Raw genomic sequence first — 57,671 nt, 5'->3', positions numbered from 1 at the left:
ATGGAGATAATTCGGATTCCGGGTTACACTGATCTGGAAAAGCTGGAAATCGCCAAGAGGCATCTGATTCCCAAGCAGCTTGAAAACCACGGGATAACGGCCAGGGTTTTGAAAATCGATGATACCGGCATTTTGGAACTGATAAACGGCTATACACGCGAGTCGGGTTTACGCAACCTCGAACGTGAGATAGCTTCGGTATGCCGCAAAGTGGCCCGGAAGATTGCCGCCGGCTCGAAAAAGAAATTTATGGTTGCCGGCGGTGATATCCAGAAATATCTGGGGCCGCAGCGATTCTCGCGCGAAGTTGTCTCCAAAAAGGGGCGGATCGGCGTGGTGCCGGGGCTGGCCTGGACCTCGGTCGGCGGTGAGATTTTGTTTATTGAAGCAACCATGATGAAAGGCAAGAAGGATTTGATCCTGACCGGCCATCTTGGAGATATCATGAAAGAGTCGGCGATGGCGGCCCTGTCTTATGTGCGGTCGAATTGCGACGCCCTGGGCATCAAGTCAGACATTTGCGATCATCATGAGATACATATCCATGTACCTTCGGGCGCCACACCCAAGGATGGTCCCTCGGCCGGAATAACGATGGCCACGGCGCTGGCCTCGATTCTTTCCGGGCGGCCGGTCAAGCCGCAGCTGGCCATGACCGGAGAAATCACCCTGCGCGGTGAAGTGCTGCCGATCGGCGGCTTGAAGGAAAAGCTTCTGGCGGCTTATCGGGCCGGAGTAAAGACGGTGATTCTTCCGAAAGAAAATAAGAAGGATATAATTGAAGTGCCGGCGGAGATAAAGAAAGAGATAAAGTTCATATTTGTATCCGATGCCAGCGAGGTTCTAAGGCAGGCTTTGGATGATGCGCCTGGCGAGAAGAAAAAATCAGGCAGGAAGAAAAACTCATGAAACTTGTAACCGCCGAACAGATGCGCCTGATTGACAAAGAGGCAATCGAGATGAAAGGTATTCCCGGCCCGGAACTGATGGAAAATGCCGGACGCGGAATTGCCGAGAGAATCAGGGATTTGATCCTTCAAAATCTTCAGGGCAAGAAAATCGGCATCTTTTGCGGCAAGGGCAACAATGGGGGAGACGGTTTTGTCGTCGGGAGATATTTGCATCAGTCCGGCGCCAGTGTGACAATATTTTACCCGGCGCCTGTCGAGAAATTATCCGCCGATGCCGCTCTTAATTTCGGCCGGGCGCGCGAGATGGATATTAATATCAACGGCATAGGCTCGGCTGATCAATTGCCCGATTCCCTCGAGGCGGATTATATCATCGATGCCATTTTCGGGACCGGTTTCGAGGGCGTCCCCAGTGGATTATTGGCGGGAATGATTGAGTACATCAATACGCAGAGTGTTCCTGTTATTGCCATTGATTGCCCATCGGGGTTGAATGTCGATACCGGGCATCATGAGGGTGCGGTCATTGTAGCCGATTATACATTTACGCTGGCTCTGCCCAAAATCGGATTGTATCATTCACCCGGGCGGGAGTTGGCCGGTTATATCGAAGTAATACCGATCGGCATTCCCGACGAAGTCGTTGACTCATTCGGTATTAAGGAAAATCTGATCACCATTGATATGGCGGCGGATTTACTTCCGAAACGCCGACCGGATGGCCATAAGGGGGATTTCGGCAAGTTGTTCATATTGGCCGGATCGACCGGTCTGACCGGTGCAGCGGCCATGGCGGCCAATGCTTCGGCCCGATCCGGGGCGGGACTGGTGACCGTGGGGTGCCCGCAGTCACTGAATCATATTCTCGAAGTGAAGTTGACCGAGCCGATGACTTATCCTTTGCCCGATGTCGCCAAAAAAGGCGCGCTGGCCAAACGTGGTCTGGGCGAAATAAAAATGAAAATTGCCGAAAACGATGCCGTGATTATCGGGCCGGGAATCGGCCGGCATTTCGAGACAAGAGATTTGATCCAGCGTCTGGTGGCTTTGCTCGACAAACCGGCCATTATCGATGCCGACGGTCTGAATGCTTTCGAGAAGGACCGCGCCGCTCTGGAGGGAGAACATCCCGGACTGGTTTTGACGCCGCACCCGGGAGAATTTAAGCGATTGATCGATGAGAGTATCCCCGATGATCTGTATGAAAAATTCGATTTAATCAGGAAATACGCCCGCAAATATAAGGCGGTTATTGTATATAAAGGGTCGCCGACGGTGGTGGTCGATACTGACGGGCAAATGTATCTCAATCCGACCGGTAATGACGGCATGGCGACCGGCGGCACCGGCGATGTTCTCTCCGGGATAATCGGATCATTTCTGGCGCAGGGGATGAAGCCGATTGATGCGGCGATTTGCGGAATATATGTCCATGGTTTGTCCGGTGATCTGGCGGCGGCGGAGTATGGGAAAAGGTCGTTGATTGCCAGCGACTTGATCGAATTTCTGCCGGATGCCTTCAGAATATTGGAATCTTATTTATAATCAGGTTTTTTACTGTCGGGTCACATTTGCTTTTGATTCAATAATAATATCCAACTTAGTTCATCTTTATTTTAATTAATGCGTAGAACATTTGGCGGCCCGCTCTGAACAGGGTGGGTTGACGATATAAAAGGCCGGGGCCAGAATTGGCTCCGGCTTTTTATATGAAAATTGCTTAGAGGTATTTTTCCAGCCAGGCCCGGCGGAGGCGATCGATTTCCCGGTAGCTGCCGTCTTTGAGGGCAACATGGGTTCCACCCTCGATTCGAACAAACTGGTGCGGGATGCCATATTTCTCCAATTGTGCCACCAGGGCTTCCGATTGTTCGATAGGCACGATGTTGTCATCGGTGCCGTGCATGATTAGAATTGGGGTTTGTCCGGGCAGTTTTTCCGCGAAATAAACAGCCGAGATTTTTTGCAGCTCCCGGTTTTTCGCATCTTCGGTGAGATCGCTGTATCGCTTATTAACAAACTGTCCGAATTGTGGGCGGATTTTTATCAGCGAGGGAACATCGGTAATCCCGGCATGAACAATGGCACATTTGAACCGGTCGTATTCCAGGAGGGCGCGATAGGTGGTCATGCCGCCCCGGCTGGCGCCTTCAATAGCGATACGCGAGGTATCGCACTCATCGAGATTTTTGGCCACTTCGATCATATTGAGGGCATCATGCAGGTCGTCGCCGCCCCAGTCCTCGACACCGTCCGAGCCGACATTGCCGCGGTACTGGGTGGCCAGAACGACATAACCCCAGGCGGCGGTGGATGCCAGGATCAGGTGGGCGCGGATATCGTCGAGCGCGCCGTGCTCCTCGGTGCCGCCGCGGTTCCAGATCAAAACCGGATAGATGCCTTTATCCTTCGGGCGGGCGGTATAGCCGTTAATATTGAGGCCGTCGGAGAGATAGGAGATTCTTTCGACGATAGTCGACTCGATGACATCGGCGCTGTAGTACTGCCTGACGGTCGCCAGCCCTGTCGGAGTGCAGGCGACCGTTTCGCGTTTTCTTATGATGCCGTCGATATTGAGCATGCTTTTACTTAAAAGGCGAGGCCGAAGCTCAATCCTATATGGAATTGAAGCGTGGTAATTTCGTGGGGGATATCCTCGATAACGTTTCCGGTGTCGTCTTCTTCCGAGATCGGGTCATCGCCGTACCACTCCTGAGTCTGGCCAGTTGATATTTTGGTTGTAAAAAACTCGGCATAAATACTGAAGAATGGTTTATATGATTGATTCGCATCAATAGAGCTGTACTGGAAATTCAGCTTCGAGTAAAAACCATTTCCGGTGCCATGCGCTTCCGAATACTTGTTTCTTAAAATATGATAATCATAATCATCGGCAAAGGTTAACATATAGGCGGCCATCAGGTTCAATGAAGATGTCTCGCCAATGCCGAGGTCATAATAGAAACCGGCCATCGGTGATAAATATGATACCTTGTAGCTGAGTGCTCTTACATCTCCATAAATATCTATGTAATCATAAGTTGTATCATCTATGAAATAAATTTGTCGGCCTTTGAACCCTTTTATATCATAATCAAGCATTTGAGATCGAAAGCCAGCTAGGATGTAAGTGTGAGCATTATTCATTGAGTATATTCTTCGCATAATCTCAAAATCGATTGTTATATATGAGAATTTTGCATCGGACTCAGTATAGCTAATTTGCAAATCACCATAACCGACTATAGTGTACCAATCAGTATCTTTCATTTTACCCTGAGGGTTACTTGTATTGGTAGCTGCGGCTAATGAAAATATCCAATTTCTCTTCTTATCTTTGATTAAGAAACAGCTCATTCTCGCGCCCAATAGAGTAGCGGAAATTGGAAATTCTAGTTTGCTTTGAGCATATATTGCAGTACCATTATTATAACCTGCAAGCGTATTCAAATTATAATTACAGTGACCAAAACTTTGGCTGATTGTGGGGCCCAAAAGAAAACTTGCCTTATATTCGGCTGAAGATGTTTGAAAGGCAAACACCATTACAATTATTGCAATACAAATTTTGATTCGCATACAACATTCCTTTTGATATCGGGTTTAGACGACATGGATGAATATAAAGAAAGGTTCGGAATTTGTAAATACGGCAGGCTGGATTAATTTGATTACCGGGATAATTCCTTCGCAAAAAAAACACCACCCCGGTTTTGGGGCGGTGTTTTCATATTACTGCGGTAATAGGAGGCCTATTTTGTCTCCAATGAAATTTCGGTAACCGGGCCGAAGGTCTCGATAGGTGTATCGAAGATATCCCTGTTTCCGACAAAGACGATCACATCTTTACTGAGGTCGAGATATTTTCCGGCGACCCGGTTGCAATCTTCAAGTGTTATCGCCTTGTAATCCTGAATATCCTTCTCCATCTGATCGAGCGGAAAACCGAAATATTCAAGATTGGCCTTGGCCGTCACAATTTTGGCCGGAGTGTCATAGTTGAAAACATAGCTGTTAATTATGGCATCCCGGGCCAGTTCCATTTCATCTTTAGTGATGCCATTTTGCCGCACATCGTTAATAATATCGATCATCATCCGGGTTGCCTGCCCCATGGCATCGGAACGGGTAAGGCAATAACCAAAAAAGGTTCCCATGAGAGGTCTTTGATAATCGAAGCAGCCGACTCCATAGGCCAGTCCGGCGGTGGTCCTGACCTGCTTGGCGAGGCGCGACGAAAAGCCGCCGCTTCCAAGACAGAAATTCATGATTTCCATGGCATGACGGTCGGGATTTTTGGTATCCATGCTCTGGTGGCCGAAGCGAATATTGGCCTGATTGATATCCTTGTAGGCATAATATACACCCGGCTGATACTGCATAGTCGCCTGCGGCGGAGGCACCGGGATCGTTCCCGTTTTCTGCCAGCGAGACAGATATTTATTTATCAATGCTTTCAGTTCATCCGAAGTCATGTCTCCCGAAAAGGCAAGAAAGCAGTTGTCGGGTGAATAATATTTATCATGAAGGGCGATAATATCATCACGGTTTATTTTGCCGACCGATTCCAGCGTTGCATAATTTCCGTACGGATGACCTTTGTAAATGGTTTCATAGAAAATGCGGCGCGCAACCGATCCGGGGTCGTCATTTTGCCGGAGAATACGGTCCTTTTTGTTGGAAATTTCCATCGTAATCTTGGCCGTATCAAAACGGGGATCAATCAGCATATCGGCAAATATCTGAAAAACAGGGTCAATGTCTTTTTTCAGACATTGCAGGCTCATTGACAGGGCGTCAGCCGATGATGAGCTGGATATACGCGCCCCGACGAAATCGAGGTCGGCATCGACCTGACCGGGGGTCCGGTTTCCGGCCCCGCCGGAGCGGATAAGGGTCGCGGTAATTTCTGATAAGCCGACTTTGTCGGCCGGGTCATAGACATCTCCGCCGCGGATAATAGCCTGACCAACGACGGCCGGCAACTGGTGATCTTCAAGGAAGAAAACTACAATGCCATTATCGGCAACCCATCGATCCGGTTCGGGAGAGTCGAACTGAATTGCCGGGAAAACCATATCGCGCGGATTTTCCGCAAGGACCGGCAACGTCAGAAGCAATACGACGGCGCTGACTATAATATTTCGTTTCATTGGTCGCCTCCTTTCTTGGTCGGAACAAGCGTGGCAACAGTGCGATTTTCCTTCGTGAAATATTTTGCAGCGACCGCCATGATATCTTCAGGCGTGACGGCTTTAAGGCGCTCTCTCATTTTCGACAGATAATGCCAGTCATGAGCCAGATTTTGAGCCTGGGCGAGAAACATGGCCAATCCCATGTTGGTATAGGCGCTCCAGACAAAATCGGCATCAATGTTGTTTTTAACTTTGGCCAGTTCACTGGTGTCAACCGGCACCGTGGCCAATTTTTGGAGTTCGGCATAGACGGCGTTTTCGACGGTATCTGTGGAAACACCTTCTTTAGGGTAGGCATCAATATAGATTATATTGGGGTGCAGATCGCCCAGGTAGTTTCCGGGGAAGGTGTAAATGCCGACATCGACACAGAGCTGCTGGTCGAGTACGAGGGATTTGTAGAGTCGTGAGGTGCGGCCCTCACCAAGCAGTCTCTGGATAACGCTGAAGGTCGGTTCTTCCGGATCATCAAAAGCGGTTTTGTGATAAGCAATCGACACCGCCGGGTTGGCATCGAATTCGACCTCGAGCCTGCGTTCGCCCGGCTGCGGCGGTTCGACGGTGTAAATCGGTTCGGGGTCGCGGCCGCGGGGCATCGGTCCGAAATACTCCTCGGCAAACTTTTTGACTTCATCCAGGTTGACATCGCCCACTATTGCAACCGTAATGCGCTGGGGAATATAATAAGTATCGAAAAACTGCTGCAAATCGGTCCGGGTGAGTTCATGAACCTCCGACTGCCATTCCCAGAATATCTGATATGGATGCGCAATGAAGGCGGTTCCGATCAATTGCTCGAAAAGCTTGGCATCAGGTGAGTTTTCGACCGATTGCCGGCGCTCCTCGCTGACAACATCGCGCTCCGGGAAAAACTCGCGAAAGGCGGGATGAAGAAGCCGCCCTGCTTCCATATTGAACCAGAGTTCCAGCCGGTTGGCGGGGAGCGAGAGATAGTAGTAAGTAAAATCATATCCGGTGGTGGCGTTGGATTGGGCGGAGCCGTTGCGGCTGTAGATTTCGTCATATTCATTCTGGATGACGTACTGGGAGCTGGCCTGGGCAAGGGAATCAAGAATAATCCTGAGATCTTCGATATACTTGAGATGCTGCTCAAGTTTTTCGGGTTCATTCAGCCGGATGTACCGGGTTAGTTTCATGGCATCGTCGATCGCGGCCCATACAGAATCTTCCTTGGCCATGAGATCTTTTTCCGCCGGGTAGTCGGTGGTCCCGACTTCCTGCGAACCCTTGAACATCATATGCTCAAGAAGATGGGCGGAACCGATATTGCCGATTTTCTCATAGGCCGACCCGACCCCGACACAGATATAGCCTGAAAAAACGGGGGCGGTGTGCCGTTCTACGACGAGAAAAGTCATACCATTGTCGAGCTTGAATTCCTGCACCGGAAACTGCAGGCCGTCATCGGCCGCCAAAAGAGCCGCCGGAAGGATTAACAACAGTATGGCGCATAGCCTCAATGTCAGCTTCATATTACTCCTTTTGTTTTTCATTCAATGCCGGAATTATATCAAAGAGCTGATTTAATCCGGTGATTTTGTAATCAGCGTCAAGCTTGAAATTATTTTCGCGGTTTATAAGAACCGATGTGACACTCATCTTCTGCGCGGTTTTTATATCCACGATGGTATCACCGACAAAGAGGACGCCGGATCGTGGTTCGTCGCAATATTCCCGTGCTTTGGCGACGACTTTTTCCGACGGCTTGTAGGCCCGCGTGATGCTCGATATAATGGTATGATCGAAATAGTCCCAGATGCCGAAATTCTTAAGCTGTGTCACCAGGACATCATCATCGGCGTCACTGATCAAAATGATTTTAATACCGTCCGCCTTAAGTCTCTTGAGAGTTTCCACCGTGTCATCATACATATAGCCCTGCTCCAGATAAGCGGTGCGATAAAGCCCGACAACCTCGCTGCCGACATCGGGCAGTCCAAACCGGGCGGCTGTTTGTTGGGCGGTCAGGGCCAGGATTTCCTTGATAGTATAAAAGCGCGGCGGATTCTCATCGAGATATATGGCCATGAAATCATCTTTAAGGGATTGGAAAACTTCCGATTCCCGAGAAGCATCCAGTCTTCGGGCAAGCATATGCAGGCCCGATGTTCCAGTCACCAGGGTGCCGCCGATATCGAAGAATATGGTATGTATCATTTTCAGTTATTATATCTCTTCAAATAATTTTTCGATTTTTTCCTTTAACAAATCTCTGACGCGGGCAAAACCCTTCAATTGCAGTTCGGGACTGTCGTAATAACGGTCAGGATTGGGAATATCCCAGTGAATATGTTTGGTTCGGGGAGGAAGCACGGGAAAGGCAATCATGACCGAATTGCACAGGGTGACAACATAATCGGCCCAGTCGAGCAAATCACGGCTGAGATGATCGGAGGTGTGGGCCGAAATATCGATGCCTATTTCATTCATTGATTTTGCGGCGGCGGAGTGGACGCCGATGGGTGTAATCCCGGCCGATTTGATTTCACAGTCGCCGTTGCCGAGATGTCGGGCCAGCCCTTCAGCCATCTGCGACCGGACGGAATTACCGCTGCAAACAAAAAGGATATTGGTCATATCATTATATCTTTTATGAAATTCTTACGACAGGATTTATATAAAGATGCATCCGATTTGCAATAATTCAAACCAAGTTTATTCCATTCGGCCGTGGCATTTTTTGTATTTTTTCCCGGAGCCGCAGGGGCAGGGGTCATTGGGGCCCACTTTTTCCACTTCCCGGCGGATCGGTTTGGCTTTGCCGCGTTTCGAGGCGTCCGCCATCGGATTGGCTTCCTCGGCCTGTGTCGCCGAGCCGAAGCCCATACCGACCGTCTCCTGATGGATGGCGGTGACTTCCTTCTGTGCTTCGCGGCGGCGCTCCTCGCGGGATTTTTCCGGCATCCGTACCTGCAGCTTGAAAACCATTCCGACAATATCCTTGTCGACCGTCTGGATCATTTCGGCGAAAATCCGGTACGCTTCGCGCTTGTACTCGACCAGCGGATCGCGCTGACCATAGGCCCTCAGCCCGATACCGGTCTTAAGCTGATCCATCTCGTACATATTGTCGCGCCAATGCCGGTCGATGGTAGTAAGAACGGCATAGCGCTCGAGCCGGCGCATGATATCCTCGCCGTACAATCTTTCTTTTTGTTCATAGAAAGTAAGAACCGCCTTATGTACCTGGTCAAAAAGCTTTTCGCGGGTCAGGTTCGGAATGTCTTCCTGACGAAATTCCAGGTTAAGAAGGTAAACACGCAAAAGCTCGGCTTTGAATTCGATCAGGTTCCAGTTTTCCGGATATTCCTTGGGCGGGCAATAATTGTCGATAATCGTCTGCAGGACCGATTCGATCAGTTCCATGATCTCTTCTTTAATCGATTCGCGCTCCAAGGCGGCCAGTCGGCGGTCATAGATAACCTCGCGCTGCGAGTTCATGACATCGTCATATTCAAGAGTATGCTTACGTATAGCGAAATTCTGCATTTCGACCCGTTTCTGGGCGCGTTCGATGGCTTTGTTGACCATTGGGTGGGCGATAACCTCGCCTTCCTGCACGCCCAGTCGATCCATAATCCGGCCCAGCCGGTCGGAGCCGAACAGGCGCATAAGATCATCTTCAAGAGACAGAAAGAAGCTGGAAGAACCGGGGTCGCCCTGGCGGCCGGAACGTCCTCGCAACTGGCGGTCGATACGCCGCGATTCATGACGCTCGGTGCCGATAATATGCAGTCCGCAGGGGACGTTTTCGCGGCATTTAAGCTCATCAATAAAGGGGCAGATTTCCTCATCGGTTCGGGGGTCTTTCAGGGCGCAATTCTCGTGTTTTACCACGCCGGGGCCGAGCTTGATATCGGTTCCGCGGCCGGCCATATTGGTGGCAATGGTCACCGACCCTTTATGTCCCGCCTTGGAGACAATTTCCGCTTCCATCTGATGGAACTTGGCATTGAGAACATTATGCGGAATTTTTGTACGTTTCAACATGCGCGAAAGGGTTTCAGATACTTCGACGGAAACCGTTCCCACAAGAACCGGGCGGCCGGCATTAAAGCAATCGATGATTTCGTTGACAATGGCATTATATTTTTCGCGTCGGGTCCGGTATATGACATCATTGGAGTCGATCCTTCGGACCGGCTCATTGGTCGGAATACAAACGACATCGAGTTTATAAATATCAAATAATTCCTGGGCCTCGGTTTCGGCGGTTCCGGTCATACCGGCCAGCTTGTCATACATACGGAAATAGTTCTGAAGCGTAATTGTGGCAAGGGTTTGGGATTCGCTTTCTATACGCACTTTTTCCTTGGCCTCGATAGCTTGATGCAGGCCGTCGGAATAACGCCGCCCGGGCAGGATACGGCCGGTGAACTCATCGACAATCATGACCCGGTCATCCTGAACGACATATTCGACATCCTTTTCGAAAAGTGAGTAGGCTTTCAGAAGCTGGCCAATTGTGTGCACTTTTTCGGAACGCTCAGAATGCAGGCGGTAGAGCTCATCAATTTTTGCGGTCTTTTCTTCCGGTGTCATCGAGTCATCGCCCTCAAGCTGCGACAACGCTTCAGTGATATCAGGGATTGTAAAAAGTTCCTGTTCTTCGCGCGAGAATTGGCTGCGGCCGTTATCGGTCAGGTTAATCGAGTTTTCTTTTTCATCTATAACATAATAAAGAGTCTCGTCCATTTCGTGTAATTTCTTGTCGCGCATGTAAGTAGATTCAACTTGATTGATAATATTGAGAATACCCGGTTCCTGAACCAGTTTCAGATATTTTTTATTTTTGGGAGCGCCTTTGCGGGCCGCCAGAAGCAGTTGCCCGGCCTCGAACTGGCCGTCGGAATTTTCCGCTTGCAATAGTCTTTCGGCTTTCGATATTTTTTCATTAACGAGATTGGTCTGTTTGCGAACGAGAGTTTCGACAATCGGATTCATCTCGGAATATCTTTTATGGATGAGGCTTTCCACCTGACCGGAAATAATAAGAGGCGTCCTGGCTTCGTCGATCAATACCGAGTCGACTTCGTCGACGATGGCATAATTGTAACCGCGCTGGACGCGGTCCTCGACGGTCTGGGCCATATTATCGCGGAGATAATCGAAGCCGAATTCATTATTGGTTCCGTAGGTGATATCCTTATTATATTCAATTCTGCGTTCCGCATTGGTCATATCATTCTGGATGCATCCGACCGTTAATCCGAGGAATTCATAAATTCTACCCATCCACTGGCTATCGCGTTTGGCCAGATAGTCGTTGACGGTAACGAGGTGTACTCCTTTGCCGCTCAACGCGTTAAGATATATCGGAAGGGTCGCCACCAGGGTTTTGCCTTCACCGGTGGCCATCTCGGCGATTTTCCCCTGATGTAAAACCGCGCCGCCAATAAGTTGAACGTCGTAAGGAACCATATTCCATTCCATCTCCATCCCGGCCACGTCCCACTTGGTTCCACACAGCCGGCGGCAGGCATCCTTAACTACGGCAAAAGCTTCGGGCAGAATATCTTCGAGGGTTTCACCTTCCTCCAGACGTTTTTTGAATTCATCGGTTTTGGCGGTCAGTTGCTCTTCAGTCAGGGATTGATACTGCTGATAAAATTCATTTATTTCTTCGACAAGCGGGCGTATTTTTTTTATATCCCGGTCATGTTTGGTTCCGAATATTTTAGTAATTATATTTGCCATTTTTTATCCTACGTTTCATGAGTAATAAATCAATATATAACTTTTGATATTCATCTTCAATAACATTTATATTTAACAAAAATCAGCATATTTCTGTTGATTTTTTTTTGAAGGTAGTGTATTTTTAAATCACAGGAAGATGTATTTCTTTATGTCTACAAATTGAAGAGAATATCTAAAAAATTATAAAGAATATTCCGATAATAATTATATCAATAATTCAAACTGTTGTTATTTTTAGGACAAGGTCATGATGTCAGACAAACAAGGCAAAAAGTCGCACAAACGCAATGATTCCGTCCGCAGCAAGGAAAGGGATCAGAAGATCAAGAAGAGCCAGAAATCAAAGAAGAAGACGGACTGGCGTGATTTGCTAATTGAGGAGGACGATTATTTCTTTCCAAAACGTTAAGGGGATCGTCATCCGGGGGCATGGGAAGGCCTTTATTGTAAGATCGCAGCATAAAGAGATCCCCTGCGAAATTCGTGGAAAAGTAAAATACAATACTGATGCGGTAACACCGGTTGCCGTAGGTGATGAAGTATACATATCCGTCAACCCCGACGGAACCGGTATGATCGAACAGGTCGAAAAACGTCGCTCGATGTTTTTCCGTCCGGCCAAGGGTATGGACTCCAGGAAACAGGTTATTGCGGCCAATATCGATCAACTGGCGGCGGTCGTGTCTGTCATGCAGCCACCGCTCAAGCCGGGCTTAATCGACCGGTTTTTAATATCAGCCGAGATCGGGAATTTACGACCAATTATTATTTTAAATAAAATCGATCTGGGGCGCCCTGCCGTGGTTGCGGAGCTTCAGGAAGGTTATAACCGTCTCGGCATAAGTTGCCATATTTTATCGGCGGTGACCGGGGAAGGTTTCGATAATCTGACAAAGGATCTGGCCGACCATATCACAATTTTCGCCGGCCACTCCGGAGTAGGCAAATCTACTATTCTCAATCACCTAATTCCCGGTTTGAATATAAGAGTGGCGGCCGTTTCCGAAAGCACCGATAAGGGTGTCCACACCACCACCAGGGTGGAATTGTATGAATTACCCAATGGCGGCTATGTCGTGGACAGCCCCGGGTTGAAGGTTCTCGGGTTGTGGGATGTCGAATGCGGAGATTTGGCGCGCTTTTTCCCGGAAATGGAAGAGTTTCGCGACGGCTGTCGTTTTACCGGATGCAGCCATACTCACGAGCCGGATTGTGCTGTCAAAAAGGCGGTAACTGAAGGCCGGATAGCAGCTTTCAGATATAGAAGCTATCTGACGATCTACAAATCCCTCTGATTTCGTTCATAATTTCGGTTGTATATTGTCTCCCGATAAGTTAAGATGAAATGTGATGTTACCGAATTGTTTTAGTACGGGATAAAGTTATGGCATCCAAAAACGTAGAATTCAGAGTCGGGCTTCTCATCATTGCCGGTCTCATTATTCTGTCGGCGGCGATTTTCTGGATACAGGGATATCGCTTCGGCCAGGAATATCAGCCGGTTCTGGTGGTTTTCGAAGAGGTTGGCTCGCTGGCCAAAGGGAACCCGGTGATGGTTTCCGGCATCCGCATGGGGAAGGTCAAAAATATGACTCTTCATGAAGGCGGCGTGCTGGTCACTATGACTATGAGCAAGGAAGTGGGACTCCAAAAGGATGCCTCTTTCACCGTCAAAAATATCGGTCTGATGGGTGAGCGGTTCGTGGCGGTTCGGCCGGGGGCATCCGAAGAACCGCTGGATTTGTCGATTCCGGCGCAGGGTTCATATGATACCGGCATTCCTGAAGTTATGGGAATGATGGGGGAGATGACCACCGAGTTGCGAAATCTGGTGTTTGCCATCAAAGGCTCGATTGCTTCCGACGAGAATCTCGACAAACTATCCAATGCCATCGGCAATTTTGAAAAACTTTCGGAATCGCTCGCGGAATACCTGGAGCGGAATCGTAATAATTTCGACAAAACCGCCGAGAATTTTCTGGCGGCATCGAAAGGATTGAAAAAACTGGTTTCGGGAAGCACCGAAAAGGTCGATTCGACGCTGGTCCGGGTTGAGGATGTTTCACGCCGGATGGACGGGGTAGTGACGGATCTGGAACAGATGTCGAAAGCGGCCCGTGAGTTCGCCGACAACCTCAATAAGGGTGATGGAACGATTCAGATGCTGGTCGATGACCGTCGATTGTATGATGACTTGCGAAAAACCGCTTCCAATCTCGATGCCTTAATAAATGATATCAGGGAAAATCCCCGCAAATATATTGACTTGAAAGTGGAGTTGTTTTAATGGAGAAGTTTAAGCTGGCCATAGGAATTCATAACCACCAGCCGATTGGGAATTTCGACTCGGTTTTTAAACAGGCCCACAAACTGGCTTACAAACCCTTCCTGGAATTATTCGAAAAGTTCGATAAACTAAAAATGTCGCTCCACCAGTCGGGCATTTTATGGACCTGGCAGGGTGAGATGGATATAAAATATTTCGATCTGGTTCAGAAACTTATATATGATGAACGACTGGAGCTAATGACCGGCGGCTTTTATGAGCCGATTTTGCCCATGATTCCGGATCGCGACAAGCATGGTCAAATAGAAATGCTCAGCCGCTATCTTTACGGCCAGTTTGGCGTTGATCCGACCGGATTATGGCTGACCGAGCGGGTCTGGGAGCCGCACCTTCCGAAAGCGCTCAAGAAGGCCGGCGTTGAATACCTTCCGATAGACGATACACATTTCATCTACACCGGGATGGAGCCGGATGATTTGAAGGGGGTTTTTCTGACCGAGGAGGAAGGCGCTGTCGTGAAGCTGCTGCCGATACAAAAGAAACTTCGTTACCGGATTCCATTCGGAACGGTCGAGAAAGTGATCGATGAGTTGAAACGGCAGGCCGAAAAAAATCCGGGTGGATTGGCCGTGTATGCCGATGACGGCGAGAAATTCGGCGTCTGGCCCAAGACGCATCGGCACTGTTATACGGACGGATGGCTGGAGGAATTTTTTACGGCGCTGTCTGATAACTCGGATTGGCTTGAAGTGATTACGCTGGGTCAGGCGGCGGTAACCAGGCCGGTTGGAAGGGTGTATCTGCCGACAGCTTCATATGCCGAGATGTTGCACTGGTCGCTTCCGGCGAAGGCGTTCGTGGAATATGAAGAATTCGAAAAATGGCTCAAGGAATCGGGCAAGCTGGAGCGGTATGGCCGGTTCGTGCGGGGCGGACACTGGCGCAGTTTTTTGGCCAAGTATGAAGAAGTCAATATGATGCACAAGCGGATGCTGCATGTCTCAAATAAGCTGGAGCAGTTCATCAGGCAGAATCCGACGCGTCATGACCCGTTCGACCAGGCCCGGCACCATCTTTATGCCGCCCAGTGCAACTGCCCCTATTGGCACGGTGTTTTTGGCGGGTTATATTTGGCGCATATAAGGAGTGCCATTTACAGCAATATCATATCGGCGGAAAACCTATTGACCCCCGAACTTGAAGAAGTGCAGAAAACTATGGTCGATTATGACAGCGACGGGCACAGCGAAGTGCTGGTTACGACCAATAAATTTTATGCCATTATAAAGCCATCTTATGGAGGAACGCTGGTCGAACTGGATAACCGTGAAGCCGCTTTTTCGATTACCGATACGCTTACCCGCAGGCTGGAGGGGTACCATCGCAAATTAGCCACCGCCAAACTTGACGGCGACACGACGGAAAGCGATGAAACCGAATCGATTCATGATCTGGTGCTGACCAAAGAAACCGGTTTGAACAAGCTTCTGGCCGAAGATTGGTATTTGCGTCGGTGCTTTGTGGATCATTTTATAAAATCGGACACCGATATCAATAAGTTTGCTTCGGGGAAGTTCGGCGATGACGGCGATTTCGTGCTGGAGCCGTGGCAGTACAGCCCCGGCGGCGATGCCGGGACGGTTCGGTTGAAGAGAAACGGGCATCTCTGGCGTGAGGATGGCATTAAGCCGCTGACTATCGTAAAAAGCTACTATTTCCAGAAAGATTCGGATGTCATCAGCGTCAATTACAGCCTGACCGCCGAAAAGGATAATATCTCCGGGATTCGTTTTGCGGTGGAGAACAATTTCAACCTGCTGGCAGGTCATGCCGATGACCGCTATATAACGTTCGGCGGCGTCAGACCTGAAAACAGTTTCCTTGATGCCGTAAATTCACACAAAGGATTTACATCGACCATCCTGAATGATGACTGGGGCAAGCTTGTAATAGCGGTCATGCCTGACCGCGAGGGGGAAGTCTGGCAGGTGCCGATATTCACTATTTCCCTTTCTGAGGGTGGTTTCGAGAAAGTGTACCAGGGAACCTCGATTGTGAATATATTCGATATTTCGCTCAAGAAGGGGGTTCCGTTCGAAGTGTCTTTCCTGCTGTTTTCGGGCAAACCGGAAAATCTCCCGCGCAGATTTTTGGCCAGGGGGCAGGAAACGCCGGTTCAGAAATTGTGATGTTATGAAATCTCAAAGGCGGCTTTCGGGCCGCCTTTTTTTTGTCTGGTTTTTTTCCTGTCTGATGTACATTGACATCTGTTTTAGGATTTGTGATTATTAATATATGAGAATAGAAATATTTAATTATCAAAAGGCATAAATCGGAAGGAGTCAGCTATGGAACTCAAAGGGAAAGTGGCATTGGTAACCGGCGCCAGCCGGGGAATCGGCGCGGCGACGGCGAAACTGCTGGCGCGGCATGGCGCGGCAGTGGCGGTTAATTATTTTCAGAGTAAGGGACCGGCTGAAGCGGTGGTCAAGGAAATCATTGATAATGGCGGCAAAGCGATTATGGTCCAGGCCGACGTCCGCAAGCGCGACGAGGTCGCCGAAATGGTGAAGAAGACTAATGCCGAATTGGGCAAGATCGACATTTTGGTTCTCAATGCCGGCGCCAGTGTGCCATGGAAGGCTTTTATGGAACTGACCACGGAAGAATTCGAAAACAAGGTGCTGGGTGAAATCCGCGGCTTTTTCCATCCGGCGCAGCTTGTCATACCGCAGATGATCGAGCGCAAGAAGGGGTGTATAGTCGGAATCAGCAGCGGGTTGTCGCGGCATCCGGGCTTCGGATTCAGCTCCCACACCACGGCCAAGTCGGGAGTGGACGGCTTGATGAAGTCGTTGGCGCTGGAACTGGGACCATTCGGTATCCGGGTCAACACGGTCGCGCCGGGGCTGACTATCACCGATGCGACTTCATGGCTGCCGAAGGAGCGGATTGAAGATTCGGCCAGAATGACACCGATGAAGCGCGTGGGCCAGCCGGAAGATATCGCCGGTGCGGTGCTGATGGTGGTCCGCGACGATGCCGGGTTTGTGACGGGTAATTACATTGCGGTCTCCGGCGGGGCGTTGATGCTGTAAAGTGATATGTAGTTCGGGCAATCAGTAAATGTAGACAAATAGAGGTAAGTCTTGATAAGTATATTATCCGAAAGTCATCTATATTAATGATGTCCTAATGCCCATAAAAAACGAATAAAGTAAGCTGGAACAGAATGAGTTACAAAAGATTTAATAAAATTATTATATTAGTGATGTCATATTATTGAAAAAGGAATATATTATTTGGTTATGAAAACTTCACATAAAATAGTTTTTGGCGATTCGCGTGAACTCGCAATAATTCCAAATGAAAGTGTTCATTTGGTAGTTACATCACCGCCCTATTGGCAATTAAAAGACTATGGCAAGGAAAATCAAATAGGTTTTAATGATACATATGAACAATATATAAATAATCTAAATCTAGTATGGTCAGAATGCCACAGAGTCTTACACAAGGGTTGCCGACTATGCATTAATATCGGTGATCAATTTGCTCGCTCGGTCTATTATGGAAGATACAAGGTTATCCCAATTAGAACTGAAATAATCAAATTCTGTGAGACAATAGGATTTGATTATATGGGGGCAATAATTTGGCAAAAGGTAACAACTTGTAATACTACAGGTGGTGCGACCATAATGGGCTCATTCCCGTATCCAAGAAACGGAATATTGAAAATAGATTATGAATTTATCTTGATTTTTAAGAAATATGGAGATGTACCAAAAGTCGAAAAAAGGCAGAAGCAGCAGTCAATATTAAGCAAAGAGGAATGGAATCTTTATTTTAATGGCCATTGGAATTTTGCGGGCGAAAAGCAAAATGGCCATTTGGCAATGTTTCCAGAGGAATTACCTCGTAGACTTATAAAGATGTTTAGCTTTGTTGGAGACACTGTTTTAGATCCTTTCTTGGGTAGTGGAACGACGATTTTAGCGGCAAAAAATCTTCAAAGAAATTCAATAGGATATGAAATTAATCAGGATTTTAAAGAAGTAATCATCAATAAATTAAAATTAGACAAAGGTGATATCTTTGAGAAAGATTATGAAATTGAGTTCATTATATCCAGTTCTCCCAATATTGACTTTTTTAAAAAAATGAAATCCTTTCCATATAATTTCAAAGATCCAGTTGCATTTGACAAAAAAATTGATATAAAGAAGCTATCCTTTGGTTCAAAGATTGATTCAGGTACAAAGGAAAAGCAAGATTACTATACAGTAAAGAAAATATTGCCCAATAACAAGCTATTATTAGATAATGGTTTGTCAGTCAAATTGGCAGGCATTAAAGTAAATGAAAATCAATTAATGGAATTTAATGAATTTCTCATAAGTAAGGTAAAGGGCAAAAAAGTATTCTTAAAATTTGATAAAATTAAGTATGATTCAGACAATAATTTACTTTGCTACCTCTATTTAAAAAACAAGACATTTATTAATGCACATTTGGTTAAATATGGATTGGCTTTGGTCGATGATTCTACTGCAATCACAAATGTATCATTAAATAAGTTGAAAAAGGGATATAATGGCAAAAGAGTGGCTACTTAATTCTGCGACTAATCGTTTTCAATTCAATTTCAAGAGAAATGTTGGCGCTGTCTCAGAGGCTATAAGGAAATGCGCCCCAAAGAATTTGGAGGAGTGGGAAAATTATTACTTCCAGAATATTAAATCACGAGAACATATCGAAGAGTTGGGCCGTAGACTTTATATAAAGATTACTGAAGTGCTTGCCGCTGAGATTGATTCAATAAATGAAAATGATTGTATTGATTACATATATAATTTGGTGATAAACAGGACTTACGATGGATATTTGACAGAAATCAAAACGGTTTATGGCCAATTGGAAAAAATATTGGAACAGCGAATTGAGCCTGCACCTGATGAGTGGGACAGGTTATTCAATGTTGATTTCTATATTGATATTGATGGCAAATATATTGGATTACAAATTAAACCAGCAAGTGATGTCTCACACATAACACAGATTTATAAGGAAAGAGAATTGCAAAAATTAACTCATATAAAGTTTTCCAAAAAATATCAAGGGAAAGTATTTTATGTTATTTCAATAAAAAAGGATGGTTCCAAGGAAATTCAAAATATTGAAGTAATAGATGATATAAAATCGGAAATCAGACGTTTGCAGAATCTTGTATAATTTGTAACAGCTTGGATAATGAACATTGCAGGCAATGCCGCATTGAAATGTGAATTGTCTACGGCAATTATGTTACGGTTTTTGGCGGAACCGTGAATTCCCCACAATATAACTTTTTGTTGAAATTTCAGCTTGTTTGTATAAAGATATATCCAGCAATATCTGATATAAGACTATAGAATAACGAAAATATGTTTTTTGAAGGGAGTCAAAAGTGAAACATGTAGTAATTCTGATGCTGATGGGGTTACTGGTGGCCGGATGCGGCGGTTCATCGACCCAGGTTACCCGCATCGATCCCGAAACTCAGACCGATTTGAGCGGGAATTGGAACGACACCGACGCCCGCCTGGTGGCGCAGGAGATGATAACCGACGCGGTGGCGCGTGTCTGGATAACAGATTTTGCGGCCGCAACCGGTAATAAGCCGGTGGTAACGGTCGGGACGATACGGAATATGAGCTCCGAACATATCGACACCGAAACTTTTACGGCCGATTTCGAGCGCGAGCTGATCAATTCGGGCAAGGTTCGTTTTGTGGCCAGCAGCGGGCAGCGGGATGAAATCCGCGGTGAGAGGTTTGACCAGCAGGATTTTGCCTCTAAAGAGACGATGAAGAAAATCCGTAATGAAACCGGGGCCGATTTTATCCTGATGGGCGCCATTAAGACCATTGTCGATCAGGTTGAAGGAATCAAGGTCGTTTATTACCAGACCGACCTGGAGATGATCAATATCGAGTCGATGGAAAAAGTCTGGATCGGTACGAAGAAAATCAAGAAGGAAATATCTCAGGGCAAGACCAAGTGGTAAACCCGATCCATAGAATATATATATCAGGCATGACAGCAGCAATAATGCTGCTGTTGTGCCTTGTTTTGCAATCCGGGTGCGCCTCACTTTCGACACAGAATGCCTTCTATGACCCGATAACGGAGGAGCTTCGCGAAGGCGATTATAAGGCTTCGGTGGAGAAAATCGAAGAAGCGAAGGAGAAAGGCAAATACAAGGAAAAAGACCGCTTTTTGTACTATCTTGATGCCGGACTGGCCTATCATTACGCCGATCAGTTCGATTCCAGCAATAACAAACTGACCGAGGCGGAGGATGCCGCCCGGGAATTGTTTACCAAAAGCATTTCCAAGGCGGCAACGTCGCTGTTGCTTAATGATAATGTGCTCGATTATTCCGGCGAGGATTATGAAATATTGTATTCCAATCTTGTCAAGGCGCTTAATTTTATCGTGATGGACAGGTTTGATGATGCTTTTGTGGAAATACGCCGGGCCAACGAAAAACTGGAATTACTCGAACAAAAATATGGCGATATGGCGGCACGGTACAATCAGGGGGCCGAGGAGGATACCGCGCGGGTGGATATCAAATACAGCGCGGAGAAGGTCAGATTCAATAATGCCGCTTTTGCCCGGTATTTGAGCATGCACATTTATGCGGCTGACGGGCGGCTTGATGATGCCCGGATCGATCATGATTTTCTGGTCAGCGCTTTCCGCGAACAACCGTATATTTATGATTTCGAAATGCCCGAGGTGAAATATTACTCCGAAGACAAGTCGATTTTGAGTATTGTCGGCCTGGCGGGGCTTTCGCCGGTCAAGGAGGCGCTGAATCTTCGAATCCGCACCGATAAAGATCTCAATCTGGTGCAGATTCTCTATACCGACCCATGGCGCCAGGACACCGAATACGGCCATATTCCGATGAAGGTTTCGCAGGATTTTTATTTCAAGCTGGCTATTCCCAAGATAATCGAGCGGCCGTCGGTAATCACCCGGATTCGGGTCACGGCCGATTCCATGTTCATCGGAGAATTGCAGTTGATCGAAGATATTTCGAAAGTGGCGACGGAGACATTCGAGGCCAAAAAATCGCTGATCTATCTCAGGACGGTGGCGCGGGCGATTTTCAAAGGGCTGACAACGTACAAAATGAAAAAGAAAGCCGATACCGGAGGACTGGACGGCTGGCTTAAAAAAGCGGCCATCGATATCGGGGCCGATATTACCGAAAACGCCGATTTGCGCTGTTCGCATTTGTTGCCGGGGCGGATTTATGTCGGCGATTTCGAGATCGCGCCGGGGGAATACGATCTGACGATTGAATTTCTCGATGAGGCCGGGAATGTTATAAGCGTGACTACCGTAAATAATTATAAAGTCCTTGAACGGGGTTTGAATTTGGTCGAGGCCGTCTCGCTTAATTGACATTGCTCCATTTTCTTCTTTCGCAAATTACACAAAAAAAATCGCAAAATCAGATGACAAGAGTCGGTGTTTTGTGTTTATTATATGGAAATATAGTAAGTTGCGGCGGTGGCGAGGCCATGCAATTTATGCCGCTGAGCCGAATGACGGAAGGAATTGACTATGGGTATTCTGGCAGTGGAGAACTTAAAACTCCAGCTAAACGGTAAAGCGATCTTAAACGGTCTCAGTATAGATTTTTGGGAAGGGCATGTCCATGCCGTGGTCGGCCCCAACGGGGCGGGTAAATCGACCCTGGCGGCGGTGATTATGGGGCTGTCCGGCTATACTAATGTCGAAGGGGACATAAAATTCAATGGCGAGTCGATTAAGAATTTAAGTGTCGATGAGCGCGCCAAGCGCGGTATCACCCTGGCCTGGCAGGAACCGGCGCGGTTCGAGGGTTTGCCGATTCGCGATTTTATCCGGGCCTCGGCCAAAGACAAGGATGACGACAATCTAAAATCGATTCTGGCCAAGGTCGGGCTTGATCCCGCTGAATACTGGAAACGGGCGGCCGACAAGACCCTCAGCGGCGGTGAGCGTAAAAAAGTCGAGCTGGCCACAATTCTGGCGATGCGGCCGAAAGTGGCTCTGCTCGATGAACCCGACTCCGGAATCGATATAGAATCGATCGAGCGGATTTTTGAGGCGGTCAGGATGCTTCGTGACGACGGCACGACGGTTATCCTTATCACCCACAGTCTCGCCGTTCTGGACCAGGCCGAACATGCGTTTCTTCTCTGTCATGGGCGCATGGTGGATAAAGGTACCGTGAGCCGGATCAGGAAATATTTCGAGCGCAACTGCCTGCCGTGTGATCACAAGAATTTTCCCAATCTGCAGATTATCGGAGAGCAGCCATGACGACCGATCTACAAACGATAAATGAATTGTACAAGTACACCGATACTGACCCGAACCTCAAAGACCCCGATACGGCGCATCTGGTAATCAACGGCAATCATGTTCTGGGCATGCATGCCGTTCCCGGTTTGAATATCACGGTCAAGGAACTCGAAGATGGTATCGACATGGTCATGAAGCTTGACCCGGGCACGGTTGTCGAGAAGCCGGTGCATCTGTGTTTCGGGATGCTTCCCAAGACAGGGGTCCAGCGCATTATTATGGATGTCGATATCGGCGCCGGTTCCAAAATTTCACTGCTGGCGCACTGCGTTTTCCCCAAGGCGGTCGATGTTCAGCATATTATGGATGCCAAACTCAGAATCGGCGACGGCGCCGAATATAATTATTTCGAGAAGCATGTCCACAGTCCTGAGGGAGGCGTCAAGGTATATCCGAAGGCGGTTGTTCAGGTCGGAAAGAAGGCGATTTTCAAGACGGAATTCGAGCTCATCAAGGGCCGGGTCGGTCTGATTGATATAGATTATGAGACCAGCGGCGATTCATACAGTGTGGTCGATATGACGGCCCGGATAAGCGGCCGCAAGGATGATATTATTAAGATCAGGGAAACAGGGCATCTTAACGGCGAATACGCCCGGGGCGTGCTGATTTCGAAAATAGCTGTCAGGGATCAAGCCAGGGCCGAAGTCTATAACAAAATGACGGCGACGGCGGCGTTTGCCCGCGGCCATGTTGATTGCAAGGAAATAGTCCAGGATGAGGGCATGGCAACGGCGATTCCGATCGTGGAAGTGCGTCACCCTAAGGCGCATATCACCCATGAGGCGGCTATCGGAAGCGTTGACAGCAAGCAGCTTGAAACTCTTATGTCACGTGGGCTTGACGAAGATGATGCCGTGGAGATTATCATCAACGGGTTGCTGAGCCGCCGGGAAGACTGACTTGAATAATTAATATTATTGAGTTGACAGCCTGACATTTTCATCTATATTTAAATAGCTCCGAAAACCGACTTCGGATTTATTAGTATTCTTTGTTTTCCACAATTTAAGCGCGGGCTCAGTATGTCTGCGCATGAAATAAAAGAAGAAACTGCACAAAGCTTTTAGATAACGAGGTGCTGCACATGAATATTTATTTAAGAAAAATCGGATGGCTGTTTGCAGTGATTACACTTCTATTAGTTTCATTCTGCCCGGTACAGGCAGAAAAACCCTCGCTGCGGCAAAGATTATATTCAGACGGCGAAGTCAAGACTTCGATAATATCCGAAAAACCGCAGTATCAGGCGGTTGAATTCGAGAAATACCGCTATGGGGATGAAAGACTGCCCGGCCTTTTGAATGATTTGAATAAGGCCACCGGCGAAAAATCGACTTTGACCGGAATGTACCATCCGGCTCTGGGCGATAATGGCGCCGATACGCTTGTCCGCGGATTTGAGTATTATGAAGGAGCAGATTTAAACAGCTATATGTTCTGGAACGGCTCGGATGATGACGGTGCCAACTGGACGACATGCTGCTATCTTGACCTGCGGGGCGGGATGTACCCGTCGATTGATTACTGGGGCGAGGGAACGCAATTTTACGGGACTTTCGTTCCGCCGCTCGATTTTCAGAACGGCGCCGCCTTTATGCTTATGGAAATCCCCGATCCGATGGATGCCTACACCTGGTCGGTCGGCTGGGCCAGTTACGCTGGTCAGGGATGGCACAGTATGAAAATGAATGAAATAGCTTGCGACAACAGCCTTGAATCATGGCACTGGGGCTACCAGTCGATGGTTTTGAGCCGCACTTATCCCGGTTATAATCTTTATGACGCGCCGCATATAATGTATCTGGTCGGCCCCTCGACGGCAATGATAAGCTATCATACAACACTTGACAGTTGCAAGACCACTTCGGCCGATATCGATCCGGTCGGGATGAGGGCATATTCTGTTTATGATCGGTATGATTCGGATGACGACCAGTTTCAGTTGTTTGTCAGGCAGGATATCTATGGTGTCTGGGATTCCGGCACAGTAGCGCTGGAGAAAAATTTTACTGATCCTGATCAACATATTATTTATCCGGTAGTAGCAGCCTATGATAACCATATCGTGATAGCTGCCGCGACTTATAATGATTCGCTTCCCGACAATAAGGATATCGTCTGCTGGTTTGCCAATGACGGCGATCTGAACAGCCTGACCAATATGAGCGTTATTGCTGCCACGGCTTCGCCTGAGAATTTTCCTGAAATCTCGCATGTGAATGACAGCACATTTGTGTGTACCTTCGTAAGTAATAATCACCTTTTTGCCAGTTACAGTGTCAATGGGGGAGCCGATTGGAGCAGCCCGGAAAGGGTGAGCGGTTCGAACCAGATAGTAGTTGATGAATACCGTACAGCCGATATCGGGGATGGCGGATTGAAAGTACTGTTCGAGTATCAGATTGCGGGCAGCGATGATGTTTATCTTGATATGAAGCGGCTGGATCTTCTCGACAGCGACGGGGATGGTGTTTTCTTCTTTGACGATAATTGCCCGAATGTCGCCAACAGCGGACAGGATGACGTCGATGGTGACGGTTTCGGCGATTTATGTGACAATTGCCCTTATAATGCCAATGCCAATCAGAGCGATGTGGACGGTGATATGATCGGCGATCTGTGCGACAACTGTCCTACTGACGCCAATAGCGATCAGGCTGATTACGATTCCGACGGTGTCGGCGATGCCTGCGATGAGTGCACCGACAATGACGGCGACGGTTTCGGTGATCCCGGTTTCGCAGCAAATACGTGCACTATCGACAACTGCCCCGGAACGCCGAATCCGCTCCAGGAGGATGGCGACGCAGACGGTGTCGGAGATATATGCGATAATTGCCCCGGTGCGGCAAACAGCGACCAGGTCGATTTTGACGGTGACGGCGCCGGCGACAGTTGTGACGATTGCACGGACATTGACGGCGATGGATACGGGAATCCGGGTTTTCCTCAAAATATCTGCGCGGCGGATAATTGCCCGTCGGTTTATAATACGGATCAGGCCGACGGTGATCTTGACGGGGTCGGTGATGCCTGCGAGTTTATTTGCGGCGATGTAAACGGTGAAGGCAATATTAATATCCTGGATGTGACATTTCTGATCAGTTATTTGTACAAGGGCGGTTCTGCACCCATTCCTCCCGAAGCCGGTGATATAAACGAAGACGGAAACACAAATATTCTGGATGTAACTTATCTAATTAATTACTTATATAAGGGCGGGCCGGCGCCGGCGTGCCCATAGAAAGAAAAGTGACACTCAGGGCGGGTCTGACAGCCCGCCTTTTTATTTTACAATTTTGTTTTTGACAATTGTTTCAAGAATCGCCGAAGCAATCATCCGGTGTCCTTCGGCGGTGGGGTGGCAATGATCAATGAAGAGGGCTTCATTTCTTTCCGTGGCGAAGAGCTTCGGCAGGTCGATCATGTAAATTTTTTTCAATTCGGATAAAGAGTCAATAATCCGCTGATATGATCGCTTGATGCGCAGGGAGAAATAATCGGCCTGGCAGGCCGAATCCAGATACTTATATACATCTGAAGAAGTGTCAAAGAGACTCGAATCGCTGCCGGACTGCGAGAGTAGATTAATGCCGATGTTGAAAAGAAAAGGGGAGCCGGCGGCCACCGCCCCGCAATTGCTTTCGGCATCATGATGTTTCATATAGTTGGATCGTGCCTTGCGCAACAAACTGTCGGCTTTGACATAGTCTTTAATACCCCAGCAGTAAACGCCAAGATTATTGGCAGCGCCGGGATCCTCAGGTTCTTCTTCAAGCTGCCGTAAATATAGTGAAGCTACCGAATCGGATGGAAGAGTATCAGTGTGGGCGGAACCATAGACGGTCCTTGTAAACACATCGCCCTCGCCGTACAGCTTATGAAACATCTCCGGATTTATGCAGTACTTTAAAGGTCTTCGCAGCAAAAGTCGAAGTTCATCCGGGAAAATTAACTCGCCGCTTTCATCACTAACATGGGCCAGCGCCCGAAACTGAAGACCGGCCGGCCACAACAAAGGAACCGGCGGTTTAAGAATGATTAACGGGCAATTATGCCGGTGGCACTGTTCGATTATATTTTCCAGATTTTCGGTATATCTTTCGGGCGGGACTCTTAATTTCAGAGAATGAGCCTCCGGTGCATCAGTTCCGGATAAAGAAAGCAACAGATTTTTCAGAATACGGTAAAGCGCCGAATGCGAACAGAGACGGCGGATATTTTTCAGCCTCTGCTTTTGAAAGAGGTCAAGGTCACGACATTGGCCCGAGATGGAAGCATCGTTATTGCCGCAATAGAGCAGGACCAGGTCCGGTTGGAGGACCCAGCCCTTTTTTTGCAGAAACCGCCATATTTGTTCACTGCTATATCCGGAGACGGCGGCGTTTATCAGCTCGAATTTTCGATTTCCATGAAATTCAAGGTCGAGCATATAACGAAGAATCTCGCCAAAGGCCTGGTTTCGTGATTTCAGTCCGAGACCGACCGGGGAAGAATCGCCAAGGAGCAAAATGCGGAAAACATTTTTCTCTTTTTCATTCGGGATTTCATCGCCCAGAAGGTTCTGAGAATTAGTTTTAATCAAGGGGTTGTTGATGTTTTTTTTGAATTTCCATAAAAGCTCCGGATCGCTCTCATGCCAGCCGAGAAACGAGTTGAAGAATCGGGGCTGCCACCCGAGATTTTCGGCCGTTTCCGGAGTCTTTTTTGAAAAGCCGGTTTCGGCAATTCTGGCTGTCGTTTCCGCAATCAGCAAGGCCAAGCAGACAGCGACCAGTGTGAAGGCCGGTTTCTTCCACATAATGCTAATTTAGTCCGAATCAGTGACAAAACAAACTATAAATAACAGTTTCCCGGCTTGCGGAAATTTCGTATTTTATGCCAATGATTGCATTGCCGTCAGAATTGTTAAAGGCGTTAAGATCGGCCAAAAGGGTTGCGGTCTTGACCGGGGCCGGGATATCGGCCGAATCGGGTGTGCCCACTTTCCGCGGCAAAGAGGGTTTGTGGAAGAAATTCCGGGCCGAGGAACTCGCGACGGTTGAGGCATTTATGGATAATCCGCAACTGGTTTGGGAATGGTATATGTATCGTCGGGAATTAATTAACCAGGTGAAACCGAATCCGGGGCATTATGCACTCGTCGAACTTGAAAATCATTTTGAGGATTTCACGCTGATAACTCAGAATGTCGACAACCTTCATCAGGTGGCCGGTTCAAGAAATATTTTGGAATTGCACGGCAACATTGCTCAGAATAAATGTCTGGATTGCGGACGACCCTTCAAAGGGGAGATCGAAATTACGGAAGCGGCTGTTCCCAGGTGCGAGTGTGGTGGATATTTAAGGCCGGGCGTGGTCTGGTTTGGCGAGCTTTTGCCGGCTCAAGCCATAAATAATGCCATTGATGCTTCCGAGAGGGCCGAGCTCTTTTTTTCCATCGGAACCTCGGCGCTGGTTTATCCGGCCGCTTCGATGCCGTTGACGGCGAAACGCAACGGGGCCTATCTGGTGGAGGTCAACCTGGAACCGACGCCTTTGAGTGATATCGCTGACTGTGCCCTTCATGGCAAATCAGGAGAGATACTTCCCCGGATTGTCGAGAGAATGAAAGAATGACAAGAAAAACGGCGTCGGAAATTATCAAAGTCGGCGAAACTCTTTTTGAATCATTGAGTGAATGCGAGATCTGTCCCCACGAATGCCGGGTCAACCGTTTTCAGGGAGAGCGGGGCAAGTGCAACAGTGGCACCGAATTAAAGGTGGCCAGCTATAATCTTCATGGGGGCGAGGAGCCGCCCTTGTCGGGTGGTGGAGGATCAGGAACGATATTTTTGGCTAATTGTTCTCTTTTCTGCAAATACTGCCAGAATTATCCTATCTCTCAGATGGGCACCGGCTCATTCGTATCGATTGATGAGTGCCGCGATATGATGCTTGAATTGCAGAAACGGGGCGCCGACAATATCAATTTTGTTACGCCGGATCATATGCTTCCCATGATATTGCTGGCGCTTGGCCGGGCGCGAGAAGCCGGTTTAACCCTGCCGATCGTTTATAACTGCTCGGGCTATCAAAAATTGGGAATTCTCAAGCTCCTTGAGGGTATAATAGACATATATCTGGCGGATATGCGATACAATGATGACCGACTGGCAAAAAAATATTCAGGCTGCGACAATTATGTCGCCGTCAATCGGGCGGCGGTCAGGGAAATGTATCGCCAGGTTGGCAATCTTGAGATGGATGACAGGGGTTTGGCGGTAAAAGGAATTTTGATCCGGCATTTGGTTCTTCCGAACAATATTTCGGGTTCTCAGGAAATATTTAAATTTCTTGCTGAAGAAATCTCCGAAGATGTGTATGTTTCATTAATGAGCCAGTATTTTCCGGCATATAAGGCGATCGATGATGAGAAAATAAATCGTCGTTTGACCGTCAAAGAGTTTGACAAAGCGGTCGATACGTTTTATGATGCCGGTCTGGGAAATGGTTTTATACAGCATTTGTCTTATGAATCGACTTATTAAATTACTGATTTTGGCGCTGGTTCTTTCGATGGGGACCGGGTGTGTTTACTATAACACTTTTTACCTTGCCCGCAAGGCATTCAATGATGCCGAGTCGAAGAGAAAGGACAGCAAGAGCCGGGGCGGCAGGGTCGCGACCGGGCAGTACAAACAGGCCATCGAGAAATCAGAGAAGATTATTGAAAAATATCCCAACTCCAAGTATTATGATGATGCCCTGTATGTAAACGGAGTGTCGTATTTTTACACCGAGGACTACGGCAAGGCATCAAAAAGATTCCGGGAACTGATTGCTAATTTCCCCAAATCGGGTTATTACAAAGAATCGCAATTGTATCTGGCCAAGGCCAAGCTGAAGGTTGGCGATGAAGAAGATGCCATGGCGCTGTTTCAGGATCTTTTTAGCGAAGGGAAGGATAAAGAAATCAAAGCGGAGGCGGCTTTGGCACTCGGCGAATATTATTATGGTGAAAAGGAATTTGCCAAAGCACAGCCTTACTTTGCATCAATAATCGATTCTCTTGGAAATAATGAAGATAAGATTCTTGCCAAGATGTATATTGCCGATGGTCAGTTCACCAGATTTCGGTTCCAGGACGCAATCAAGACATACCTTGAGTTATCCAATTATGAGCTAAGCAAGAATGATGAGTATAAAGTGAATTTCAGGCTTGGTGAATGCTATTATTATACCAACAATATCGAAAAGGGCATGGAATACTTCACTAATCTTGCCAAGAACGAGATGTATTTTGATTCTCTGCCTTCCATAAAAATGATGCTGGCCCAGGGTTATGAATGGCAGGGGGATATGTTTCTTGCCGAAGAGATATATGACCAGGTTGCAACGGAAAACCCAAGGCACCCCAAGGGGGCTTTGGCCAATTATTATCTGGGACTGCTTTATCAGCATGAATATGAAGATTATAAAAAGGCCAAAGAGTATTATGATAAAGCCAAGGCAGCCGGCGGAACCAGCGATATCTATCAGGACGCCCTGGAGCATTCGACCAATATCGGCAAGCTCGAGGAATATCTGGGACTGAAGAGTCCTGATTCGTCGGCCTCCGAACAGGAGGTCGATAAGGCGGCCGAATCCCAATACCTTCTTGCGGAATTGTATTTGACTAAACTTGATAAGCCCGACTCGGCGCTGCAGGAATTCAAATATATTGCGACCAGTTTTCCCGATGCTTATGTCGCGCCAAAGGCGCAGATTGCCATAGCGCTTATGGAACGTGATTATTATGATGATACTCTGGCCTTCGACACCACTCTGCGGAATATGGTAAAGGCGTATCCCCGTTCCGATTTTGTTCCCGAAGCATTTGACCTGCTCGGGCTGAGGGGAACGCTCGCGGATACCGGTTATGCCGAGGTATACTATAAAAAGGCGGAAGAATTTATTTTTGATGAAAACAATATTGATTCGGCCAGATTTTATTATCAATATGTGGCGGATAGTTTCCCCCGGTCATCGTACAATTTGCAGTCAAAATATGCCCTGCTGTGGCTGGTCGAAAATTATGAGAGCCCCGGTGATTCGACATTATATTATGCCTATGCCTATTTTGCGGATTCATTCTCCACGACCGAATTCGGTAAAGCGGCCGACAGGAAGCTGACGGTCAAGCCGCGCATAGCCCGCGAGGACGATGACAACAAAGATTCATTGTTTACGGAAGCGGGCGCTGACGACCTGCGAGATTCCACCGGGCCGTCGGTCGATGACACAACCAAATTCATGACGCCGGAGGAGAGGTATTTTATCGGGCCCAGCGGGACGACACTTTTTCAAACTCAGGGGGAACCGTCGAGGTTCGATCGCGAGTTCCGCTATCCGCCGGCGGCATATTATACGAACTTTGAAGGTTACCTTTATTTTCAATTGAAAATTGACGCTTTCGGCAGGGTCGAAGATTTGAAACTTATGAATCCGACACCATCCGAAGAGCTTAACGATGAGGCGACCGAAGCGGTCTTATCGGCCGAGTTTCCGACTTTCTGGATCACTGCCGATCTGGTCGGCAGATGGTTTGTTTATAAATATTATATAAGGCTTCCTTCGGACTTAAGATGAGCAAAATTGTCGTAGAAAATGCCAAATTAATCAAGAAAAGGTCATTGGGCCGGGGAAATTTTATTTTTGACCTGGCCCCTTTTAGCATGACCAAATCGATCAAACCGGGTCAGTTTATTCATGTAAAACAACCGGCGACAAATCTGTTCTTCAGAAGGGCTTTCTCGATTTATGATTTTGACCCGGACAAAAGGCAAATAAGCATAATCTTCAAGGTGTTCGGGCGTGGCACGGCGCTGATGGCGCGGCTTGAGAAAGACGCCGACCTGGGCATCATGGGGCCGCTTGGCAACGGCTTTAAATTTCCATCGAAAAGGGAATCGGTGATTCTCGCCGCCGGGGGAATCGGTATGCCGCCGATTTATCTTCTGGCCAAGCAAATTCTGGAAAAGGGCCATGACCCCGACAAAGTTCTCTACTTCTATGGCGGGGCATCAAAAGAAGATCTGGTCGAGATGAATCGTATCAGGAAACTGGGTCTGAAATTCTATCCCTCCACTGATGATGGTTCCTATGGTTACCGCGGATTTGTCAGCGAGGCCATAACTAATACGATCAATATGTCGGACGGCAAATATCGGATTTACGCCTGTGGTCCTGAGGGAATGCTGAAAGCAGTGGATGAGCTTGCCCGGAATATTGGCCTGCCGGGGCAGCTGTCCCTGGAAGCGCCCATGCCCTGCGGGATCGGTATTTGCCTGGGCTGTATTAAGCCGCTTCGGGCGGGCGGCTATACCAGGATTTGCCGGGAGGGTCCGGTTTATGATGTCGGGGAGGTGCTTATATGAGACCGGATCTATCAGTCGAAATTGCCGGAGTAAAATTCAGCAACCCTATTTTGACCGCTTCCGGGACCTGCGGTTATGGGGAGGAACTGGCTGATGTTTTTGATCTTTCCCTGCTGGGGGGAATTGTCACCAAGTCGATTACGGTCAAACCGCGTGAGGGACATCCGCCGCCCCGGACGGCCGAAACCGAAGCTGGAATGCTTAATGCCATCGGGCTGGCCAATGTCGGGGTGGATCGGTTTATTGAAGAAAAGCTGGTTTTTCTTGAGAAATTTAAGACCGTTGTCGTGGTCAATGTCGCCGGGGCAAAGCTGGAGGAATATGTCGAAATATCGCGACGGCTGGCCGACTGTCCCCGGGCCGATATGGTGGAATTGAATTTTTCATGCCCGAACGTTGAGTCGGGAATGGAGATTGCCAAGGATCCGGCGCGAGCCGAGCAGGCGGTTGCCGCGGTGAAGAAGGTCTTTCCGAGGCCGGTTATCGCCAAGCTGTCGCCCAATGTCTCTGACATCAAAGTCATTGCCCTGGCCTGTGAAGCAGGGGGGGCCGATGCCCTGTCGGTTATAAACACGCTGGTGGGCATGGCGGTCGATATTGAGACATACCGTCCAAGGCTGACCAACAATACGGGCGGGCTGTCGGGGCCGGCCATTAAGCCGGTGGCCCTGGCCATGGTTTATCAGGTTTACAACGCGGTCAAAATACCGATAATCGGAATCGGCGGAATAATGAACTGGACCGACGTTATTGAATTCTTTCTGTGCGGGGCCAGCGCTGTTCAGGTCGGAACCGGTTTGTTTGTGGAGCCGGATGCACCGATTAAAATCGTTAAAGGATTGCAAAAATATCTTTTACATAATAAATTAAGCAATATCAGGGAATTGACAGGTAAGCTGAGGAAATATTGATGAATCCAGTTAATGACATAAAGGCGGTTCAGGAAAAGAACCGCTCGATGCTGTGTGTTGGTCTCGATTTGGATCAGAAAAGGCTTCCGTCCGATTATGCGACATCGATTAAAGGATGGTATGATTTTGCGGTGGCGATAATCGAGGCCACCAAGGATATAGTCTGCGCCTATAAACCAAACCTGGCCTTTTTCGAGGAGCGCGGTCCCGAAGGGTTATCGCTTCTTGAAAAAATCATACAAAAAATTCCGGACGATCTTATTGTTATTGCCGACGGCAAACGAGGCGATATCGGCAATACCGCCGCGCATTATGCCAACGCCATGTTCGAACGCCTTAATGCGGACTGGGTGACCATCAATCCATATATGGGCTATGATTCAATCCGGCCGTTCCTGGATCATAAAGGCAAAGGGGCGTTTATTCTTTGCCTGACCTCAAATCCGGGCAGTCGGGATTTTCAATTGATGCATGTGGTAAATAAGCCTATTTACATGTATGTGGCCGAAAAGGTAGCTTACTGGAACAAGGAAAATAACCTTGGCCTGGTTGTCGGGGCAACGCATCCGGAGCAATTGGCCGATATCCGCCGAGTGGCCGGTGACATGCCGATTCTGATTCCCGGAGTCGGAGCGCAGGGCGGTGACCTGGAAAAGGCGGTTACTTACGGCACCGACAATTTTAAGCATCCGGCCATTCTAAATATTTCACGCTCGGTACTGTATGCTTCATCGGGAAGCGATTTTGCCGACGCCGCCAGGGCCGAGGTCGAAAAGTTGAATGGTGTAATTAACGGCCTTCGCAAGAAGAACGACGAGGCTAATATCTGATTTTACCCTGATTCGATTATAGAAAAGGTAATTCGGGCATAACCGGAAAAAAATACCCGGGTGTTCTAAAACTGATCAGATAATTCATCGGCCGGTCGTCACGACCGGCTTTTTTTTATAATCTTTTGCAAATTTAGTGGCTGAATGTCGTTTTTGGTTTTCCGCCCCAAAATGGGGTAAATATATCCTGTAAGATGTCGATAATTAAAGGAAACCAAGGAGGCAACATGAAAAAACTATTAATCGTCATGTTTTGTCTGGCGTTTGCAGCGCCTTCCTTTGCGTTGACTGGAGTATCCTTCGGCGTTAAAGGTGGATTGCTGACAAATTATGACCAACCCTCACTGTCAACCCCCAGCGAGGATAATAGTAATATGGCTCTGGGTGGACTTCAAGTAAGATTTTCATCCATACCCATGTTCGATGTAATCGTCAGCGGTGAATATGCCTGGAGAAGTGATTCTTATTCAATTCTTGGTGAAACCGTTGATTTCAAGACCCGCGATCTGCTGTTTTCAGCGTCAGCCGTATATCCGTTTGAGCTGCCGTTTGCGACGCCTTATTTCGGCGCCGGCCTGGCGACTCACAATGTCGGATTTGACGTTGATTACCCGGCTACCTGGGCATTGGCTGATGAAGCCGAGAGCATTTCGACGACCGAGACCAGAATGGGTTATCACCTGATGACCGGTTTCGAAATCGGCTTGCCGGCCTTTCCGCTCAAGCTGAATGCCGAATATCGACTCAACTGGATCGATATGCCTTATGAAACCGCGAAAGTCAATACCTTTACGGCTGGACTGGTCTTTTCACTGCCGTAATAACCAAATTTAGGAATCACCAACCAATCTTTGAACCGGCCCTTATGGGCCGGTTTTTTTTGTGATTGATTTCATATCGCGGGAGGCGTATAATTTGTCAATCGATGAAATTATTTATTCAGGAGGTATAATGGCGCGCTCCTACAGTAATTCCAGGATCGGAACATTCAATACATGCCCCAGACAATACAAGTTCCAATATATCGAAAAAGCGGCGGTCGAGAAGCCGGTGAGTGTCGAGGCTTTTCTAGGCGCGGCGGTACATCACTCCCTGGAGAAGCTTTACACAATGAAGATGAACGGGCGGGTGCAGACCCTTGAAGAGCTTCTGGCGAGTTATAATGAATACTGGGAAGGGCCGGACAAGGAGTCAATAAAGGTCACCCGCGAGAACCTGGGAGTCGAGGATTATATAAAAGTCGGCACCGAGGCCCTGACCAAGTACTATGAAAAATATAAGCCATTCGACGACGGCGATACGCTGGCACTGGAGAAAAATATATCGTTCCCGCTTGATCCCGCCGGCCGCTTCAGCATCAGCGGCAAAATCGACAGGATCAGCATTCGCAAAGACGGAGTAGTCGAGATTGTCGATTACAAGACCAAGGCTTTTCTGCCGACCCAGCAGCTTCTCAATGACGATGAGCAGATGGGGCTGTACCAGATGGGAGTAAGATATTTATGGCCCGATTTCGAAAGAATCGAATTGAAACAGATTTTCTTGCGGCAGGGCACCGAGATGAAAACGGTCATGGATGAAGATAAGCTGGAAGAGATAAGATACCGGGTTTTCCAGAAAATCCTTGAAATTGAACTGGCCGTTATCGAAGATAATTTCCCGCCCCGCGAATCGGCCATATGCGACTGGTGTGTTTACTTTGAATTATGTCCGGCCAAGCGACATCGACTGGCGATTGAGGATGAGATCGCGGTTGAATTCGATGCCGAGCAGGGCCGAAGGCTGGCCGAGGAGTATCTGGTCATCAATGACGAAAAAAAGAAGCTTGAATCAAAATTGAAAGCATTGAAGGAAGATATTGTTCGGTATTGCACCAATTATGATGTTTCAAACCTGGCGGCCCCGCGGGGAAGCATAACCATATCGAGCCAGGAAACCCAAGCTTTCCCCGGTAAGACCGATGACGAAGAAGCATATCTCGAGATTTCGATGTACATTAGAAATGCCGGCCTTGATGAGTGTTTCAAGCTTGATCAAAATATTTTGTATAAAGATTTTTATGTCAGAGAAAAATTACCGCACGATCTCGCGGAAAAGCTTTCGAAGTATTTGGTCAAAAAGAGGCGGGACACGATCCGGACATATTACAAGGGCCAATAAAAAAGGCCCGATTTAAGTGAAAATCGGGCCCTGTAATATTAGAAATTATCGAAAAGAGAAATCAACCTTCCTTCTTTTCGACCTTTGCTTTTTCTTCCATTTTTTCTTTTTCGACCTTATCCGCTTTTTTCACCACGAAGGCCGGGACGATACCTTCTGTCGGCGGTTTAACCAATTGAAGATTATTTCCCGGGGGAGTGGTCGTGGTATCCACTGACAGAAGTTTGAATTCGGATTTATCGAGAGCTGACAGGAATATGGTAGCCACTCTGCCTTTTCCCGGTGGAATCGGGGGGACCGAAATGCCGACATCAGCGATTAGTCCAATCGTAACGCACTGAGTAGAAGTATCGACACGCGCATGCTTTACCCGGAATGCTTCCGCGACTCCGCCTTTGAATATGGTGGAATCGGCAACAATGGCTGTTTTCCCGGCATTGAAAACCAGGGGAACAGAAAGCGCAAGAATTTCTTCATCATTGAACATAGATACATTGACAGCCCAATTCTTGGCATCAATCTGATACGGTTCGGCATAAATCGTGTCAATCATGCCGTACTGATCATCCTGTGCCATAAGGGTCGTCGAAAGTACCAGCAACATTATGGCTGCCAGTATCATCCGTTTTGCTAAACTCATTTTTCCTCCATCAATCCAATCCGTAATTATGGTTATTACTTATTGTTTTCGGACATATTGCTAATATTTTTACCATCGTCGAGTGGTATTAGTTCCCTTTTAAGCAGATCGACCAAAGAATCGGCGCGAATGCCATTATTCAGTTTTTCCCGGTAAACGTCAGCCGCGCTGATAAGTGCCCGTCGGCCATGGTCGGTCGATGGAAACCGTTTGTACAATTCCTCGAGGTATCTGGCGGCAAGCTCCCATTTTTCGCGCCTTCGGGCCGATTCGGCCAGGTATGATATGGCGGAGGCTTCCACCACGCTTCCGGAATAACGGCTGGCCATGCTGTTGTAGAACTCATCGGCCCGCTTAAACCATGAGTCAGATAACTCTATGTTGTTCAATTTCTTATAATGCTCTGCAATGGTCAGGTGGGCATCGAAGGCGGGCTCCGTGACGGAATAATTATCTATCAGCCATTTATATTCATTTTCGGCCCTATTCCACTCACCAAGTTTTTCAAATGAAAGGGCGACATACTTTTGCGGGGTTGGATTCTGCCGGTAGAAGTAGTCATATTCGTCGCTGATTTGCGACATCAATGTCCGACACCCCCGGTAATCTTTTTTCTCGAACAGGGCGATTCCCTTTCTCAGCAAAATGACGGGAATAAGGGTAGTGTCGGAAACACGGCTGAGTAAGTCATCAAAAATTCCAATGGCTCGATCATATTGTTTTTTCCCGTTGATAAGAATTCCCGCGGTCATCATGGCCGCCTCGACATCAACCCGGCCGCTGGAATCGGTAAGCTTGCTGAGTTGCTCAATGGCATTATCCCACCGTGCCTCATCATAATAAATCCGGGCCAGATTGCCTATTGCCGCCTTTTCGAGAGCGGAATTGGGCCAATCTGTTATCAAACGATTATAATATTGTTCCGCTATATTGCCCTCAATTGCAGCCAGGGAGTCATTACCTATGACTTGGTAGGTTTTGACGACTTGAAGGGGAAGATTCAGGACCATAGCGATTATTTCATTATTCTCGGTTACAGGCGGATAGAAAGTGTCAAGCAGTGAATGATAGATACTTACCGCGTCGGCCAGATCACCTCTGGACTGGTAGGCCCGAGCTAAATTGAAGCGGGCCGTCAGGAGTTCGACTCCCTCGAGATCGGTAAAATGCAACAACTGGCTGACAACAAAAATCACCGAATCATAGTCTTTTTCGGCAGAATATATCTGGGTCAGTCGATTGGTTGCCATAAAGCCAACCGACTGAAGATTTTTCCGTTCATCGGGGTATTGTTCAACCGGCAGGGAATCAATATTATTCCAGCAATATTCAGTGGTCTTAAAATATGCCTCTTTAAGCTGGTTGTAAATATCAGTATTTTTTATTTCCGGTTTTATACCGGCCTTTTGCCGTAATTTGTCAGCCTGATGATACAATTTCTCAGCACTATAGACAATGTCCTTGCTCTTCTCTCCGGAACAGCCTCCTGAAAGCAGAGCAGCTGCCAGCAGGATTGCAGAAATGATTATCAGGGTCGGGCGTAATTGTGTTTTCAAAGCGGTATCCAATGCGACTGGCTAAAAGTTCAACTTCCCTGTTTATAACCCGGCAAACATTAAAAGATTCCGCTCAAAATATGAAAAAATTGTGGCGTGTCAAGGTCTCGTTAAATAAAAAACCGGAGAATCAACCCCGGTTTTTGAGAGCGAACTTATCAAAAATTACATCACTTTTTTTCTATTGACAATAATTGACGCGCTGATGACGTGTCAATGGCGTATTGGGCGTCACTTCAGTCAAAATCGAAAAAAATATCACATGGATAACCGGGTGACGGTAATTCGCCATTGCCGGATGAATAGTTGACCAAGCTCCAATTATAATCGTGATCAAAAGGGTTGTTTCCAAAATCATAATAACTTGCAGTGCTATAAGTGATTCGAACAATATTTGTAATCAATTGTAGTAAATCAAGTTGCGCCTTATTATGAATATCTTCTTTAGTGATTCGGCCATGATTCCAAAGCAAAAACACCACCAATTTGTTGTTAATTCGTGACCGGCCCATTAATAGAGGAGGTAATAATATGATTAATAGAAGAAGGAAAAGTTTCTTGAGAAGTAATGAAATGGTCAAAATCGGCTCACAGACGGAAAATTTATTTCCATTTGTGGGGTCAGGGGACCACAGGGACAAGAGATTTGTATGGCGGAGTCAGGGAAATGTCGGCAACAGCTTCAGGATTGGCTTGTATCGGTTTCTCCGGGACACGATCCCGGTTTTGAATTCCTGCATATGGACCTGGAGCAGATTGTCATCCGCTCCGGGCGGATATGAGATTATTGATTCGGTATCTAACCAGATGCGCGCGGGCGCGATTGTGTGCCTGGATAATATGTGCCTTCGAGCTTATCCGCACCATTTTCAAAAAACGGCCGGAATCGAGTCATTTATGCCGCTCTTGTTCAATGCTCTTTTTACCGACGGGGCTTTTGCGGGATTTCTATTGATTGCACCCGATATGAGCGGCATCGATCATTTTCAGCCGATTGACCCATCAGACATTACTTTATCCGATCAAATCGGCGAGGGTGTCCTGGTTTATCAGACCGACAAAGGTGAGGTAAGGCTGGATAGTGAAGATTTCTATTATCTTGGCTTAAATTCTGATACCGGCAGCGGACTGGGGCGTTCGATGCTTGGCGCTATCCCGTTCGTGGCTTATATCGAACAGCAGTTAGTGGATGACATGAGGCTGGCGACACATAATGCCGGCTATCACCGGCTGCATGTTCAAATTGCACCACCCGAGAAGATGTCGGGGGAATCGGATGATGCTTACGCCGAGCGCGTCAATGAGTATTTCGACGAAACGGTCTCGATGATTCGGGATTGTCGTCCCGAAGACAATCCGGTTACCTGGGATAATATCAAGATCGACTATGTCGGCCCGCGGAACATGCAGGGTGCAACACATTCCTGGTTTTTGAATCATCGGGCGATGGTCGAGGAGATTTGTGCCGGGACGAATCTCTCGCCGTTCATGCTGGGCTACAGTTACGGGACGACTCATAACTGGGCGCAGTTCAAATATGACCTGGTGATGAGGCAGGTGATTTCGGTCCAGCGCCAGACGGCCAGATTCATGGAATGGATGGGTAATATTGAACTGGCCCTGAAAGGATTTGCCTGCAGGTGCCGGTATCGTTTTGACAACACGATTTCATATCTGGCGTCGGATCGGGCCGATATCGACAAGAGCAGGATCGATAATCTTCTGAGACTATACGCAGCCGGCTTGATCACGAAAGATGATGCCGTTGCCAAAGCAGGTGGTCTGATATAGGTAATCTGTTTCGAAGAAGCGACTGGCGTCGTGCTATGTACGACATCCCTTTTTTTGCCGGGAATTTTCTGGATATTAAGCCGCACCCGGGCCAGATAAAATGGCTTTCCGAAAGCAATCGGAGCGAGAATCTTCTGGTCACCGGCAATCGCTGGGGGAAATCATATGCCGAGGCGATCAAGATAATACATCATGCCCTGTTCAGGGTCAGGGATTTGCGGTATGATCGCTCCGGCAAATACCATGTGGTTACAGCCAGCATCACCCAGGATCAAGCCGGTATAATATTCAAAACGGTTTTGCGAATTCTGGAGACATCCTGTCGCATCAAGGGTTTGATAAAAAAAATGGTGTCGACGCCGTATCCCCGTCTCATAATGGGCAATGGCGCGGTAATCGAGGCGCGTTCAACTCAGCGGCGGGGGGAATACCTGCTCGGGAACGACTATGATTATTTTATTTTCGACGAGATTGCTTTCGATCCGGAAGCCGAATATGTCGTCAATGAGGTGATCAAGATGAGGCTGGCCGACCGGATGGGCAAACTCGACCTGGTGTCGACACCCAACGGTCGGAATTGGTTTTACCGGAAGATGCTGGAATTGAGAGATCGCACAGAAGACGGCTACGTGCAGTTCGGCGATACGCGGGAAAATGAATACATCTCGCATGACTATTTGGATCTTCAGCTAAAATATCTCAGTGACAAGCGGGTGGCTCAAAATATCATGGGGCAGTTCGTCGATTCCGGCGGCGAGATCATTCCGGGCAAATATATCGATGCGGCTTTAATCAATGTGAAGGATGAAACCGTTCCGCTGGCACGGGAAGATCGCGCGGTCAGGTTTATTTCGGGCTGGGATCTGGCGCGAAAGAAGACGGCGACGGTCGGTATTACGATTGGCGTAAAAGACGGTATTGCCGCCGTAGTTTCTCTGACCAGAATAAAAAAGTGGGACTGGAACATTATTCTTGAGAAAATTCGCATGCAGCAAAGACAATTCCCCGGTCAGCTTGTCATAGACGCTACCGGATTGGGAGACGTGGTCGTTTCGCAGTTGCAGGATCTGAATCCGACCTCCTTTATATTTTCGCATAAGTCAAAAGGCGAATTGCTGAGCAATCTGGAGCTGTTTCACAGTATGCAGCGGGTTAAATATCACCGCTGGGAAATGCCTGATGAGAATGGGCGCATCTGGTCGCTGGAAGATGAGCTTCGGGAGGCCAGGTGGGACGATAATAATACTTTTGACGGCGTCATGGCCCTGGCTCTTTCTCTCTGGCCGCTGTACAAGCCGGACAGTCCGATAATAAAGCCGCGATTGGGAATAGTGTAGATAAAATTAACCTGCATCCGATTTACTCGGATGCAGGCCGTATTAAGTGATATCGCGATGCTTACATTTTGATGCCGAATGTAAGCATAAGATCATATATCAAAAGATGATATATGCACGGTTAAATAGAAGAGACGGCACCATAAACGTCACTGAAGGTGACGCACAGTGCGGAAATAAACAGTATGGCCGCCAAGATCCATTTGAACATGCTTCTTTTTTTTGCTCGATAGACAACCATAATAAACCTCAAAAAAAGTAATCCAATTTCCATATACATTCCACGCAACTGTCGTGCCGTCCCGAAAGATTGTTGGGCTCGCGGTAAGTCATTGTCCGGCAATGGCTATTGAAAACACGCGTTATTGGGTGTAGAAATCATGTCTCTTCTATGAAAGCGTTTGCATAAAATAGCGTGAACAATTTCTGCATCAATTTGATGGTAATTTGGTCATCGGGGGGTCTTATGAGGGAGGTTTTATGAAAGAACTTTTGGGTAAATTGACTGCCTCGCTGGTCGAAACGGACCGCGAAATACCGCCGGACCTGATAGATAAGATCAATGGCAATATCAGGCCGCCCGCCAGATTGACCGCGGATGATGTTTACATCAGGGCGATGTATATCGTCTCCGATCAGGTCAACAGCCATGGGGGAAGATTTCCGGCCGACGAACATGCTCGGCTGATAGAGCTGTTGATCGACAGCCCGGTTCTGATCGGGCATCGCAAAGACAGCCTTCCCATTGCCCGGAATTTCCACGCCGAAGCTGTCGTGCGTGACGGCGCCAACTGGGTGAAAGTTTACTTCTATTGGCTGAAGAAGGGCGACAAGGGTGAAGATTTACGGAAAAATATCGATGCCGGGATCTACAAGGAATGCTCCATCAGCTTTATCTTTAATCTTCCAGAGTGTTCGATATGCGGATCGGATATAAGACAGTGCCGGCACCGTCCATTGGAGAATTATGAAACCGACGGCGGACAAACAAAACAGGCCTGTTTCAATTACCGGCAGATATTGAAGGTGCTGGAGACGTCGCTGGTCTATCGCGGATCGGTAAGGGATACTTCTATAACGGACCGGCTGTTTTTCGATGGAGAAAAGGAGGGGATTTCATCTGAAGAGAAGCCGGAGGATTTATTCAGGCCATCTCGGCGGCTCTGGTCGTTCGACCGTCTTGATAAAAATGCCTCTTACCTTATGATGCCCGCCTATGAAGCAATAAGAATGTTTCTGGTCAGGAAAAATGGGAAGGTTCAGCCGCATGGCGCCGACGGAAACGTAATCGAATCGAATATCCTTCGCAAGTTTATTTCAGAACTGAAACTGCCCGGCAATGATTTTGTGGTTGAAGGCCGATTGATCGGCTGCTGCGGAAAAGAAAGACAGACGGTCGATGAGGTCGTTCGATATCTGAACGGAAAAAAATCGGCTGTACGGCGCCTGGATTTGAAGATAATCGATCTGATTGCACAGGGTGGTGAAAATTTCAATGATGCAGCCGGATGCGAGAGGCGAAAGAAGCTTGAGGAACTCTTCCGGGACCAGTCGGAAATGCTGATTCCGACTCTAATTCTGAAAGGTGAAGATATATCTCAGGGCTTTGGACGATGTGCCACCAGGTACGGTGTCGAAATCTTCGAATCAAATTCATCCGACAAATATTTGTTCACCAATCACAGGCGTCTTTCAGCCACGGTCAAGAGCCGGGAGAAAGCGGGTGCCGGTTATCGATATACCTTAGCCTGCATGGCTGATGGAAAGGCGGCGGATATATCCGATGGTGTTTATGCCGGCAGCGAATGGAACGAGGGAAGTATCGTTGAACTGGAAGTTTGTTCTATCAGGACATTGCAGGATAAGGTTGAATTGGCACGGCCACGAATTATGGGTCTTTCCGCCTGCGACGGGCAGCCGGATGATATCGGACTGCTGCTCGACAATATCGCGGTAAGGCAGCAAAGTGACGAATATTCGCTATTCCGGCTCGATAACGATGTCATCCTGATTTTGAATGATAAATCAAAATCAACCGCCTACAAATTTAATCGCTATGATAGTACACTGCTCGATGTGGGACGCTGGTTTTTTGCTGAACGAGTGGAATATCATGATCCACATCCGGAAAAGCTCATTGGTGAAGGTTCGGTAGTTGATCTTGCAGAAGACGGCGATGCCCTCAGATTCTCCATGCAGGGTCCGCTGAATGGAGATTATTTATTAAGGCCGGCCGTGAAGAATGGTAACAGGCAGTTTGTTTTTTATAAAACTAATGCCAATAAGGGTTCTTCAGAACAAGGGGAATAAAAGTGAAAATAACGAAGGAAGATAAGACCATGCTCAAGGAAGCATGCAGGTGCCTGGAGAAAAGCGCCATCGAGCTGATCGATTTCGATAAACTGACGAGTCTGTTGACTCAATTATGGGACGGCGACGCCGGCGGCGAAAATCCCGCCGAGGAATTGCATTTGATAAAAGATGATTACCGAATGCGGATAATGGGAATGCTCAAGGCGCTGGTTGTATGCCATCCGGAGGACGATGATATGCGAATAATTTCTCAACTTTCGGAATCCCTTGAAGGAATCCAGGCCAAAGAACTGATATTGCTGTACCGCCGGACGGCCTCACGTTTTAGGAAAAATTTTCCGGCCAGTTTCAAGTATGCGGGAATGTCATCAAGACGGGCGCCGGCAGGAAACTGGATGGAGCATAAGATTTAACCGAGGGCTGATGCCCGGAGGCAAAGTGGGAATATACCCGTCTCTATAAACTGAAAGAATAAATGTAAAGGAGTGAACATGTCAATAAGAGAACAAAATCTTGAGGCCATTGCACCGGTCCTGGCGACATTTAAAATTGCTCAGACCGGCGGGATCGATGACCTGAAGGACGCCGATATCGGCAAAGCGGTTATGCTGACGGGCAATTATGAAACAGGGCCCTGTACCGACGGCGCCCGGCTGCTCGGCAAACTAATCGCGTTGACCCTGACGGATCGTGACAACGGCGAACGTCTGGCCACGGTACAAATCGGCGGTATCTGTCGGCTGCCGATTGTGGCGACCTACCCGGTGGTCGGCAACAGGGTTGTCGGAGGTGTTGGCGGAACCGTTAAACAGGCTCCGGCTCTGGGAGCCGGCGATCCGGCCGGTGGCAATCTTGCCCGCGGGACGGTCCTGGAGGTGAATGGTACGACCGACTGCACGCTTTATCTTAACTAAAGGAGGGGAAAAGTGGATTTTAATAAATTTCTCAAAACCGAGTTGACGGATCAGGAAAAACTGGACCTGGCCGGGCGGGAACCGAGCGGCCCGATAGATTTCGGCCGTTCTTCGGAAATACGGGTTGACCGGGAGACTTATCTGGAGGCCGAGACCAAAGGAATGACACTCAGCGAGCTCCTGGAAACGGCCGAATATGATCCTTCATTGCCCGGGTCACCGCTTGATGCCTTCGAGCGGCAACTGGCTCTGGCCGGAATCAAACTGGGCGGAAAAAATCCCACGCTGGTCGATCAGTTCTATCAAAAGGCTCCGGCCCTGATGCCGGAATTTATTCTTCGGGAGATTAAAAAGGGTCAGGCGATGCGGCCGGAGCTGGCTTCGCTTCTGGCAAACTCAACGACCATCAGCAATAATCGCTACACGCCGTTTCATGTGGATACTTCGGCGACCGACAAGTTTTCGCTTCGGCCGATCGGCGAGGGGGCCGAAATTCCGCAGATCCATGTGACTGAGCAGACGCATTCGATCAATGTCCCGGAATACGGGTTGGGTTTGAAGGCAAGCTATAAGTCGCTTCGCTACCGGACCACGGCACAGTTCCGGATTCTGCTGTGGTACATCGGTTTCAAACTCCAAACCGATAAAATCGCGTTTGTGATCAATTGCATTCTTAACGGGGACGGGAATGCCAATCCGGCCGCGACCGTCAATGCCGCTGTCTCAGGCTCGCTGACGTACGAGGATCTTATTTCGCTCTGGGCGGAATTTGATCCGTTTGAGATGAATACAATCATCTGTCACATCAGCAAGCTAAAGACAATTCTGACGCTGGATGAATTCAGGGATCCGATGGCCGGTTACCGGTTCCAGGGACAGGGCGAGCTATTCAGCCCGCTGGGTGCGACGCTGATGAGGTGTGACGAGGTCCCGGAAGATCTCATTATCGGATTGGACTCACGTTTCGGGGTCGAGGAGGTTATCACCCAGCCGTTGATGGTGGAGTACGATAAAATCATCGAGCAGCGTTTCGAAGAGGCGGTCATATCGGAATCGGTCGCCTACGCCAAGGTCATCAGGGAAGCATCGATGATTCTTGACACTGTTTTTGAATAGCCGGTTGCGATTATAGAGCAGGCCCGGAAAGTCTTTCCGGGCCTGATGGAAAGGAGTACAATGCAAAATCATCTGGTCAACAGTTCGGCCATAAATGGCGCCGGTCTCAGTCCCGGCAAGAAGGTCTTCAAGGTCCAATCCGGTCAGTTTGCCGGAAGAATCGTTATTCTGATGCAGACCTCGCCGTCCGAGATCAAGTTAACCTATGCCGATTATCCTTATACCACCTGGGTAGCGCCAATCAACATCTTAAATGACTGTGCCGACAACCCTTTTGACGCCGTTATGGATGATGAGAATAATATGTACCTGGCATACACCCTTGCGATCAACAATAATCTGGTATGCCGCAAATTGACTTTTATATATGGACTATGGGCGGTTAGTGATGTCCACACCATTTATGACTCCGACAATAATCTGAATCCGTCAATTGAACTTCAACAGCCGGATAAGCTCTGGGTGTCATGGACGAGGATCTCGTCTGGACAGTACTATATCAATGCCAAGCACTCCATTGACCGGGGGGAAAACTGGGGCAACGGGCCGTCAAGTTATGGATACGAAATCGCATCCGGAGTCTCATCGGCCTGGTCGAAGGTCCAGTCAATGGGATCGTACACATACCTCATTTACACAATCGATGGTACCCGTCTGTCCTGTCGCAGAAAACATATTTTTCTGGAGCTTTGGGAAGATGAGGAGGACATTGCCACCGGCTCCGGATTTGATGATAATTTCGATACGGCAATTTCGGCCGATAATCGGGTCGGTGTTACCTTCGATAGCGGTACCTTGTCTTTCCGCGAATTTGACGGAAGCAAGTGGAGCGGTGTTGCCGTTATTGATGAAAGCGGCGGCGATTTTCCGCAGCTGCGCTATTTCAACAATAATCCCTACGTAGTGTACCTGTCGGAATTTATCGATAATCAACGGAGGGTTCTGTGCTGCCGTCGTCAGGGAAGCAGTTTCACGGAGCCGCTGGAAATGATTGAATCTTCCCGACCATTCGATGAAGCAATCTGCTACAGTTCAACTTTTGCCTCTTACCAGGATCTCACGGCGCAGGCGGCGGATAGTGTTGCCGGTGATATGTTTTATTCAGGAACCTCGACTCTACTTAAGATGCCCGGTGACGCGTTGTACCTGGGAATGCAAAACAGGTTTCACTTCCTGCATATAATTCTGTCGGTTCCCGGAAGCGGGGGCAATATAAGCTGGCAGTACTTTAATGGGCAGGACTGGGCAAGTTTCGAGCCGGAGGGGGGCAGCTTTAACCTTGAAGATATTGAGAAGGATTATATGCTGTGGGATGACATGATCTCAGTACCGAATAACTGGCAGAAAAATAGGCTTAATGACAATTACCTTTTCTGGATCAGAGCTGTCGTCACCTCCGAATTTAACACCGGCCCTGTCGGGACTCATGTAAGTGCTGTCGCGAAGGTCGGGGCCTTTATATTAATGGAGTGCTAAATGTCATACACAAACGCTGATCTGGTCAGAAGGCATATAAGTTTCGATGAGAGCGCCACCGGGCTGCGTCTGGACCACCCTGTGGTTTTTTCCGACCAGGAATGGATCAATCTTCCGGGGCGCAACCTTGTCGAGAACTCAATTGTGGTCAAGGCAATTAAAGACTATTCACCGGTATTCGAAGATGTCATGGTAGTAAACGGCACAGTGACGTTGAGTAACGAACACCTGACGTCCAATTCGGTGACGGTGGCCTCTAACAGCTCCCTGGGTAAGATTTACCGCGAGAACATCGATTACTCGGTTGATTCCACAAACGGTATTATTAAATCGATTGATGGCGGCGCTATCCCGGTCGATGGCCGGGTTGCCGTGTGGTACTATCATTACTCTATATATATCGAAGGGAGCGACTACAGCATTGATTACACGGCGGGCATGATACGACGGCTTGGCGGCGGCAATATTCAGGCCGGTCAAACAGTTCTGGTCGATTATGAACTATCCATGAGCCGAATCGATGATGAATTGATAAATGAGGCGGTTTCCGAGGCTAATGCCATAGTCGAAAAGCAGGTCGATCCGCATCGTCAGTTTGGAGCCGATGCCGCACTTCAGGCGGCGGCGACATATTTTGCCGTCTCGCTGGTCTGCCGGATGGCTGCCGCCGGAGATCTGATTACTGCTGCAAATGGTCACCAGGCGGCATCGGCATGGCTGGTCATTGCAGAAAGCTATCGAAGCGATTACGATAGTCTTCTCAAATCTTTCAGAGCTCAGGCCGGCCGATTAAGCCGACCTGTTCATTCATAAAAGGAGGCGCCATGCAATCCATAAATTTTCTTTTGGGCCGAAGAATGTGGGTAGTGCGCGATGTTGTCATCTGGGGAACGGCTGACGATGCCGAAATGCATTATCTCGCCGTGGAGACCGTTGAAAGTACAAGCCGGTTAATGTTCGGCCGATCGACAATCGGAGGAGCCGCCCAGGATATCCGATTCGAGGAACTCATTGATCACTACGGGAACCCCCTGCCATCGTCGATTGAATCGCCGCGTGTATTGATTCGGCCCAGATCTCCCTATCAGGCGTATCTGGCCGGTGATGAATCGAACACCGGTTTCAGGATCGCGCGCGATCCGGCCGCACCGGGACCTGTCAGTGTCGATTTCTTCATATACGAGACGGGACATGTTTTGAAGGCTTCATAATCTCATGGAAGAAGAGAAGAATCTTACCGACCTTGAGATGCTCGAGGATTTGAAACAGAAGATACATAAGGGATTGAATTACGAATCCGTTAAAATCGGAGATCTTTTAAAGGTGATTGACATGAAAAACAAACTATCGGTTACGGGAAAGGCGGAGAAAAAATTCTGGGATATGATCGATGAACTTCGCCGGGAAACACTGCCCGGCGGCTCGAAGCCGGCAAAGAAAAAACAGAAGAGAACCAAAAAAGAGTCATAATTCATACCAAGTCCGGGAGGGTACTATGCTTGAAGCGCTGTTGATATTATTTGTCGGTCTTGTCACCGGGGCAAGTGCAGGCAGCAGTGGAAATTCCATGTATGCTGTTTATGACGTTGATCGGGGAAGTCATATGACTAATCGCAAAGACCGTTCTTTAACTTTTGTTGTCGGCGATTCGCTGGCCGAAAACTTTCAGCCGACCCTGGGGATTAATGCCTGGGGTAAAGAGTGCTGCTTTATTGTTGATCTGATCCCGACAGGTTTTGGATCAGTCGCCGTGGCTTCGATGAAAACAATAAATAATAATCCCCAAATTGATTGCATTGCCGACAGCGATCTGGCCATTAGCCTGTATTTGCTTGATGACGGCAGTCTGGAATGGGAAATGCGGTTTGACACTGTCCCGAAATCGAATGTCCTGAAATTTGAAATAGACTCGAAAAACCTGACGTTTTACTATCAGGATTCGGCTTTTTTTGATGATTATTTCTCGGTCACCGGCCCGGACTGGGCACAAGGTTCTTATGCGGTATATCACTCCAATCGGCGCCACAACCGGAGATACATAAACGGGTGCGATACTCTCTATGAGAGCTATGCCACCGGTAAGGCCTTTCATATTAAACGGCCGCTTATTTATGACAGCCGGGGCGACTCGGCCCGGTGTTGGATGAATATTGACACGCTGGCCGGCCTTATGACGATTGATATCCCGGAAAGTTTTCTTGAAAATGCCGCATATCCGATCGTCGTCGATCCGACATTCGGCAAGACCTCCGTCGGGGCCTGGGGGCTGACCATTGTCAACTATCGACATAATGTGCTATGGAATGTCGGTCAGGCGGAAACCGGGGAGGGTGAAATTACCGGCGGATATGTTTATTGCGATGTAAACGGTGATATTGAGGGAGTATTGCAGATCAAGGTCCATTCATATACAAAGGGTACTGATCTTGGCAGCTCGACATATCATGCCTCTTCTGCCACCGTTGATATAACCGATACTTCGGCCCACTGGGAAGAGTGTCCCATGGCCGGGCACCTGAATCCGGGAATAACATATATTGCTTCATTCCAGGGCTATAATTCCACTAACAACAAACTTCGAGTACATGCCGATGCGACCGGTTGGGGCGATGTAAAATATTTCGACTTGACCGGCTGGAATGTACCCGACAGTCTGTCCGGATATTTCAGCAAAAATGACGGATTCAGCACCTATATCGAGTATACGGTCGAATCCGGTGGTTCTCAAATGCCGGCCCGAAGGCGGAAAATACTTGGCGGCAGCGAGGTATCCGGCCGTGAAGATAAATATATGGACATATCACTTTACTAATACCGGAGGGGGGAAAATATGCGAAAAGCGATTTTGTTGAGTCTGGCTTTATCAATTGTTTCATTTTGCACGGCATGGAGCTACGGTCTTGTCAGCAACGGGCCATATCGGGACACGCTGGCGATACCTTTTGCACCGCTCGATTCTCTAGGGAATCCGGTTGACCTGATGTCGGGAGATTCCGTATATCTGGCCATTTTTTATCCCGGTGGAGCAATATCCTATCGCGACTCTATGGCGTACAATGATACCCGGATAAAAAGTTGTGACTGGGAGGATTTTGATGGCGGGAAATCATACGTATTTGTCGAGAGGGTTTCGGTGCTGGATGGGGCCAATCCGGTCAACGGGCTTTATTCATATATTTTGATGATCGATGATAACAGCGATGCCGATCTGATAACATCAACCGGCGGTTTTTTCCAGGTAGTAAATTCTCCTTTGGAATACAGCCTTGATTCGGCTGCCTGGGCGCGCCGGGTGGTGGACAGCGTTAACAATGTTCTGGATTCTCTCTCGAAAATAATCGACAGTCTCGAAAGCCAGTCGCAATGGGTGCTGCAGCCTGTTACGGCCGGAAGAAAACTGGCGGTTTCATCCGGCGGATATGCCGCCGTCGATCTGGATAATGTCATCGGAACTCTGGATGCCACGGAAATAGGTATTGCGGCTATTGATGCCAATAAAATACACGATGCGGCGCTGACCGCCTCAAAATTCCAAGGCACCTATTATACTGTTTTGATTGATTCCATGAGTGTTCGGGAGGATTCCTATCCGAGAGTCCACGCCGTCGAAATAGGGGGGACGGCGGCGGATACCGTGGCCAATCGAGTCCTCGAGGACTCGCTGGCTTATCGGGGCCAGATAGGTATTAGCAGCGGACTGTACTCTTATGATGTTATTATTTTAGACAGCATAATAAATCAGGTGATTCCCGGAGTCAATATTGCCATACGCAATTTGGAGCAATCGGCCTTGATAGCTCTTGGAAAATCAGGCAATGACGGTTATGCCGGATTCAATCTGGACGCCGACAGCCTGCTGGCGGTCTGTTTTTCTCCCGGTTATATATTCGACAATTTCGATACACTTGTTATTTCGGGGCCGGGCACTGATACGGTTTACGGATACCGGTTTGATCCCGGTGAGCCGTCGATGCCATCCTTGTGCCGCCTGTATGGTTTTATATATGGTATCAGCGGCAATCCTCAGGCGGGCGCCGAAATAACCGCCTGGCTTCCCGCCGGCGTGACCAGGGCCGGGGCAGGTCTGATTTCGCCATTTAAAGTAAAGACCACTTCGAATGAAAATGGTTATTTCTATCTGGACCTGATCCCCAATAATATGCTGGATCCTGATACCACCCGCTACGAGATAACCGTGTCTCGTACCGACGGGACAATATTTCGGGAGAGAGTAACCGTACCCAATCAGCCAGGCTGGCTGATGACTTGGTAATTAACAAAAGGAGGTATTATGTTTCCGCTGATCACATTCATTCTTGTTTCATTTATTGATTTTATGTTGAACAACATATTGGGCATCGCGGGTGGCATCGGGGCTGTATTCATGGCGTTGGTCGTCTGGCTGACCCGCAAATATCTGGTTCCCTTTCTGGTGGTGGAAAAGCGAAGGCGCTATGCCCGCTATATTTCCTGCATCGCCGATGAGATAACGGACGATCTGGTCAGGAAGTATCCCGATAAAGAATGGGTCGTCTATTTTGATGAGGCCGTCGACAAGGTCATTGAAGTATGCGGCATTGATACCGAAGTGGCCGGCCGAGCCGTTTCGGCCGCACTCTCGCGTAAATAAAAAGGAGCCGCTTCGGCGGCTCCCCTTATAATTTATTCCGAATAAATTTTAATAACAGGGGGCGGCTCCCTGTGCCATGACATACTTTATGACATAGATGACATCATTCAAATCGATATTGCCGTCACAGTTGGCATCGGCCCGTCCCGCGCCCCCGACCGGCGCCTCACCGTCCTTATAAATGTAATCAATCAAGAACAAGGCGTCCGCAATATTGGCTAAACCGTCATTGTCGTAATCGCCCGGCTCATATGAAAAACCGCATCCATAAAGGGACATCGATGTTTTCATGGCGGTTCGACCGGTAACGTCCGAGACTGTCGCGGTAATAAAATACAGGGAGTCCTCAAGCAGGTCGATGGAATTCCAGGCGAAGGTCCAGCCGCCGGCGGATGAGTTGTCGGCGCCTATATATTCACGGGTGACTGTATGATTGTAGCCGTTGACGGTAATGATTATATCAAGATGATGCCAGCTTCCATTGTAATATATTTCGGCGCTGCCGGCGATATCGCGCAAGTACGTATCCACTATGCCGCCCGTAAGGGGATCGGATGCCCTGATTGAATAGCGCCCCTGATTATCGACCAGACCGGAGACACCGGCCGCGACCAGATAAACGCCGGGATCTCCCGATAGCCCGAGAATAAGCACCAGTTCTCTTTCCTGAAAAAGAATTCTATAATCAAGATATTCGGGATCACGGTAAGCATTGAGCCGAAGCTCATTGCCGTGCGTTACGATGTACTGCTGAAGACCATAATAGAACATATCATCGGACGTCCCATTATTTTCATCGGTGAGCATGTTGTCGGCCAGCCGCGCGGCGACGGTATCAATGGTCAGATATTTAGAGCCTTCGCGCATGCAGTAGATATTGCCCTGGTCGAACCAGTATTTTACGGCAATCGCCCCGGCCACGGGGCCGCAATAATGAGGTCCGAAGGGAGTTTGATTAAGCGTCGCAACCGGCATTTCATAAGTCATTTTTGCCGTCTTTTTCTCGAATTTGACCAGGCTGACATTTTCATCGGGGGTAGTAATTTCGAGAATCATTGGAAGGCAGACGGTGTCGGTCGGCAACGGATTGACCAGGGCCGGCATCGGCGGAGTGGGATCTATTGTAACAAGGACCGAATCGGCATCGAATCTTCCCAGCGTATCATAGACAGTGGCCCTTAGCCAGTATATTCCTTCCGACAAACCGGAATAATCCCATGATCTGCTGAAGCCGTCGCCGGGCACAGCCGGATCGATTCCATTTCGGATAGCGGAACTGCCGTCATCGTCACGGCCGATTTCAATCCATGAGCCGGCTTGGGGGCGATATTCGAACTTCATATAATCAATGATACCGCTTCCCGATGCTTCGGCGGCCCATATGTAATATCATCCACGACGATTTCGTTATAGTAAGGCTTAAGAATTGTCACCGATGGCTCCGGTTCCACATCTCCCTGACCACCCGGTGTTCCTGTCGAATAAAGCAGGAGCCGGCCGGGGAATCGCGGGAAAGAGGGAAAGCCGGTATTGTATAAATCCACGAATCCTATTTCGGTATCCCAGATATTATAGGATACGCAGGGTCTCGGGACAACATCGGTTACCGGCGATGCTCCCGATAGAGTGTCGACATAATCTGCAAAATAGAAGCCGGCGAAATACGGCTCATTGACAACCGCCGGAGAATCAAGCGGAAGTCCCAGTTGATACAATCCCGAGCCCGGAACGACCATCATGTACGTCGATGAAATCGACAGCAGGTTCCCCGGAAAGGGGCAACTCGGATTGGTCAGATTCGCCGTTTCGACATCAACCGAAACATAGAGGGTACACAACCTGTCGAACCACAGCACCATATACACTTCCTCGACCGTAAAGGGATATGGCCCATCACAGGACAGTCCGGGATTCTGAAATGATTTGTAGAGCTCGTCCCCCAGCAGCCAGTGAGTTACCTTCATCAAGTCTCCATCAACGTCGTGTCTGACTGTGCATAATTCGGAGGTGGCAAAATTGGGAGCGGTAAAATAGCTTTCGGGGATTGTCTCGGACAGGAAATCTATATGCGCGCCATTCTTAAAATCAAGCCCGTTCGCCGACCAGCACAAAATAAAGAAGGCAAACAGGAATAACACAGCCTTTCGAGCCATAGAGAACTCCTTTTTGCAGAAAAAATTATACTACTCTTGATATCGTGCGTATTTTCATTAACTTAAGACGGCGGATTAAGTAATGCCGCGGTTTTGCGAGTGGAACTGAAAGGGTGTATAAAAATTAAACATTTAGGCCATGGAAACGAATTCAAAAGAATCAAACGGCAAGCCCCCCTGGCTCAAAGTCAGGGCCTGCGGTAACCATAAATATCTCGAAGTACAATCGCTTCTGAAAGAGCATAATCTTCATACTGTCTGTCAGGAGGCCAATTGTCCCAATCGCGGCGAATGTTTTTCTTCGGGGACCGCCACATTTTTGATAATGGGGCCAAACTGCACGCGTAACTGCTCCTTTTGTAATGTCACTCCGGGGCAGGCGGCGCCGATCGAGGACGAAGAACCGGCGCGCGTAGCCCGAACCGTGGAGATTCTGGGTATCAGTCATGCCGTTATTACTTCAGTCACCAGGGATGATCTCCCCGATGGGGGCGCCGGTCAATTTGCGAAAGTTATCAGGGCCATACGCGAGTTGAAACGAGATATCTCCATTGAAGTCCTTACGCCTGATTTCAAGGGAATTTTCGATCAGGTCGGCATTGTCCTTGATGCCGGCCCGGACATTTTCAATCATAATGTCGAAACCGTTCCCCGGCTCTACCGGACTGTCCGCCCGGGAGCCGTTTATAGAAGGTCGCTCGAAGTTTTAAGATATGCCGCTGATGATGCTCGGGCGGCGGTCAAATCGGGTCTTATGGTCGGCTTGGGTGAAACGGAGGCGGAACTTCTAGAGGTGTTTGCCGACCTTCATACAGCCGGAGTCGCCTTTCTTACGATCGGTCAATATCTGTCTCCGTCAAAAAAACATCACCCCGTTATAAGGTACTATCATCCGTCCGAATTTGAAGCCCTGGCCTCAAAGGCCCGCGAAACAGGCATAAAATCGGTTTTTTCGGGGCCGCTGGTGCGTTCTTCCTACCATGCCGGCGAGCAATATCGTCAACAGTAGGTTTTCTCCCACATAAAGAACAATTTTAATACATTTGGTAGAATCACTATGTCCGGCCCCGGAATTTATTCCGATATGGAGATATATGTTGCTACGGGATATTTGCCTTAATTTTAAGGAACGTCGGGGATGAATAAAGATACCAAAAATATCGTTGTAATTGATGACGAAAAGTATGTTTGCAATATTATAATGGAAGCTCTCAGCGAATTTGACAGCTTCCGTGTGCACAAATTTACCGACCCCCAGAAAGCCATCAACTTCATTTCTGAAAAAGGTATTGACCTGGTTCTGACCGATCTTGTCATGGGAGATTATTCCGGCGTTCAGATTCTTGAAAAGACCCTTCAGAATCATCCGGATGCCGTCGTCATTCTGATGACCGGCTACCCGACCGTAAAGACAGCCATATCGGTTCTCAAGAAGGGTGGATATGATTACCTGATAAAACCGTTCAAATTGGAAGATCTGAAATCGACAATCAAACGCGGTCTGGAACATCAGCGCGTCAAACGTGAGAACGTCGAATTGCGGAGTCAGCTCGAATTGATGAAGATAAGCGAGACCTTTACGCATGGGGTCGGACTGGATGAGCTTCTTGACCAGATTGTAAACTCGGCGGTGCAGGCACTGGCCGCAACGGCGGCCTCCCTGATTCTGCTGGACCGCAAGGCAAACAAGTACCGGCTGCGCTGCCTGTCATATACCGATGCCGATACCCAAATTGATGATTTCCTGAGGGGAAACGGTCTGAACGGCGCGCTGACTCTTGGGCTGAACAGACCGCAAACTTTCAATGATGAAATCGATAAAGAGGAAAAGACATTCAAACGATCATTTGTGGTATATCCCCTTGTTTCCAAAGGGTTGAATATCGGTTACCTCAACCTCGTGTGCCTGAATAGTTTCAATTATATCACTCCGGGTCAGGAGCATATGCTTTCACTCTTGACATCGACCGCGGCCTCGGCTGTCGAAAGTAATTTTATGGATCGTAACCTGCGCAAATCATACCTGCTGACAATAAAGGCCCTGGCCAATGCGGTTGAAGCCCGCGACATCTACACCGCCGGACATACCTCACGCGTTTACCGGGTGGCCAAAGTCATCGCCCGCAAGCTTGGCTGGAATAATGAAAAAATGCTGGAGCTGCGCTATGGAAGCATCCTGCACGATATCGGGAAAATCGGTGTCCCCGATGCCATTCTCAATAAACCCGGCAGATTAACAGCGGATGAAATGGCCACGATGCAAAAACATCCCGAGATGGGGGCCAGAATTTTGCGCGGTATACCCTTTCTTGAGCCGGTCATTCCGTACGTCCTTACCCATCATGAACGGTATGATGGAAAGGGGTACCCTCAGGGGCTCGAAGGAAAAAATATTCCCGTCGAAGGACGGCTGCTGGCGGTCGTGGATACCTTTGATGCCATCATGTCCGACCGGCCTTATCGTCCGGGCGCTGATGCCCCGAAGGCACTGGATGAATTGATCAAATTCAAGGGTCTTCAATTTGACCCGGATATTGTGGATGCATTTTTGGAGGCCTATTCCGAAGGTTTGATTGACTGCCTGACCGTATATGGGACCGACGGCAAAGTCAATCAGGATACATTCATTACGAGAACGGCACCGGTACAAAGCTGATCACAAATATAACAATCGCAATATATCCAAGAAGACGGGTCGAACGGGGTACTTTCATCGAGTCATTCACCGTCGGCGGGTGTTTAATACCGAATAAGAACACCAGAACTCCGAAAAACCACCATCCCGGCCACCAGAATCCCAGGGCCACCATCATGGCGAAAAAGAGCCTGCTGAGTCTATGTTGCGTCCTTCCAAAGAGTCCGTAAACAATATGTCCCCCATCTAACTGTCCGAGCGGCAACAGGTTGAGCATTGTGACCAGGAGCCCCACCCAGCCCGCAATAATTACCGGAGATAACTTGATGGCATAGCCGTCGGGAAGCGGGCCGATTATCAGCCACCCCAATAATTTGATCAGCATCGATTCTCCAAGGCTCCAGCCTTCGGTGGTTATCTCAAGAAGCTGGGCATTGGCAAACCCGATGGATATGACGATTACGGCAATAATGAATCCGGCCAGCGGTCCGGCGGCGCCGACCTCAATCAGGTCACGGCGGTTGGTGATTGGAGACCGGGATTTTATTACGGCTCCGAATGTTCCGGCAATATTGGGTGCAGGGAGAAAATACGGCAGGGACATAAAAACCCCCCGCCGCTTTCCGGCCAGATAATGTCCGAATTCATGAAAGAGCAGAATCGTGATCAAGGCAATTGTAAATTCGATACCTTCCCGGAAGGCTTCCGGCTGCCCAAGGTACTCAAGGATCGCTTTAGGATTGAGGAGGACATCGACGTCCAGGCGCCACATCAACGGTGCCAGGAACATTGTTATCAGCGTCCCCAGGAAAAGGAGGATGTTGATCCATGGTATCCTGAGAGATTCATCTCTTCTGACAACGATCAGAAGGCCGGCGGCATCCTCGTTGACATCAGCGATAAAACCGGAGGGGTGAAGGCGGCTGTGCATTTTGGCGACGGCGCTTTCCCTGTCGGCGTACGGCCGGGCACGGAATATCAATCGATCGTTATGATTATAGATCGCCGATATTTCGAATAAGTCGGCCAGTTGATAATAAATTGATTTCGATATCAGTTCAGGATCCTTCAACTTCATCTCCAATGCATTTGCCTTCCGGCATATGCCATTCTCTTCAAGTATTAAACATCAATAAATTAAAAAGGTTCATTTTGTCAATGGGTTATTGGATCGGCCGACTGAGGGCAAAAAAAGAAGCAAGGTCTTTCGACCTTGCTTCCATAATACCAGGCGGTTTCTTCATCAATAACCGGACAGTGTCCAATCACCCATGATGCACGGCCC

At 48.3% G+C, this 57,671-nt stretch carries 49 protein-coding genes (1 of these 49 running past the window's edge); 36 read left to right on the top strand and 13 right to left on the bottom strand.

The features are described from left to right. Together lon and CVT49_08600 are read left to right on the top strand one after the other, a co-directional pair. Positions 1-909, top strand: partial view of an endopeptidase La gene (lon, locus tag CVT49_08605; GenBank protein ID PKK83471.1) — the 3' portion only. The gene continues 1,476 nt to the left of window position 1, outside the view; only the last 909 of its 2,385 coding nucleotides appear in the window; its start codon lies beyond the left edge, outside the window; its stop codon occupies positions 907-909. Next, positions 906-2,456, top strand: coding sequence for a bifunctional ADP-dependent NAD(P)H-hydrate dehydratase/NAD(P)H-hydrate epimerase (locus CVT49_08600; GenBank protein ID PKK83470.1), 1,551 nt, complete (start codon positions 906-908; stop codon positions 2,454-2,456). Before lon ends, CVT49_08600 begins: the two co-directional genes overlap by 4 nt. Before the next feature lie 175 nt (positions 2,457-2,631). Here the strand turns inward: CVT49_08600 and CVT49_08595 are convergent, their stop codons facing one another. The 7 genes from CVT49_08595 to CVT49_08565 form a co-directional block, all read right to left on the bottom strand. Continuing rightward, complete coding sequence (locus CVT49_08595) at positions 2,632-3,492, bottom strand: hypothetical protein (GenBank protein ID PKK83469.1); 861 nt, start codon at positions 3,490-3,492, stop codon at positions 2,632-2,634. An 8-nt stretch (positions 3,493-3,500) separates the two neighbouring features. Then, complete coding sequence (locus tag CVT49_08590) at positions 3,501-4,181, bottom strand: hypothetical protein (protein ID PKK83468.1); 681 nt, start codon at positions 4,179-4,181, stop codon at positions 3,501-3,503. A 482-nt stretch (positions 4,182-4,663) separates the two neighbouring features. Then, positions 4,664-6,064, bottom strand: coding sequence for an insulinase family protein (locus CVT49_08585; protein PKK83467.1), 1,401 nt, complete (start codon positions 6,062-6,064; stop codon positions 4,664-4,666). Beyond that, positions 6,061-7,620 (bottom strand): insulinase family protein, encoded by a 1,560-nt coding sequence (locus tag CVT49_08580; GenBank protein ID PKK83466.1) that lies wholly within the window; start codon positions 7,618-7,620, stop codon positions 6,061-6,063. The genes CVT49_08585 and CVT49_08580 overlap by 4 nt, the downstream gene beginning before the upstream one ends. Further along, entirely contained in the window at positions 7,601-8,284 is a 684-nt protein-coding gene (locus CVT49_08575; protein ID PKK83465.1) for a hypothetical protein, read from the bottom strand. Before CVT49_08575 ends, CVT49_08580 begins: the two co-directional genes overlap by 20 nt. 9 nt (positions 8,285-8,293) lie before the next feature. After that, on the bottom strand, positions 8,294-8,704 hold the full coding sequence (locus CVT49_08570) for an arsenate reductase (protein ID PKK83464.1): 411 nt from the start codon (positions 8,702-8,704) through the stop codon (positions 8,294-8,296). 78 nt (positions 8,705-8,782) lie between these two features. Continuing rightward, a complete protein-coding gene (locus CVT49_08565) occupies positions 8,783-11,824 on the bottom strand; it encodes a preprotein translocase subunit SecA (GenBank protein PKK83463.1) in 3,042 nt (1,013 codons plus the stop codon). Positions 11,825-12,201: 377 nt separating this feature from the next. On the opposite strand from CVT49_08565, the gene rsgA reads away from it, so the two are divergent. The 11 genes from rsgA (at position 12,202) to CVT49_08510 (ending at position 25,770) form a co-directional block, all read left to right on the top strand. Further along, a complete protein-coding gene (gene rsgA, locus CVT49_08560) occupies positions 12,202-13,122 on the top strand; it encodes a ribosome small subunit-dependent GTPase A (GenBank protein PKK83462.1) in 921 nt (306 codons plus the stop codon). Positions 13,123-13,211: 89 nt separating this feature from the next. After that, positions 13,212-14,114 carry a hypothetical protein gene (locus tag CVT49_08555; protein PKK83461.1) on the top strand — a complete coding sequence of 301 codons (903 nt, stop codon included), beginning with the start codon at positions 13,212-13,214 and terminating at the stop codon, positions 14,112-14,114. Next, positions 14,114-16,303 (top strand): alpha-amylase, encoded by a 2,190-nt coding sequence (locus tag CVT49_08550; protein PKK83460.1) that lies wholly within the window; start codon positions 14,114-14,116, stop codon positions 16,301-16,303. Before CVT49_08555 ends, CVT49_08550 begins: the two co-directional genes overlap by 1 nt. A gap of 159 nt (positions 16,304-16,462) precedes the next feature. After that, a complete protein-coding gene (locus tag CVT49_08545; protein PKK83459.1) occupies positions 16,463-17,212 on the top strand; it encodes a short-chain dehydrogenase in 750 nt (249 codons plus the stop codon). Between the two features lie 210 nt (positions 17,213-17,422). After that, positions 17,423-18,733 (top strand): DNA methylase N-4, encoded by a 1,311-nt coding sequence (locus tag CVT49_08540; GenBank protein PKK83458.1) that lies wholly within the window; start codon positions 17,423-17,425, stop codon positions 18,731-18,733. After that, positions 18,711-19,349 (top strand): MjaI family restriction endonuclease, encoded by a 639-nt coding sequence (locus tag CVT49_08535; GenBank protein PKK83457.1) that lies wholly within the window; start codon positions 18,711-18,713, stop codon positions 19,347-19,349. Before CVT49_08540 ends, CVT49_08535 begins: the two co-directional genes overlap by 23 nt. 235 nt (positions 19,350-19,584) lie before the next feature. Continuing rightward, on the top strand, positions 19,585-20,163 hold the full coding sequence (locus CVT49_08530) for a penicillin-binding protein activator LpoB (protein PKK83456.1): 579 nt from the start codon (positions 19,585-19,587) through the stop codon (positions 20,161-20,163). Positions 20,164-20,207: 44 nt separating this feature from the next. Continuing rightward, complete coding sequence (locus CVT49_08525; GenBank protein ID PKK83455.1) at positions 20,208-21,575, top strand: hypothetical protein; 1,368 nt, start codon at positions 20,208-20,210, stop codon at positions 21,573-21,575. Between the two features lie 162 nt (positions 21,576-21,737). Continuing rightward, positions 21,738-22,481: an ABC transporter ATP-binding protein gene (locus CVT49_08520; GenBank protein PKK83454.1), complete on the top strand. Its 744-nt coding sequence runs from the start codon at positions 21,738-21,740 to the stop codon at positions 22,479-22,481. After that, entirely contained in the window at positions 22,478-23,425 is a 948-nt protein-coding gene (locus CVT49_08515) for a SufBD protein (GenBank protein PKK83453.1), read from the top strand. The genes CVT49_08520 and CVT49_08515 overlap by 4 nt, the downstream gene beginning before the upstream one ends. 185 nt (positions 23,426-23,610) lie before the next feature. Further along, on the top strand, positions 23,611-25,770 hold the full coding sequence (locus tag CVT49_08510; protein PKK83452.1) for a hypothetical protein: 2,160 nt from the start codon (positions 23,611-23,613) through the stop codon (positions 25,768-25,770). Between the two features lie 42 nt (positions 25,771-25,812). On the opposite strand, the gene CVT49_08505 is transcribed toward CVT49_08510, so the two are convergent. After that, entirely contained in the window at positions 25,813-27,327 is a 1,515-nt protein-coding gene (locus tag CVT49_08505; protein PKK83451.1) for a hypothetical protein, read from the bottom strand. A gap of 83 nt (positions 27,328-27,410) precedes the next feature. Between CVT49_08505 and CVT49_08500 the strand changes: the two genes are divergently transcribed. The 8 genes from CVT49_08500 (at position 27,411) to CVT49_08465 (ending at position 35,825) form a co-directional block, all read left to right on the top strand. Further along, on the top strand, positions 27,411-28,145 hold the full coding sequence (locus CVT49_08500; protein PKK83450.1) for an NAD-dependent protein deacylase: 735 nt from the start codon (positions 27,411-27,413) through the stop codon (positions 28,143-28,145). Further along, positions 28,142-29,056 carry a radical SAM protein gene (locus CVT49_08495; GenBank protein ID PKK83449.1) on the top strand — a complete coding sequence of 305 codons (915 nt, stop codon included), beginning with the start codon at positions 28,142-28,144 and terminating at the stop codon, positions 29,054-29,056. The genes CVT49_08500 and CVT49_08495 overlap by 4 nt, the downstream gene beginning before the upstream one ends. Then, positions 28,998-31,136, top strand: coding sequence for a hypothetical protein (locus CVT49_08490; GenBank protein ID PKK83448.1), 2,139 nt, complete (start codon positions 28,998-29,000; stop codon positions 31,134-31,136). The genes CVT49_08495 and CVT49_08490 overlap by 59 nt, the downstream gene beginning before the upstream one ends. Next, entirely contained in the window at positions 31,133-31,924 is a 792-nt protein-coding gene (locus CVT49_08485; GenBank protein PKK83447.1) for a hypothetical protein, read from the top strand. The genes CVT49_08490 and CVT49_08485 overlap by 4 nt, the downstream gene beginning before the upstream one ends. After that, the gene (locus CVT49_08480) at positions 31,921-32,835 is read left to right on the top strand and encodes a dihydroorotate dehydrogenase (protein PKK83446.1); all 915 of its coding nucleotides are present in this window, start codon (positions 31,921-31,923) and stop codon (positions 32,833-32,835) included. The genes CVT49_08485 and CVT49_08480 overlap by 4 nt, the downstream gene beginning before the upstream one ends. Beyond that, positions 32,835-33,665, top strand: a complete 831-nt coding sequence (pyrF, locus tag CVT49_08475; protein PKK83445.1) for an orotidine-5'-phosphate decarboxylase — start codon at positions 32,835-32,837, stop codon at positions 33,663-33,665. Before CVT49_08480 ends, pyrF begins: the two co-directional genes overlap by 1 nt. Positions 33,666-33,859: 194 nt before the next feature. After that, positions 33,860-34,486 carry a hypothetical protein gene (locus tag CVT49_08470; protein PKK83444.1) on the top strand — a complete coding sequence of 209 codons (627 nt, stop codon included), beginning with the start codon at positions 33,860-33,862 and terminating at the stop codon, positions 34,484-34,486. A gap of 61 nt (positions 34,487-34,547) precedes the next feature. Next, a complete protein-coding gene (locus CVT49_08465) occupies positions 34,548-35,825 on the top strand; it encodes a hypothetical protein (GenBank protein PKK83443.1) in 1,278 nt (425 codons plus the stop codon). A 61-nt stretch (positions 35,826-35,886) separates the two neighbouring features. Here CVT49_08465 and CVT49_08460 read toward each other — a convergent pair whose 3' ends face one another. Then, the gene (locus CVT49_08460; protein ID PKK83442.1) at positions 35,887-36,447 is read right to left on the bottom strand and encodes a hypothetical protein; all 561 of its coding nucleotides are present in this window, start codon (positions 36,445-36,447) and stop codon (positions 35,887-35,889) included. Between the two features lie 53 nt (positions 36,448-36,500). Continuing rightward, positions 36,501-38,033: a hypothetical protein gene (locus CVT49_08455; protein PKK83441.1), complete on the bottom strand. Its 1,533-nt coding sequence runs from the start codon at positions 38,031-38,033 to the stop codon at positions 36,501-36,503. Positions 38,034-38,594: 561 nt separating this feature from the next. Here CVT49_08455 and CVT49_08450 point away from each other — a divergent pair. The 13 genes from CVT49_08450 (at position 38,595) to CVT49_08390 (ending at position 51,598) form a co-directional block, all read left to right on the top strand. Further along, a complete protein-coding gene (locus tag CVT49_08450; protein PKK83440.1) occupies positions 38,595-39,812 on the top strand; it encodes a hypothetical protein in 1,218 nt (405 codons plus the stop codon). 35 nt (positions 39,813-39,847) lie between these two features. Next, positions 39,848-41,149 (top strand): hypothetical protein, encoded by a 1,302-nt coding sequence (locus tag CVT49_08445; GenBank protein PKK83439.1) that lies wholly within the window; start codon positions 39,848-39,850, stop codon positions 41,147-41,149. A gap of 480 nt (positions 41,150-41,629) precedes the next feature. Beyond that, positions 41,630-43,459 (top strand): hypothetical protein, encoded by a 1,830-nt coding sequence (locus CVT49_08440; protein PKK83438.1) that lies wholly within the window; start codon positions 41,630-41,632, stop codon positions 43,457-43,459. Positions 43,460-43,461: 2 nt separating this feature from the next. Then, on the top strand, positions 43,462-43,875 hold the full coding sequence (locus tag CVT49_08435; GenBank protein ID PKK83437.1) for a hypothetical protein: 414 nt from the start codon (positions 43,462-43,464) through the stop codon (positions 43,873-43,875). Positions 43,876-43,953: 78 nt separating this feature from the next. After that, on the top strand, positions 43,954-44,376 hold the full coding sequence (locus CVT49_08430; protein ID PKK83436.1) for a hypothetical protein: 423 nt from the start codon (positions 43,954-43,956) through the stop codon (positions 44,374-44,376). Between the two features lie 12 nt (positions 44,377-44,388). Beyond that, a complete protein-coding gene (locus CVT49_08425) occupies positions 44,389-45,492 on the top strand; it encodes a hypothetical protein (protein PKK83435.1) in 1,104 nt (367 codons plus the stop codon). 60 nt (positions 45,493-45,552) lie between these two features. Next, complete coding sequence (locus tag CVT49_08420) at positions 45,553-46,968, top strand: hypothetical protein (protein PKK83434.1); 1,416 nt, start codon at positions 45,553-45,555, stop codon at positions 46,966-46,968. Further along, on the top strand, positions 46,969-47,781 hold the full coding sequence (locus tag CVT49_08415) for a hypothetical protein (GenBank protein ID PKK83433.1): 813 nt from the start codon (positions 46,969-46,971) through the stop codon (positions 47,779-47,781). Positions 47,782-47,792: 11 nt separating this feature from the next. Beyond that, entirely contained in the window at positions 47,793-48,179 is a 387-nt protein-coding gene (locus tag CVT49_08410) for a hypothetical protein (protein ID PKK83432.1), read from the top strand. A gap of 4 nt (positions 48,180-48,183) precedes the next feature. Continuing rightward, positions 48,184-48,438: a hypothetical protein gene (locus CVT49_08405; GenBank protein PKK83431.1), complete on the top strand. Its 255-nt coding sequence runs from the start codon at positions 48,184-48,186 to the stop codon at positions 48,436-48,438. A gap of 25 nt (positions 48,439-48,463) precedes the next feature. Continuing rightward, positions 48,464-49,780 carry a hypothetical protein gene (locus tag CVT49_08400; GenBank protein PKK83430.1) on the top strand — a complete coding sequence of 439 codons (1,317 nt, stop codon included), beginning with the start codon at positions 48,464-48,466 and terminating at the stop codon, positions 49,778-49,780. A gap of 18 nt (positions 49,781-49,798) precedes the next feature. Continuing rightward, positions 49,799-51,241: a hypothetical protein gene (locus tag CVT49_08395; GenBank protein ID PKK83429.1), complete on the top strand. Its 1,443-nt coding sequence runs from the start codon at positions 49,799-49,801 to the stop codon at positions 51,239-51,241. Positions 51,242-51,259: 18 nt separating this feature from the next. Continuing rightward, positions 51,260-51,598, top strand: coding sequence for a hypothetical protein (locus CVT49_08390; GenBank protein ID PKK83428.1), 339 nt, complete (start codon positions 51,260-51,262; stop codon positions 51,596-51,598). A 48-nt stretch (positions 51,599-51,646) separates the two neighbouring features. Here CVT49_08390 and CVT49_08385 read toward each other — a convergent pair whose 3' ends face one another. Together CVT49_08385 and CVT49_08380 are read right to left on the bottom strand one after the other, a co-directional pair. Beyond that, positions 51,647-52,939 (bottom strand): hypothetical protein, encoded by a 1,293-nt coding sequence (locus tag CVT49_08385; GenBank protein ID PKK83427.1) that lies wholly within the window; start codon positions 52,937-52,939, stop codon positions 51,647-51,649. Further along, on the bottom strand, positions 52,936-53,751 hold the full coding sequence (locus CVT49_08380) for a hypothetical protein (protein PKK83426.1): 816 nt from the start codon (positions 53,749-53,751) through the stop codon (positions 52,936-52,938). Before CVT49_08380 ends, CVT49_08385 begins: the two co-directional genes overlap by 4 nt. A gap of 139 nt (positions 53,752-53,890) precedes the next feature. Between CVT49_08380 and lipA the strand changes: the two genes are divergently transcribed. Then, the gene (lipA, locus tag CVT49_08375; GenBank protein PKK83425.1) at positions 53,891-54,760 is read left to right on the top strand and encodes a lipoyl synthase; all 870 of its coding nucleotides are present in this window, start codon (positions 53,891-53,893) and stop codon (positions 54,758-54,760) included. A 129-nt stretch (positions 54,761-54,889) separates the two neighbouring features. Next, positions 54,890-56,407 carry a hypothetical protein gene (locus CVT49_08370; protein PKK83424.1) on the top strand — a complete coding sequence of 506 codons (1,518 nt, stop codon included), beginning with the start codon at positions 54,890-54,892 and terminating at the stop codon, positions 56,405-56,407. Here the strand turns inward: CVT49_08370 and CVT49_08365 are convergent. Further along, a complete protein-coding gene (locus tag CVT49_08365; protein ID PKK83423.1) occupies positions 56,379-57,464 on the bottom strand; it encodes a hypothetical protein in 1,086 nt (361 codons plus the stop codon). The genes CVT49_08370 and CVT49_08365 overlap by 29 nt on opposite strands. Positions 57,465-57,671 lie beyond the last annotated feature (207 nt).

The sequence above is a fragment of the candidate division Zixibacteria bacterium HGW-Zixibacteria-1 genome, from assembly GCA_002838945.1.
Lineage (GTDB): Bacteria > Zixibacteria > MSB-5A5 > GN15 > PGXB01 > PGXB01.
The sequence above is the reverse complement of the archived record's forward strand: the minus strand, read 5'-3'. Positions and strand labels throughout refer to the sequence as shown.

Excerpts from the sequence above, each read along its gene's own strand:
- CVT49_08480 (PKK83446.1), top strand. The coding sequence starts at position 31,921 with ATGAGACCGGATCTATCAGTCGAAATTGCCGGAGTAAAATTCAGCAAC.
- CVT49_08505 (PKK83451.1), bottom strand. The coding sequence starts at position 27,327 with ATGTGGAAGAAACCGGCCTTCACACTGGTCGCTGTCTGCTTGGCCTTG.
- CVT49_08400 (PKK83430.1), top strand. The coding sequence starts at position 48,464 with ATGCTTGAAGCGCTGTTGATATTATTTGTCGGTCTTGTCACCGGGGCA.
- CVT49_08540 (PKK83458.1), top strand. The coding sequence starts at position 17,423 with ATGAAAACTTCACATAAAATAGTTTTTGGCGATTCGCGTGAACTCGCA.
- CVT49_08415 (PKK83433.1), top strand. The coding sequence starts at position 46,969 with ATGTCATACACAAACGCTGATCTGGTCAGAAGGCATATAAGTTTCGAT.
- CVT49_08410 (PKK83432.1), top strand. The coding sequence starts at position 47,793 with ATGCAATCCATAAATTTTCTTTTGGGCCGAAGAATGTGGGTAGTGCGC.
- CVT49_08380 (PKK83426.1), bottom strand. The coding sequence starts at position 53,751 with ATGGCTCGAAAGGCTGTGTTATTCCTGTTTGCCTTCTTTATTTTGTGC.
- CVT49_08525 (PKK83455.1), top strand. The coding sequence starts at position 20,208 with ATGCTGCTGTTGTGCCTTGTTTTGCAATCCGGGTGCGCCTCACTTTCG.
- CVT49_08495 (PKK83449.1), top strand. The coding sequence starts at position 28,142 with ATGACAAGAAAAACGGCGTCGGAAATTATCAAAGTCGGCGAAACTCTT.
- CVT49_08555 (PKK83461.1), top strand. The coding sequence starts at position 13,212 with ATGGCATCCAAAAACGTAGAATTCAGAGTCGGGCTTCTCATCATTGCC.
- CVT49_08535 (PKK83457.1), top strand. The coding sequence starts at position 18,711 with ATGGCAAAAGAGTGGCTACTTAATTCTGCGACTAATCGTTTTCAATTC.
- CVT49_08370 (PKK83424.1), top strand. The coding sequence starts at position 54,890 with ATGAATAAAGATACCAAAAATATCGTTGTAATTGATGACGAAAAGTAT.
- CVT49_08395 (PKK83429.1), top strand. The coding sequence starts at position 49,799 with ATGCGAAAAGCGATTTTGTTGAGTCTGGCTTTATCAATTGTTTCATTT.
- CVT49_08595 (PKK83469.1), bottom strand. The coding sequence starts at position 3,492 with ATGCTCAATATCGACGGCATCATAAGAAAACGCGAAACGGTCGCCTGC.
- CVT49_08550 (PKK83460.1), top strand. The coding sequence starts at position 14,114 with ATGGAGAAGTTTAAGCTGGCCATAGGAATTCATAACCACCAGCCGATT.
- CVT49_08440 (PKK83438.1), top strand. The coding sequence starts at position 41,630 with ATGAAAGAACTTTTGGGTAAATTGACTGCCTCGCTGGTCGAAACGGAC.
- CVT49_08430 (PKK83436.1), top strand. The coding sequence starts at position 43,954 with ATGTCAATAAGAGAACAAAATCTTGAGGCCATTGCACCGGTCCTGGCG.
- CVT49_08585 (PKK83467.1), bottom strand. The coding sequence starts at position 6,064 with ATGAAACGAAATATTATAGTCAGCGCCGTCGTATTGCTTCTGACGTTG.
- pyrF (PKK83445.1), top strand. The coding sequence starts at position 32,835 with ATGAATCCAGTTAATGACATAAAGGCGGTTCAGGAAAAGAACCGCTCG.
- CVT49_08460 (PKK83442.1), bottom strand. The coding sequence starts at position 36,447 with ATGATACTGGCAGCCATAATGTTGCTGGTACTTTCGACGACCCTTATG.
- CVT49_08405 (PKK83431.1), top strand. The coding sequence starts at position 48,184 with ATGGAAGAAGAGAAGAATCTTACCGACCTTGAGATGCTCGAGGATTTG.
- CVT49_08580 (PKK83466.1), bottom strand. The coding sequence starts at position 7,620 with ATGAAAAACAAAAGGAGTAATATGAAGCTGACATTGAGGCTATGCGCC.
- CVT49_08530 (PKK83456.1), top strand. The coding sequence starts at position 19,585 with ATGCTGATGGGGTTACTGGTGGCCGGATGCGGCGGTTCATCGACCCAG.
- CVT49_08365 (PKK83423.1), bottom strand. The coding sequence starts at position 57,464 with ATGAAGTTGAAGGATCCTGAACTGATATCGAAATCAATTTATTATCAA.
- CVT49_08450 (PKK83440.1), top strand. The coding sequence starts at position 38,595 with ATGGTCAAAATCGGCTCACAGACGGAAAATTTATTTCCATTTGTGGGG.
- CVT49_08570 (PKK83464.1), bottom strand. The coding sequence starts at position 8,704 with ATGACCAATATCCTTTTTGTTTGCAGCGGTAATTCCGTCCGGTCGCAG.
- CVT49_08490 (PKK83448.1), top strand. The coding sequence starts at position 28,998 with ATGATGCCGGTCTGGGAAATGGTTTTATACAGCATTTGTCTTATGAAT.
- CVT49_08385 (PKK83427.1), bottom strand. The coding sequence starts at position 52,939 with ATGAAGTTCGAATATCGCCCCCAAGCCGGCTCATGGATTGAAATCGGC.
- CVT49_08510 (PKK83452.1), top strand. The coding sequence starts at position 23,611 with ATGAATATTTATTTAAGAAAAATCGGATGGCTGTTTGCAGTGATTACA.
- CVT49_08545 (PKK83459.1), top strand. The coding sequence starts at position 16,463 with ATGGAACTCAAAGGGAAAGTGGCATTGGTAACCGGCGCCAGCCGGGGA.
- CVT49_08445 (PKK83439.1), top strand. The coding sequence starts at position 39,848 with ATGTACGACATCCCTTTTTTTGCCGGGAATTTTCTGGATATTAAGCCG.
- CVT49_08575 (PKK83465.1), bottom strand. The coding sequence starts at position 8,284 with ATGATACATACCATATTCTTCGATATCGGCGGCACCCTGGTGACTGGA.
- CVT49_08420 (PKK83434.1), top strand. The coding sequence starts at position 45,553 with ATGCAAAATCATCTGGTCAACAGTTCGGCCATAAATGGCGCCGGTCTC.
- CVT49_08470 (PKK83444.1), top strand. The coding sequence starts at position 33,860 with ATGTCGATAATTAAAGGAAACCAAGGAGGCAACATGAAAAAACTATTA.
- CVT49_08520 (PKK83454.1), top strand. The coding sequence starts at position 21,738 with ATGGGTATTCTGGCAGTGGAGAACTTAAAACTCCAGCTAAACGGTAAA.
- CVT49_08390 (PKK83428.1), top strand. The coding sequence starts at position 51,260 with ATGTTTCCGCTGATCACATTCATTCTTGTTTCATTTATTGATTTTATG.
- CVT49_08515 (PKK83453.1), top strand. The coding sequence starts at position 22,478 with ATGACGACCGATCTACAAACGATAAATGAATTGTACAAGTACACCGAT.
- lipA (PKK83425.1), top strand. The coding sequence starts at position 53,891 with ATGGAAACGAATTCAAAAGAATCAAACGGCAAGCCCCCCTGGCTCAAA.
- CVT49_08500 (PKK83450.1), top strand. The coding sequence starts at position 27,411 with ATGATTGCATTGCCGTCAGAATTGTTAAAGGCGTTAAGATCGGCCAAA.
- CVT49_08485 (PKK83447.1), top strand. The coding sequence starts at position 31,133 with ATGAGCAAAATTGTCGTAGAAAATGCCAAATTAATCAAGAAAAGGTCA.
- CVT49_08565 (PKK83463.1), bottom strand. The coding sequence starts at position 11,824 with ATGGCAAATATAATTACTAAAATATTCGGAACCAAACATGACCGGGAT.
- CVT49_08590 (PKK83468.1), bottom strand. The coding sequence starts at position 4,181 with ATGAAAGATACTGATTGGTACACTATAGTCGGTTATGGTGATTTGCAA.
- CVT49_08600 (PKK83470.1), top strand. The coding sequence starts at position 906 with ATGAAACTTGTAACCGCCGAACAGATGCGCCTGATTGACAAAGAGGCA.